The 56,763-nt window shown below is 61.1% G+C and carries 52 protein-coding genes and 2 pseudogenes (2 of these 54 cut by a window edge); 23 read left to right on the forward strand and 31 right to left on the reverse strand.

Going from position 1 to position 56,763, the window contains the following annotated elements; translation table 11 throughout:
* Positions 1-343: the 3' portion of a response regulator transcription factor gene (locus PSH94_RS01025; protein ID WP_181081457.1), read on the forward strand. It extends 23 nt beyond the left edge of the window; 343 of the gene's 366 nt are visible here — the last part of the coding sequence; its start codon lies beyond the left edge, outside the window; the stop codon is at positions 341-343.
* Here the strand turns inward: PSH94_RS01025 and PSH94_RS01030 are convergent.
* Positions 340-1,344, reverse strand: a complete 1,005-nt coding sequence (locus PSH94_RS01030) for an AraC family transcriptional regulator (protein WP_181081458.1) — start codon at positions 1,342-1,344, stop codon at positions 340-342. The genes PSH94_RS01025 and PSH94_RS01030 overlap by 4 nt on opposite strands.
* Before the next feature lie 101 nt (positions 1,345-1,445).
* On the opposite strand from PSH94_RS01030, the gene PSH94_RS01035 reads away from it, so the two are divergent.
* Positions 1,446-2,525, forward strand: coding sequence for a fatty acid desaturase (locus PSH94_RS01035; RefSeq protein ID WP_305436152.1), 1,080 nt, complete (start codon positions 1,446-1,448; stop codon positions 2,523-2,525).
* A gap of 42 nt (positions 2,526-2,567) precedes the next feature.
* On the opposite strand, the gene PSH94_RS01040 is transcribed toward PSH94_RS01035, so the two are convergent.
* Both PSH94_RS01040 and PSH94_RS01045 read right to left on the reverse strand, forming a co-directional pair.
* Positions 2,568-3,029: an HIT family protein gene (locus PSH94_RS01040; protein WP_305436153.1), complete on the reverse strand. Its 462-nt coding sequence runs from the start codon at positions 3,027-3,029 to the stop codon at positions 2,568-2,570.
* 85 nt (positions 3,030-3,114) lie between these two features.
* Positions 3,115-4,311 (reverse strand): CynX/NimT family MFS transporter, encoded by a 1,197-nt coding sequence (locus tag PSH94_RS01045; protein WP_266245407.1) that lies wholly within the window; start codon positions 4,309-4,311, stop codon positions 3,115-3,117.
* 106 nt (positions 4,312-4,417) lie between these two features.
* On the opposite strand from PSH94_RS01045, the gene PSH94_RS01050 reads away from it, so the two are divergent.
* The 11 genes from PSH94_RS01050 (at position 4,418) to PSH94_RS01100 (ending at position 16,647) form a co-directional block, all read left to right on the forward strand.
* On the forward strand, positions 4,418-5,260 hold the full coding sequence (locus PSH94_RS01050) for a LysR family transcriptional regulator (RefSeq protein ID WP_305436155.1): 843 nt from the start codon (positions 4,418-4,420) through the stop codon (positions 5,258-5,260).
* A gap of 124 nt (positions 5,261-5,384) precedes the next feature.
* Positions 5,385-5,966: an alpha/beta hydrolase gene (locus PSH94_RS01055; protein ID WP_253509942.1), complete on the forward strand. Its 582-nt coding sequence runs from the start codon at positions 5,385-5,387 to the stop codon at positions 5,964-5,966.
* A gap of 47 nt (positions 5,967-6,013) precedes the next feature.
* The gene (locus PSH94_RS01060) at positions 6,014-6,946 is read left to right on the forward strand and encodes a sigma 54-interacting transcriptional regulator (protein WP_305436157.1); all 933 of its coding nucleotides are present in this window, start codon (positions 6,014-6,016) and stop codon (positions 6,944-6,946) included.
* 123 nt (positions 6,947-7,069) lie between these two features.
* The gene (locus PSH94_RS01065; RefSeq protein WP_253509944.1) at positions 7,070-7,852 is read left to right on the forward strand and encodes a MetQ/NlpA family ABC transporter substrate-binding protein; all 783 of its coding nucleotides are present in this window, start codon (positions 7,070-7,072) and stop codon (positions 7,850-7,852) included.
* A gap of 448 nt (positions 7,853-8,300) precedes the next feature.
* The gene (locus PSH94_RS01070; protein WP_167418135.1) at positions 8,301-8,966 is read left to right on the forward strand and encodes an amino acid ABC transporter permease; all 666 of its coding nucleotides are present in this window, start codon (positions 8,301-8,303) and stop codon (positions 8,964-8,966) included.
* On the forward strand, positions 8,947-9,606 hold the full coding sequence (locus tag PSH94_RS01075; protein WP_181081467.1) for an amino acid ABC transporter permease: 660 nt from the start codon (positions 8,947-8,949) through the stop codon (positions 9,604-9,606). Before PSH94_RS01070 ends, PSH94_RS01075 begins: the two co-directional genes overlap by 20 nt.
* On the forward strand, positions 9,603-10,379 hold the full coding sequence (locus PSH94_RS01080) for an amino acid ABC transporter ATP-binding protein (protein ID WP_305436159.1): 777 nt from the start codon (positions 9,603-9,605) through the stop codon (positions 10,377-10,379). The genes PSH94_RS01075 and PSH94_RS01080 overlap by 4 nt, the downstream gene beginning before the upstream one ends.
* Entirely contained in the window at positions 10,376-11,227 is an 852-nt protein-coding gene (locus tag PSH94_RS01085) for a transporter substrate-binding domain-containing protein (protein WP_305436160.1), read from the forward strand. The genes PSH94_RS01080 and PSH94_RS01085 overlap by 4 nt, the downstream gene beginning before the upstream one ends.
* Positions 11,228-11,435: 208 nt before the next feature.
* Positions 11,436-12,518 carry an efflux RND transporter periplasmic adaptor subunit gene (locus tag PSH94_RS01090; protein WP_285428865.1) on the forward strand — a complete coding sequence of 361 codons (1,083 nt, stop codon included), beginning with the start codon at positions 11,436-11,438 and terminating at the stop codon, positions 12,516-12,518.
* Entirely contained in the window at positions 12,515-13,585 is a 1,071-nt protein-coding gene (locus tag PSH94_RS01095; RefSeq protein WP_181081469.1) for an efflux RND transporter periplasmic adaptor subunit, read from the forward strand. The genes PSH94_RS01090 and PSH94_RS01095 overlap by 4 nt, the downstream gene beginning before the upstream one ends.
* Complete coding sequence (locus PSH94_RS01100; RefSeq protein ID WP_253509947.1) at positions 13,582-16,647, forward strand: efflux RND transporter permease subunit; 3,066 nt, start codon at positions 13,582-13,584, stop codon at positions 16,645-16,647. Before PSH94_RS01095 ends, PSH94_RS01100 begins: the two co-directional genes overlap by 4 nt.
* A gap of 138 nt (positions 16,648-16,785) precedes the next feature.
* On the opposite strand, the pseudogene PSH94_RS01105 reads toward PSH94_RS01100, so the two are convergent.
* From PSH94_RS01105 to PSH94_RS01165, 13 genes and pseudogenes are all read right to left on the reverse strand, one after another.
* Positions 16,786-18,155: pseudogene (locus tag PSH94_RS01105) on the reverse strand (IS3 family transposase).
* A 689-nt stretch (positions 18,156-18,844) separates the two neighbouring features.
* Positions 18,845-19,474 (reverse strand): bifunctional 2-polyprenyl-6-hydroxyphenol methylase/3-demethylubiquinol 3-O-methyltransferase UbiG, encoded by a 630-nt coding sequence (locus tag PSH94_RS01110; RefSeq protein WP_305436163.1) that lies wholly within the window; start codon positions 19,472-19,474, stop codon positions 18,845-18,847.
* A gap of 39 nt (positions 19,475-19,513) precedes the next feature.
* Positions 19,514-20,158 (reverse strand): methionine ABC transporter permease, encoded by a 645-nt coding sequence (locus tag PSH94_RS01115; RefSeq protein WP_181081053.1) that lies wholly within the window; start codon positions 20,156-20,158, stop codon positions 19,514-19,516.
* Positions 20,148-21,263 (reverse strand): methionine ABC transporter ATP-binding protein, encoded by a 1,116-nt coding sequence (locus PSH94_RS01120; protein WP_305436165.1) that lies wholly within the window; start codon positions 21,261-21,263, stop codon positions 20,148-20,150. Before PSH94_RS01120 ends, PSH94_RS01115 begins: the two co-directional genes overlap by 11 nt.
* Positions 21,264-21,265: 2 nt before the next feature.
* Positions 21,266-22,075: a MetQ/NlpA family ABC transporter substrate-binding protein gene (locus tag PSH94_RS01125; RefSeq protein ID WP_305436166.1), complete on the reverse strand. Its 810-nt coding sequence runs from the start codon at positions 22,073-22,075 to the stop codon at positions 21,266-21,268.
* 56 nt (positions 22,076-22,131) lie between these two features.
* The gene (locus PSH94_RS01130) at positions 22,132-23,484 is read right to left on the reverse strand and encodes an LLM class flavin-dependent oxidoreductase (protein WP_253509950.1); all 1,353 of its coding nucleotides are present in this window, start codon (positions 23,482-23,484) and stop codon (positions 22,132-22,134) included.
* On the reverse strand, positions 23,484-24,677 hold the full coding sequence (locus PSH94_RS01135) for an SfnB family sulfur acquisition oxidoreductase (RefSeq protein WP_285428548.1): 1,194 nt from the start codon (positions 24,675-24,677) through the stop codon (positions 23,484-23,486). Before PSH94_RS01135 ends, PSH94_RS01130 begins: the two co-directional genes overlap by 1 nt.
* 24 nt (positions 24,678-24,701) lie before the next feature.
* Entirely contained in the window at positions 24,702-25,943 is a 1,242-nt protein-coding gene (locus PSH94_RS01140; RefSeq protein WP_181081048.1) for an SfnB family sulfur acquisition oxidoreductase, read from the reverse strand.
* Between the two features lie 185 nt (positions 25,944-26,128).
* A complete protein-coding gene (locus PSH94_RS01145; protein ID WP_181081047.1) occupies positions 26,129-26,890 on the reverse strand; it encodes a hypothetical protein in 762 nt (253 codons plus the stop codon).
* 315 nt (positions 26,891-27,205) lie between these two features.
* A complete protein-coding gene (gene tcyN, locus PSH94_RS01150; RefSeq protein WP_266245416.1) occupies positions 27,206-27,952 on the reverse strand; it encodes an L-cystine ABC transporter ATP-binding protein TcyN in 747 nt (248 codons plus the stop codon).
* Between the two features lie 3 nt (positions 27,953-27,955).
* The gene (gene tcyL, locus PSH94_RS01155) at positions 27,956-28,621 is read right to left on the reverse strand and encodes a cystine ABC transporter permease (RefSeq protein ID WP_181081045.1); all 666 of its coding nucleotides are present in this window, start codon (positions 28,619-28,621) and stop codon (positions 27,956-27,958) included.
* The gene (gene tcyJ, locus PSH94_RS01160; protein WP_181081044.1) at positions 28,621-29,415 is read right to left on the reverse strand and encodes a cystine ABC transporter substrate-binding protein; all 795 of its coding nucleotides are present in this window, start codon (positions 29,413-29,415) and stop codon (positions 28,621-28,623) included. The genes tcyL and tcyJ overlap by 1 nt, the downstream gene beginning before the upstream one ends.
* A 201-nt stretch (positions 29,416-29,616) precedes the next feature.
* On the reverse strand, positions 29,617-30,612 hold the full coding sequence (locus tag PSH94_RS01165; RefSeq protein WP_181081043.1) for a D-cysteine desulfhydrase: 996 nt from the start codon (positions 30,610-30,612) through the stop codon (positions 29,617-29,619).
* A 166-nt stretch (positions 30,613-30,778) separates the two neighbouring features.
* Between PSH94_RS01165 and epsC the strand changes: the two genes are divergently transcribed.
* From epsC to mgrA, 3 genes are all read left to right on the forward strand, one after another.
* Positions 30,779-31,705: a serine O-acetyltransferase EpsC gene (epsC, locus tag PSH94_RS01170; protein WP_253509955.1), complete on the forward strand. Its 927-nt coding sequence runs from the start codon at positions 30,779-30,781 to the stop codon at positions 31,703-31,705.
* A gap of 346 nt (positions 31,706-32,051) precedes the next feature.
* Complete coding sequence (gene betT, locus PSH94_RS01175; RefSeq protein ID WP_305437708.1) at positions 32,052-34,013, forward strand: choline transporter BetT; 1,962 nt, start codon at positions 32,052-32,054, stop codon at positions 34,011-34,013.
* A gap of 172 nt (positions 34,014-34,185) precedes the next feature.
* Positions 34,186-35,223 (forward strand): L-glyceraldehyde 3-phosphate reductase, encoded by a 1,038-nt coding sequence (gene mgrA / locus PSH94_RS01180; protein ID WP_181081041.1) that lies wholly within the window; start codon positions 34,186-34,188, stop codon positions 35,221-35,223.
* A gap of 60 nt (positions 35,224-35,283) precedes the next feature.
* On the opposite strand, the gene tauD is transcribed toward mgrA, so the two are convergent.
* From tauD to PSH94_RS01215, 7 genes are all read right to left on the reverse strand, one after another.
* Positions 35,284-36,120, reverse strand: coding sequence for a taurine dioxygenase (gene tauD, locus PSH94_RS01185; protein ID WP_305436170.1), 837 nt, complete (start codon positions 36,118-36,120; stop codon positions 35,284-35,286).
* A 12-nt stretch (positions 36,121-36,132) separates the two neighbouring features.
* Positions 36,133-36,969: a taurine ABC transporter permease TauC gene (gene tauC, locus PSH94_RS01190; RefSeq protein WP_305436171.1), complete on the reverse strand. Its 837-nt coding sequence runs from the start codon at positions 36,967-36,969 to the stop codon at positions 36,133-36,135.
* Positions 36,966-37,745 (reverse strand): taurine ABC transporter ATP-binding subunit, encoded by a 780-nt coding sequence (tauB, locus tag PSH94_RS01195; RefSeq protein WP_181081036.1) that lies wholly within the window; start codon positions 37,743-37,745, stop codon positions 36,966-36,968. The genes tauC and tauB overlap by 4 nt, the downstream gene beginning before the upstream one ends.
* 17 nt (positions 37,746-37,762) lie before the next feature.
* A complete protein-coding gene (tauA, locus tag PSH94_RS01200) occupies positions 37,763-38,740 on the reverse strand; it encodes a taurine ABC transporter substrate-binding protein (protein ID WP_305436173.1) in 978 nt (325 codons plus the stop codon).
* A 190-nt stretch (positions 38,741-38,930) separates the two neighbouring features.
* Positions 38,931-40,514, reverse strand: coding sequence for a glutamate--cysteine ligase (gene gshA / locus PSH94_RS01205; protein ID WP_181081034.1), 1,584 nt, complete (start codon positions 40,512-40,514; stop codon positions 38,931-38,933).
* 214 nt (positions 40,515-40,728) lie between these two features.
* Positions 40,729-41,112, reverse strand: a complete 384-nt coding sequence (locus PSH94_RS01210; protein WP_253509958.1) for a PaaI family thioesterase — start codon at positions 41,110-41,112, stop codon at positions 40,729-40,731.
* A complete protein-coding gene (locus PSH94_RS01215) occupies positions 41,112-43,436 on the reverse strand; it encodes a Tex family protein (protein ID WP_305436176.1) in 2,325 nt (774 codons plus the stop codon). The genes PSH94_RS01210 and PSH94_RS01215 overlap by 1 nt, the downstream gene beginning before the upstream one ends.
* Positions 43,437-43,792: 356 nt before the next feature.
* Here PSH94_RS01215 and ompR point away from each other — a divergent pair, with 356 nt between their 5' ends.
* Complete coding sequence (gene ompR, locus PSH94_RS01220; protein WP_181081031.1) at positions 43,793-44,533, forward strand: two-component system response regulator OmpR; 741 nt, start codon at positions 43,793-43,795, stop codon at positions 44,531-44,533.
* Positions 44,534-44,650: 117 nt separating this feature from the next.
* Positions 44,651-45,964, forward strand: coding sequence for an ATP-binding protein (locus PSH94_RS01225; RefSeq protein ID WP_181081030.1), 1,314 nt, complete (start codon positions 44,651-44,653; stop codon positions 45,962-45,964).
* A gap of 96 nt (positions 45,965-46,060) precedes the next feature.
* Here PSH94_RS01225 and rimK read toward each other — a convergent pair whose 3' ends face one another.
* The 3 genes from rimK to PSH94_RS01240 form a co-directional block, all read right to left on the reverse strand.
* Entirely contained in the window at positions 46,061-46,966 is a 906-nt protein-coding gene (rimK, locus tag PSH94_RS01230) for a 30S ribosomal protein S6--L-glutamate ligase (RefSeq protein WP_003171022.1), read from the reverse strand.
* Positions 46,963-47,379: an ATP-dependent zinc protease gene (locus tag PSH94_RS01235; protein WP_231124439.1), complete on the reverse strand. Its 417-nt coding sequence runs from the start codon at positions 47,377-47,379 to the stop codon at positions 46,963-46,965. Before PSH94_RS01235 ends, rimK begins: the two co-directional genes overlap by 4 nt.
* A 79-nt stretch (positions 47,380-47,458) precedes the next feature.
* Entirely contained in the window at positions 47,459-48,238 is a 780-nt protein-coding gene (locus tag PSH94_RS01240; RefSeq protein WP_181081029.1) for an EAL domain-containing protein, read from the reverse strand.
* A gap of 116 nt (positions 48,239-48,354) precedes the next feature.
* Here PSH94_RS01240 and PSH94_RS01245 point away from each other — a divergent pair, with 116 nt between their 5' ends.
* The gene (locus PSH94_RS01245) at positions 48,355-48,762 is read left to right on the forward strand and encodes an RNA-binding S4 domain-containing protein (protein WP_181081028.1); all 408 of its coding nucleotides are present in this window, start codon (positions 48,355-48,357) and stop codon (positions 48,760-48,762) included.
* A gap of 69 nt (positions 48,763-48,831) precedes the next feature.
* Here PSH94_RS01245 and PSH94_RS01250 read toward each other — a convergent pair whose 3' ends face one another.
* Positions 48,832-49,635, reverse strand: a complete 804-nt coding sequence (locus PSH94_RS01250; protein WP_181081027.1) for a phosphatase PAP2 family protein — start codon at positions 49,633-49,635, stop codon at positions 48,832-48,834.
* Positions 49,636-49,739: 104 nt separating this feature from the next.
* Here PSH94_RS01250 and hslO point away from each other — a divergent pair, with 104 nt between their 5' ends.
* Positions 49,740-50,642, forward strand: coding sequence for an Hsp33 family molecular chaperone HslO (gene hslO / locus PSH94_RS01255; RefSeq protein WP_305436178.1), 903 nt, complete (start codon positions 49,740-49,742; stop codon positions 50,640-50,642).
* Positions 50,643-50,821: 179 nt separating this feature from the next.
* On the forward strand, positions 50,822-52,363 hold the full coding sequence (locus PSH94_RS01260) for a phosphoenolpyruvate carboxykinase (protein WP_181081025.1): 1,542 nt from the start codon (positions 50,822-50,824) through the stop codon (positions 52,361-52,363).
* Between the two features lie 103 nt (positions 52,364-52,466).
* Here PSH94_RS01260 and PSH94_RS01265 read toward each other — a convergent pair whose 3' ends face one another.
* The 4 genes and pseudogenes from PSH94_RS01265 to PSH94_RS01280 all read right to left on the reverse strand — a co-directional run bounded on the left by PSH94_RS01265 (position 52,467) and on the right by PSH94_RS01280 (position 55,016).
* Positions 52,467-52,823 carry a DUF1493 family protein gene (locus tag PSH94_RS01265; protein ID WP_181081024.1) on the reverse strand — a complete coding sequence of 119 codons (357 nt, stop codon included), beginning with the start codon at positions 52,821-52,823 and terminating at the stop codon, positions 52,467-52,469.
* A 923-nt stretch (positions 52,824-53,746) separates the two neighbouring features.
* Positions 53,747-53,935, reverse strand: a pseudogene (locus tag PSH94_RS01270) (hypothetical protein); the annotation flags it as partial.
* Positions 53,936-54,246: 311 nt separating this feature from the next.
* Complete coding sequence (locus tag PSH94_RS01275; protein ID WP_181081022.1) at positions 54,247-54,846, reverse strand: putative adenosine monophosphate-protein transferase Fic; 600 nt, start codon at positions 54,844-54,846, stop codon at positions 54,247-54,249.
* Positions 54,846-55,016: a YhfG family protein gene (locus PSH94_RS01280; RefSeq protein WP_080761377.1), complete on the reverse strand. Its 171-nt coding sequence runs from the start codon at positions 55,014-55,016 to the stop codon at positions 54,846-54,848. The genes PSH94_RS01275 and PSH94_RS01280 overlap by 1 nt, the downstream gene beginning before the upstream one ends.
* Before the next feature lie 175 nt (positions 55,017-55,191).
* Between PSH94_RS01280 and PSH94_RS01285 the strand changes: the two genes are divergently transcribed.
* Both PSH94_RS01285 and PSH94_RS01290 read left to right on the forward strand, forming a co-directional pair.
* Positions 55,192-56,367 carry a tetratricopeptide repeat protein gene (locus PSH94_RS01285; RefSeq protein WP_305436181.1) on the forward strand — a complete coding sequence of 392 codons (1,176 nt, stop codon included), beginning with the start codon at positions 55,192-55,194 and terminating at the stop codon, positions 56,365-56,367.
* Positions 56,368-56,597: 230 nt separating this feature from the next.
* Positions 56,598-56,763 carry the 5' end (the start) of an ATP-dependent DNA helicase RecQ gene (locus tag PSH94_RS01290; RefSeq protein ID WP_305436182.1) on the forward strand. Its footprint extends 1,772 nt past the window's final position, so the window shows 166 of its 1,938 coding nt (coding positions 1-166); its start codon is at positions 56,598-56,600; its stop codon lies beyond the right edge, outside the window.

Genomic DNA, 56,763 nt, shown 5'->3' on the forward strand with positions numbered 1-56,763 from the left:
CCAGCCGCAGCTGGCGCAACGCATGGCCCAGGGCTTGAGCGAGGCGGGTTTCGCCGTGGAAGTCGCGGCCAATGGCATGGCCGCGCAGCGCTTTGTGGAAAGCTGCGTGTACGACCTGGTGATTCTGGACGTGATGTTGCCGGGCCTGAATGCGTGGAAGCTGCAGCAGGCGATCCGTCAGCGAGGCGACACGCCGTTGTTGTTCCTGACCACGCCGGGCGGGATCGAAGATCGTCTGCGCGGTTTGGAGCTGCATGAGGATGACTACCTGCTCAAACCGTTTGATGACAAGGCGCTGGTCGCGCGAGTCAAGAAACTGCTGCGGCGCGAACGAGGGCGCTAACCCAAGCCTTCTCTGAACTGCCCCGGCGTCATCCCCGTCCAGCGCTTGAACGCACGGTTGAAGCTGCTGGTATCGGCAAACCCCAACAGGTGGCTGATCTCGGCCAACGAACAGTGCGGATCACGCAGGTGCAGTAACGCCAGGTTCTGCCGGCATTGATTGAGCAACGCATCGAACCGACAGCCTTCGTCCGCCAGATGCCGTTGCAGGCTGCGCAGGCTCAGGTGCAGGGCCTGGGCAACGCGTTCGGCGCTGGGCTCGCCGTCGGGTAATTGCGCTTCGATGGCCGCACGCACCTTGCGCTCCCAAGTCAGCGGTTGCAGCTGCGCGAGGGTGCGTTTGAGCACGGCTTCGTTGTGTTCGGCCAGCTCCGGGTTGGCGTCGTCCAAGTGACTGTCGAAGTCGCGCGCGGCGAACTCCAGGCGGTCTTCGTCGGCGGCGAACAATACCGGCGCACGGAACACGGTGTGCCATGGCGTCGGGTCGGCCGGTGGCGGGCGACGCAGATACACAGCCAACGGCGCGTAATCGCGCCCCAGGCGATTGCGGCAGGTGCGCACGTAAATCGCCGCGAACGCATCGATCGCCTCGAACGCCGGCGCCGGGTTGCCTGGCGGTTGCAGCAGGCGAAACCGGTAGCGCTCGCCGTCGCGGCTCAACTCCAGGGTCAAGGCATCACTGACCACCTGGTGGTAACGCACGATGCGTTCGAATACCTCGCGCAAACTGCCGCTGGCGACCAGCGCATAGCCCAGCGCGTGAAACGTGGTGGGGCTGACAAACCGCGACACCCGCAAGCCGATCGCCGGATCGCCGCTGACCTGCACCGCCAGTTCCCACAGGCGCGTGGTGGCCGACAGCGGGTAGCGCGCGTTGGGGTCGTCCATCAACTGCGGATCGACCCCGGCCTCGCGGCACAGCGCGGCGCTGTCCAGGCCCAGGGCATCGAGCTGTTTGCGCAGGGCGCGGGTCCAGCTGGCGAGGGAGGTGGGTTCGGTCATGATGATTGGCGTGTGCGGTCAACAGGTTGGCGTGTGGGGCTAGCGTCCTGCGCGAGCGCCTGGTGCAGGATGTAAACCTCGATAAACAAGAGGATGGGAGCATGGACGGTACTTCTGCAAGTCCCCAATCGCTGAATGCACAACAACGTTCGGCGCACATTCGCGAAGTCGTACTCGCCGAAGGCGTGCGCCTGCGCCAGCAACACCCGTGGCTGCAGCATCAGGACGCTCTGGGTGCCGGCATCCTGGCCTTTGCGCTGTTGGGCATGCTTGGCTCGGCGGCGCTGTACATCAGCGGGCATATGGCCTGGTGGGTGTGCCTGCTGCTCAACGCATTTTTCGCTTCACTGACCCACGAGCTGGAACACGACCTGATCCACAGCATGTACTTTCGCAAGCAGCGTGTGCCGCACAACCTGATGATGGGCCTGGTATGGCTGGCGCGGCCGAGCACCATCAACCCGTGGGTCCGTCGCCACCTGCACCTGAACCATCACAAGGTCTCCGGCACCGAGGCCGACATGGAGGAGCGCGCAATCACCAACGGCGAGCCGTGGGGCCTGGCGCGCTTGTTGATGGTGGGCGATAACGTGATGTCGGCCTTTATCCGCATGCTGCGGGCCAAGACCTGGAGCCATAAATTCAAGATTCTCAAGCGCGCGCTGCTGGTTTATGCGCCGCTGGCGCTGCTGCATTGGGGCGCGTGGTACGTGTTTCTAGGGTTCCACGCCGCCAACGGCATCGCCAGCCTGCTCGGCGCGCCCATCGCCTGGTCGGAAGGCACTTTGCAGATGATGCACGTGATCGATATCGCCGTCGTGGTGATCATTGGGCCCAATGTACTGCGCACGTTCTGCCTGCACTTTGTCAGCTCCAACATGCACTACTACGGCGATGTGGAACCGGGCAATGTGATCCAGCAGACCCAGGTGCTGAACCCGTGGTGGATGTGGCCGTTGCAGGCGTTCTGCTTCAACTTCGGCAGCACCCACGGGATTCATCATTTTGTGGTGAAGGAACCGTTCTATATCCGCCAGATGACGGCCAAGGTGGCGCATAAAGTGATGGCTGAAATGGGTGTGCGCTTTAATGATTTGGGCACGTTTGCGCGGGCCAATCGGCTGGAGCCCATGGCGGCAGCCAATGCCGGCCTCAAGCCGGCGGAAACGGCGTTGCGCTGAGGTGCGGTGGCCGGTTGAGGTGGCGAGTCTGGCCGCCCGTGCTCAGTCGTTGACGGCACGGATATGCGCGGCCAACTCGGCCAACGCCGAATCGTCGGCCCTGGCGCAGTCATGGGACGAGAGATAGCCCTCATAGCGATCAAAAAACTTATCCATGCGAGAGCTGATTTTTTTGAATGCGCTGTCTTCGCCCGTTCCGTGCATCGGGAACAGCTTGGCGTGCAAATGATCGACGCCGTAACCCTCCAGAATCATGCCGGTCCTCGCCACGCCCGCAAGCGCCTGGTCAATCAGCAGTGCGGTCTTCTTGGCCGCAACCACCAATTTGCACAGCACCTCGTCCGACTGGGCAAACCCATAGCTGCCGTAATGAGCCTTGGGAATCACCACACTGAACCCTGGGGTGTTGGGGAAGATGGAGAGGAAAGCCATGTGGCTCTGGTCTTCCCATAACAAGTGGGCAGGGGCGGTGCCGCGAGCGATGTTGCAGAAGATACAGTCCATCAGACGACGTCCTCGTTTTCGTCAAAGGGGCGGGCAGCGTGCCCGGTGAACTTCGATGGTTCAAACCTGGCATTGTTTTGTGTCGCTAGTGTGTAAAGCGCTGACCCGGCGCCACGACGTCCGGTTCGACGCGATAGCTCGCCGGGCTGAACACCCGCGTCACCACCAGCATCGCCAGCACCGTGGCGGTCAGCACCCACCAGGCGCTGACGAAGTCGCCGGTGAGCTGGCGCAGCCAACCGGTCATCCACGGTGAAATGGCGTTGATCAAAAAGCCCACGCCTTGCACAAAGGCCGCCAGTTGCCCGGCATGGCGAGGGTCGCGGTGGTGGTCGAGGGTCAGCAGCAGGCTCAGGGCAAAGCAGGCGCCCAGGCCGAAGCCGCACAAGGCCACCCACAGGTGGGGGTAGTCCAACGGCGCGAAGATCAGTCCCAGGTAACCCACGGTTTGTGCCAACAGGCTGATGACCAGCAACGGACGACGGTCGACACCGCGTTGTGCCAGCACCGGCATCAGCAGCGCGGCGATCACTTGGAAAATGGTCATGTACGCCAGCAGCGAGCCGCTGGGCAGCACGCCCCAGCCCAGTTGCTGGTAATAAGCCGGCAGCCAGGCCACCAGGCTCATGTAGCCGCAGTTCACCAGGCCGAAATACAACGCCAATAACCACGCACGCCGATTGCGCAGGCCCTTCAATGCGGGCGCCACCTGCGGGTTGCGCGCCGCGCCCAACGGCAGCCAGGCCCACAGCAGCAACGCGCCGAGTGCCGGCAACAGCCAGATCCCGAGCCCCGCCTGCCACTGAGCAAAGTGCGTAGCCACTACCGGGCTGAGCAATGCCGCCAGCCCGCCACCGGCCATCAATGAAGCCGAATACACCCCCATCGCCACCGGCACGCGATGACGAAACTCGCGCTTGATCATCGCTGGTACCAGCGCCTGGATCAGCGCCACGCCGGCCCCGCCGAGCAATGCCGTGACCAGCAGCGCCGACGCCTGCCCCATCAACCAACGCGCCAGGCAGGCCAGCAGGATCATCATCAGCCCCAGGGCGATGCCACGCCGCTCGCCCAGGCGTGCTTCCACCCGCACGCCGATCAGCGCCACCAGGCCCATGCACACTACCGGCAGGCTGGTCAGCAGGGCGCTGCTCTGGAAACTCAAACCGGTGGCGTGGCGGATTTCGCCCAGTAGCGGGCTGATGGAGCTGAGGATCGGCCGCAGGTTCAGGCCCAGCACCAGCAATAGTCCCCAGCCGGCGAGGGATTTATTCAATGTCATGCAGGCCGCTCCGGGCACGATGGGAGGTGAAGTATGGGCAGCCCTGGGAGTATTCTGAAATTAAATATAACCATGCCAGTCAGTGGCAAACACAATGGTGACGTGGATGTTCGACCCCGTGTTATTGCGCAGCTTTGTCGCCGTGGTGGACTGCGGCAATTTCACTCGCGCCGCCGAGCGCCTGCACCTGACCCAGTCCACCGTGAGCCAGCAGATCCGCCGTCTGGAGGACGCGTTGGCATGCCAGTTGCTCGACCGCGACCAGCGCCGCGTGGTCGCCACCACCGAAGGCGAGCGCTTGCTGGCGTACGCCAGGCGCATCCTGGCGCTGCATGAAGAGGCCGCTGAAGTGCTGATCAGCCAACAGAGCGACGGCGTGCTGCGCCTGGGGGTGCCGGAAGATTTTGCCGCCGAGCGCCTGATGCCGCTGTTGTCGTCATTCGTGCAGGCTTATCCACGGGTGCGTCTGGAGGTCACCAGTGGTTTGGGCCCCGAGTTGCAACGTCAATACCGGGCCGGCGAGTTCGATGTGCTGCTGGTCAAGCAAATGGGCGACAGCGCCGACTGCCTGGCCTCGTGGCCCGAGCCGCTGTGCTGGGTGGACAGCCGCACCACACCATCCGTGGGGCGCGACCCGTTGCCGTTGGTGGCCTTCCCGGTGGGCGGCCTGTACCGCAATGAAATGCTGCAGCACCTGGAAGTGGGCGGCTGGCGCTGGCGTATCGGTTACTCAAGCGCGAGTTTGGCCAGCGTGTGTTCGGCGGTGGCGGCTGGGCTGGGGGTGAGCCTGTTGCCGCGCCGGGTGGTGCAGCCAGGGCATGTGGAATTGGGGCCTGACAGCGGTCTGCCCGAAGTGCAAGGCGTGCGCCTGGCGTTGTATGCCCGCCATGGCCTGAGTGCGGCGGGGCAGTGCTTACAGGCTCAGTTGTTCGATTTGTGCGCGAAGTGAGGTGGAGACGGCCGGGCCATGGATTGTATTTTTGGTTATTAATAAATAGCTTCTTATTCCTTAACGAATATAAACCGCGTCCCTATACTGCTCAGCACGTTAAACGCTGCAGGAGGGCACACCCATGCACAGCGAGTCGATTCGTTATCTGATCGTGCCGGGCTGGCAAGGATCGCCGGACAATCATTGGCAAAGTCATTGGCAGCACAGCCTGCCCAACAGCGCGCGTGTGGAGCAGGCCGATTGGCTGACGCCGCGACGTGAAGACTGGGTTGCCGCGCTGGCCGAGGCGATCGCCGCCGACAGCACGCCGGTGATTCTCATCGCCCATAGCCTGGGCTGCATCACCGTGGCCCATTGGGCGGCCACCGCACCCGTGCAGTTCCTGCGGCAGGTGCGCGGCGCCTTGCTGGTGGCGCCGGCGGATGTGGAGCGTCCGGCCTGCTCGCCGGCCTTGCGCAATTTCGCGCCGATCCCCACCGACCTGTTGCCGTTCCCGAGCCAGGTGGTCAGTTCCGACAACGACAGCGCCGTCAGCGCCCCTCGGGCCCTGGAGTTGGCGCGCAACTGGGGGGCCGAAGCCGGCATTCTTTCGGGGGCAGGGCATATCAACGTGAAGTCCGGTCATCAGCGCTGGGAGCAAGGCTTCGCCTACCTCTATCGCCTGCAAAGCCGCCTCGAGCAGCACGCCCGGCGCACCGCCTGATTTTTTTCAACGCCCCGTCCCTGGCGGACGTGGGGCGGGAGCTTGCCATGAGTCTGCATGAAACCTTCGGTCAGCCACTGCTGACCTTCCCCGACGCGGAAAAAAGCCCGCTGAGCATCCGCGCCAAGGCGCTGGTGTTTGTCGACCCGCGCTCGCGCAAGCTGCGCGAAGAGCTGGAAACCCTCGCGCCGCGCGCTTTGCCCGTGCTGATTCGCGGCGAGACCGGCAGCGGTAAAGAGCTGCTGGCGCGGCATATCCACCGTGGCAGTGACCGTACGGGCTTGTTCGTCTCGGTTAATTGCGGCGCCATCAGCCCCACCTACGCCGACGCCGAATTGTTCGGCTACGCCGCCGGCAGCCACAGCGGCACCGCCAGCAGCCGCGCCGGCTGGTTTGGTTCGGCCAATGGCGGCACCTTGTACCTGGATGAGATCGGCGACCTGCCGCTGCCGATCCAGGTCAAATTACTCGCCGCCCTGGAAAACCATGAAGTCACCCGCGTCGGCGCCCAGCAGCCGAGCCCGGTGGACGTGCGTCTGGTGGCCGCCACCAGCATCGACCTGGCGCAGGCCGTGGCCGCCGGCAAATTTCATGAGCGACTGTTTCACTACCTGAGCGAAGGCCGGTTGGACCTACCCGCATTGCGCGAGCGGGTGGGCGATATTCTGTCGTTGGCCGAGTACTTCCTGGGCATCTACAGTCAGCGTCTTGACCTGCCGGTGCCGCTGATCAGCGAGGCCGCCCAGCGCGTGCTGGAACGCCACAGCTGGCCGGGCAATACCCGTGAGCTGGAAAACGTTATTCACTTTGCGCTCCTGGTGAGCAGCGGCGACGAAATTCTGCCGGAGCACCTGAACCTGCCGGCGGCGGGTTCGCCGCTGGAACAGGTGCGGAGGATTTACGCCCAGGCCAGCCCGGCCGAGCAGGAAACGTTGCGCCGATTCCTACATGAACAAAAAATGGAATATCAACGTGAATAAAAGATATTGTTCGGGAATAAAAAATCTAGGTATTGTCCCCTGCATGCCGCGATAGCACTTCGCTGGCACACCACCCTACACACGGTCGTCAGAGACGCCCCGGACTGTCGATAAGGACACTGCATGAAAAAGGTTCTGTTGTTTACCGCATTGGCCGCTGCCCTGACTGCCAGCTTCGCCCAGGCCAACGAGAAACTGGTGGTGGCCGCCACGCCGATCCCGCATGCCGAGATCCTCGAGCTGGTCAAGCCAACCCTGGCCAAAGAAGGCGTGGACCTGGAAATCAAAGTATTCACCGACTATGTGCAGCCCAACGTGCAAGTCGCTGAAAAGCGCCTGGACGCCAACTACTTCCAGACCCTGCCGTACCTGGAAAACTTCAACAAGGGCAAGGGCACCAACCTGGTGACCGTGGTGGGCGTGCACGTTGAACCGTTCGGCGGTTATTCGAAAAAAATCAAGAAAATTGAAGACCTGAAAGACGGCGCCACCGTTGCCATCCCGAACGAAGGCTCCAACAGCGGCCGCGCCCTGTTGCTGCTGCAGAAAGCCGGTGTGATCACCCTCAAAGACCCGACCAACGCCCTGGCTACGCCTAAAGACATCGCCAGCAACCCGAAACACCTCAAATTCAAAGAGCTGGAGTCGGCGCTGCTGCCCCGCGTGCTGGACCAGGTCGACCTGGACCTGATCAACACCAACTACGCGCTGGAAGCCGGCCTGAACCCGGCCAAGGATGCGCTGATCATCGAAGACGCCAAGTCGCCTTACGTAAACTTCCTGGTGGCTCGCCCGGACAACAAGGACAGCGACGCTATCCAGAAACTGTCCAAGGCCCTGACCAGCCCGGAAGTCAAAGCCTTCATCGAGAAGAAGTACAACGGCGCGGTTGTGCCGGCGTTCTGATGTAAGCCAACACCCCTTCAAGGTTTCAACGCCGGCGGCTCACATAGCGTCGGCGTTTTTTTATGTGTGGAATTCGCAATGCAATCAAAATGTGTGAGGGGGCCTGCTCCCTCCCACATTTGATCTTCATCTCACAGTGGACCTTCAGCGTGTCAGAGCGCGCGGCTATTGATCGCCCTGCGCAACGCCACCAACCATTTCACCAACTCCTGCGGATCAATCGGTTTCGCTTTGTTCATTGTTCATTCCCTCGAAACACAGACCCCTCAACCATAGCTGCCACCCGCTAAGCCCGCGAATCCGGAGGTTATCTTTTTGGGTGATATCAATATGCTATTTTGGTATTTAAAATTTACTTTTTATACCTTTAAAGTTCGCGCTACCCGACGTTACCCACGTTGGCTTGGATAGCACGCGCCGCTCTACCCTGCGGTGTCATGGACTGCAAATGACCCTCGATTTCGCTTTTATCCTCAGCACCCTGCCGGCGTTTTTGAAGGCCGTGGGTGTCACGCTGCAAGTCGGCCTGATCGCCATCGCCACCTCCTTGCTTGTAGCGCTGATCAACGCGGCGCTGCTGGTGTTTCGCACGCCGTACCTGTCGCGCCTGGTGGCGTTGTATGTGGAGCTGGCGCGCAATACACCGCTGCTGATCCAGCTGTTTTTCGTGTACTTCGCCTTGCCCGCCCTGGGCTTGAATGTCTCCGGGTTCTGGGCGGCGATCATCACCATGACCTTTCTGGGCGGTGCTTACCTCACCGAAGTGCTGCGCGCCGGTGTGGAGGCGGTGCCGCAGGCGCAGGTCGAATCGGGCAAGTCCATTGGCCTGTCGGACTGGCAACTGCTGCGCCACGTGATCCTGCCCCAGGCCGGCATCCTCAGCCTGCCGGCCTTGTTCGCCAATTTCATCTTCCTGCTCAAAGAGACCACCGTGGTCTCCGCCGTGGCCGTGCCGGAGATTCTCTACACCACCAAGAGCTACATCGCCCTCTACTACAAGACCTACGAAATGCTCGCCGTGCTGACGCTGATTTGCGTGCTGTTGTTCTTGCCGCTGTCGCTGCTGCTCAGCCGCTTGGAAAGGAGGCTCCAGCATGGCCAGTTCGGGTCTTGAGTTGTTGTGGGTGTCGCTGCCGCAACTGGGCAAGGGCGCCGCGCAGACCTTGTCGATTTCGTTTATGAGCATCGCCTTCAGTACGGTAGGCGGCGTGCTGTATGGCGTGCTGCGCACCTTGAACAACCGGCTGATCAACGCCGTGCTGCGGGTTTACCTGGAGTTGTTCCGGGCGATCCCGGTGCTGGTGTGGTTGTACCTGCTGTTCTTTGGCCTACCGATTTTTTTTGGCCTGAGCCTCCCCAGTTTCTGGTGCGCGGTGCTGGTGTTGTCGTTGTGGGGCGCCAGCGAGGTCGGCGAAGTGGTACGTGGCGCGTTGCATTCGCTGCCCCGTGGCCAGCGCGAGGCCGGCCTGTCGATTGGCTTGTCCGACCCGCAGTTGTACGGCTACGTGTTGCTGCCCCAGGCCCTCAAGCGCATGACGCCACCCACGATCAACGTCTACACGCGCATCATCAAGACCAGTTCCCTGGCGGTGCTGATCGGCGTGGTGGACGTGATCAAGGTCGGTCAGCAAATCATCGAGCGCACTTATGAGTCGGTGTTGATCTACGGCGCGCTGTTCCTGTTCTTTTTCTTTATCTGCTACCCGTTGTCGGCCGCCTCCAAGGTGCTGGAACGGCGCTGGGCCCAAGCATGAGCGCATTGATCGAGTTCCAGGGTTTCAACAAATTCTTCGGCGAGCAGCAGGTGCTCAAGGGCATCGACCTGAGCGTGCACAGCGGCGAAGTGGTGGTGATCCTCGGCCCCAGCGGCTGCGGCAAAAGCACCTTGCTGCGTTGCCTCAACGGCCTGGAAGTGGCCCATGGTGGCAGCCTGCGATTTGCCGGCAAGGAGCTGCTGGATAAACACACCGACTGGCGCCAGGTGCGCCAGGACATAGGCATGGTGTTCCAGAGCTACCATCTGTTTCCACATATGAGCGTACTCGACAACATCCTGCTCGGGCCGCTGAAAGTGCAAAAGCGCGAGCCGCGCCAAGCCCGCGAGCAGGCTGAACAGCTGTTGGCGCGGGTCGGCCTGGCGGACAAGCGCGACGCGTTCCCGCGCCAGCTCTCCGGTGGTCAGCAGCAACGTATCGCCATCGTCCGTTCGCTGTGCATGAACCCACAAGTCATGCTGTTCGACGAAGTCACTGCAGCCCTCGATCCGGAGATGGTCAAGGAAGTGCTGGAGGTGATCCAGGGCCTGGCCCGCGATGGCATGACATTACTGATCGTGACCCATGAAATGGCCTTCGCTCGCGCCGTCGCCGACCGCGTGGTGTTCATGGAGGCCGGCCGCATTCTCGAACACAACACCCCCGAGGCATTCTTTACGAACCCGCAAACCGCACGCGCGCAGCAGTTCCTGGAGAAGTTCTCCTTTGTTTCAACACTGTCCAAGAAAATCAAGGAACTGGAACCGCTATGAAAAAACTACTACTGCCCCTGTTAGCCGTCGCGCTGCTGGCCGGTTGCGATAAAAAGGCCGAAGAGCCTGCCAAACCCACGGCTGCCGTGAGTTACATCGACAAGATCAAAGCGCGCGACAAGTTGATTGTCGGCGTCTTCACCGACAAACCACCGTTCGGCTTTGTGGACGAGGCCGGGCGCTATGTCGGCTTCGATACCGACATCGGCCGCCGATTCGCCAAGGATCTGCTGGGCGACGAGAACAAAGTCGAATTCGTCGCCGTGGAGCCGGCCAGCCGCATTCCATTCCTGCAAAGCGACAAGGTCGACCTGATCCTGGCCAACATGACCGTGACCCCGGAGCGCAAGGAAGCGGTGGACTTCACCCATCCCAACCTGAAAGTCGCGGTGCAGGCCCTGGTGCCCAACGACAGCCCGGTCAAGCGCCTGGATGACCTGGCGACCCGCACCACCATCGTCACCACCGGCACCACCGCCGATATCTGGCTGACCAAAAACCATCCGGACTGGAAACTGCTCAAGTTCGAGAAAAACTCCGAATCCCTGCAGGCGCTGTCAGCCGGTCGCGGCGATGCCTATGCCCAGGACAACCTGGTGCTGTTCAGCTGGGCCAAGCAAAACCCCGGCTACCGCGTGCTGGAACAGAAACTCGGCGACGAAGCCCCCATCGCCCCGGCGGTCAAGAAGGGCAACACCGAACTGCGCGATTGGGTAAATACCGAACTGGCGAAGTTGGGCGAGGAGAAATTTCTGCTCAAACTGTACGACCAATACGTGCGTAAAGAACTCAGTGATGACACCCAGCCTGAGAGTGTGATTGTCGAAGGCGGCAAATGGCAGGGCTAGTTCTGCGCTGACTGTTGTATCGCTATCGGGGGCAAGCCCCCTCCCGCATTTGAATGTATTCACAACTCAAAAGTGTGGGAGGGGGCTTGCCCCGATGAGGCCGGTGAAATCACCTCAATACTCTCTTCCCCATGCAGATAAGGAACCCTGATCTAAGCTGACAGTCGCATACACACTGGCACGTCGGCATCACGCAAAAGGAGACTGCATGGGCGGTCGTATTTCCACTTTTATATTCGGACTTGGCCTGCTGGCGCTCTTGAGCGGCTGCGGCCAGGAAAACACCGAGCCCAAGGCTCATTCCCGGGTGTTTGTGCAGACCGTGCAGTCGGCGGATTTCGCTGCGGCAGTCACCCTGACCGGGGATATCCAGGCGCGGGTGCAAACCGATCTGTCCTTTCGCGTGGGCGGCAAGATCATCCAGCGCCTGGTGGATGTGGGCGATCGCGTAAGCGCCAGACAAGTGCTGGCCAGGCTCGATCCCAAAGACCTGCAGACCAACGTCGATTCGGCCCAGGCCCAGGTCGTGGCCGAACAGGCGCGGGTCAAGCAGACAGCGGCGGCGTTTGTGCGCCAGGAAAAGCTCCTGCCCAAAGGCTACACCAGCCGCAGCGAATACGACTCGGCCCAGGCCGCCTTGCGCAGCAGCCAAAGCGCCCTGGCCGCGGCCCAGGCACAACTGGCCAATGCCCGTGAGCAACTGGGCTACACCGCACTGGTCGCCGATGCGCCGGGCGTGATCACGGCGCGCCAGGCCGAGGTGGGCCAAGTGGTGCAGGCCACTGTGCCGATTTTCAGCCTGGCCCGCGACGGCGAGCGCGATGCGGTGTTCAACGTGTATGAATCGCTGCTGGTAGAGCCACCGTCCGACGCGCCGATCACCGTAAGCCTGCTGGACAACCCGAGCATTCAGGTGCAAGGCAATGTGCGCGAAATTACCCCGGCGGTGGCCGCCAACACCGGCACCGTGCAAGTAAAGATTGCCCTGCAGTCACTGCCCAAAGGCATGGAGCTGGGCTCGGTGGTCAGCGCCACCGCCAATGGCCCGGCCAGGGCCAGCGTCGAACTGCCGTGGTCGGCTCTCACCAAAGATCTCAGCGAACCCGCCGTGTGGCTGGTGGACGGCGAGGGCAAGGCGCAGTTGCATAAAGTCTCCGTGGCCCGCTACCTCACTGGCAAAGTCATCATCGGCGATGGCCTCAAGGGCGGCGAAAAAGTCGTGGTGGCCGGCGGCCAGTTGCTGCACCCCGGTATGCAGGTCGAGATTGCCCAGCCAGGAGCCCAGCCATGAAGCGCCTGATCGTCATGCTCGCCGCCGGCCTGGCACTGGCGGCGTGCTCCAAGGAAGAACCCGCGCCCGACCCGGTGCGCCCGGTGCTGTCGATGCAAGTGAAGGCTGAAGACCAGGAAAACCTCGGCCGCTTCGCCGGCACCATCCAGGCCCGTTACGAAAGTAACCTGGGCTTTCGCGTGCCCGGCCGTATCGCCCGTCGCCTCGTGGACGTCGGCGCCGAAGTGGAGAAGGGCGCCTTGTTGGCCGTGCTCGATCCCACCGACCAGCAGAACCAGTTGCGCGCAGCCCAGGGCGACCTGGCGCGGGTGCAGGCGCAGTTCATCAATGCCCAGGCCAATGCCCGCCGCCAGCAGGAGCTGTTCAACCGTGGCGTCGGCGCCCAGGCCCAGCTGGACGTGGCGCTGACCGACCTGAAAACCACCCAGGCCAGCCTCGATCAGGCCAAGGCCTCGGTCAACCAGGCCAAGGACCAGCTCAACTACGCCGAACTGCGCACCGACCATGCCGGCATCGTCACCGCCTGGAACGCCGAGGCCGGCCAGGTGGTCAGCGCCGGCCAGCAAGTGGTGACCCTGGCACGCCCGGACATCAAGGAAGCGGTGATCGATCTTCCCGCCAGCCTGGCCGAGCGCCTGCCTCCGGATGGGGTGTTCCTGGTCGCCGGGCAACTGGACCCCAGCGTTCACACCACCGCCACCGTGCGCGAAATCGAGCCCCAGGCCCAGAGCGCCACGCGCACCCGTCGCGCACGCCTGACTCTGGCCGAGACGCCGCCCGCGTTCCGCCTCGGCACGGCCATCAGCGTCACCCTGAGCACCGCCATCACCCCGCGCATCGAGCTGCCGGTGAGCGCCTTGCAGGACGTTGACGGCAAGACCCGCATCTGGCTGCTCGACACCCAGACCCAGACCGTACAACCGCGAGATGTCACGGTGATCAGCCGGGAGGGCGGCAGCGCCCTGGTCAACGGCGGCGTCAAAGCCGGCGAGCGCATCGTCACCGCCGGCGTGAACAGCCTGAAGCCCGGGCAGAAAGTCAAAATCGACGAGGACAGCCCGCGATGAAAGGCAGCTTCAACTTATCCGACTGGGCCCTCAAGCATCAGTCCTTCGTCTGGTACCTGATGTTCGTCGCGCTGCTGATGGGCGTGTTCTCCTACATGAACCTGGGCCGCGAAGAAGACCCGTCGTTCACCATCAAGACTATGGTGATCCAGACCCGCTGGCCGGGCGCGACCCAGGAAGAAACCCTCAAGCAGGTCACCGACCGCATTGAGAAAAAACTCGAAGAACTCGACTCCCTCGACTATGTGAAGAGCTATACCCGACCGGGCGAGTCCACCGTGTTCGTATTCCTCAAGGACACCACCAGCGCCAAGGCCATCCCCGAAATCTGGTACCAGGTGCGCAAGAAGATCGACGATATTCGCGGCACCTTCCCCCAAGGCCTGCAAGGGCCGTCGTTCAACGATGAGTTCGGTGACGTGTTCGGCTCGGTGTACGCCTTTACCGGCGACGGCCTGTCGATGCGCCAGTTGCGTGACTACGTCGAGCAGGTACGCGCCGAGATCCGTTCGGTGCCGGGGCTGGGCAAGGTGGAGATGATCGGCCAACAGGATGAAGTGATTTACCTGAACTTCTCCACGCGCAAACTGGCGGCGCTGGGCGTCGACCAGCGCCAGGTCGTGCAAAGCCTGCAATCGCAGAACGCCGTGACGCCTGCCGGTGTGATCGAAGCCGGGCCGGAGCGGATTTCGGTGCGAACTTCGGGGCAGTTCGCCTCGGAAAAAGACCTGGCCAACGTCAATCTGCGCCTCAATGACCGTTTCTATCGCCTCGCGGACATTGCCGAGATCAGCCGAGGCTACGTCGACCCGGCGCGGCCGATGTTTCGCTTCAACGGCAAGCCTGCCATCGGTTTGGCCATCGCCATGCAGAAGGGCGGCAATATCCAGTCGTTCGGCAAGGCCCTGCACACGCGCATGGACGAACTGACCGCCGACCTGCCGGTGGGTGTCGGCGTGCACAAGGTGTCGGACCAGGCCGAAGTGGTGGAAGAAGCCGTGGGCGGCTTTACCAGTGCGTTGTTCGAGGCGGTGATCATCGTGCTGGTGGTGAGCTTTATCAGCCTCGGTCTGCGTGCCGGGCTGGTGGTGGCGTGTTCGATTCCGCTGGTGCTGGCGCTGGTGTTCGTGTTCATGGAATACAGCGGCATCACTATGCAGCGCGTCTCGCTGGGCGCGTTGATTATTGCCCTCGGCCTGTTGGTAGATGACGCGATGATCACCGTGGAGATGATGATCACGCGCCTGGAAAAAGGTGAGACCAAGGAGCAGGCGGCCACTTACGCCTACACGTCGACTGCGTTCCCGATGCTGACCGGTACGCTGGTCACAGTGGCAGGCTTTGTGCCGATCGGCCTCAACGCCAGTTCGGCCGGTGAGTACACCTTCACGCTGTTCGCGGTGATCGCCGTGGCGATGCTGGTGTCGTGGGTGGTGGCGGTATTGTTTGCGCCGGTGATCGGCGTGCATATCCTCAGCGCCAACGTTAAGCCTCATAACGCCGAGCCTGGGCGCATCGGCCGGGGGTTCAATCGCGGCATGCTGTGGGCCATGCGCAACCGCTGGTGGGCCATCGGCATCACGGTAGGGCTGTTCGTGGCATCGGTGTTCTCCATGCAGTTCGTGCAGAACCAGTTCTTTCCGTCGTCGGACCGCCCGGAAATCCTGGTGGACCTCAACCTGCCGCAGAACGCTTCGATCAACGAGACGCGCAAGGCCGTCGACCGCCTGGAAGCGATCATCAAGGACGACCCGGACATCGCCCGCTGGAGCACTTACATCGGCCAGGGCGCGATTCGTTTCTACCTGCCCCTCGACCAGCAACTGGAAAACCCTTACTACGCACAGTTGGTGATCGTCAGCAAAGGCCTGGAAGAACGCGGCGCGTTGATCGCACGTCTGCAGAAGCGTCTGCGCGATGACTTTGTCGGTATCGGCAGTTATGTGCAGCCGCTGGAAATGGGCCCGCCGGTAGGGCGGCCTATCCAGTATCGCGTCTCCGGCAAAGACACCGACCAGGTTCGCAAGCACGCCATCGAACTGGCGACCCTGCTGGATCAAAACACCCACCTGGGCGAGATCATTTACGACTGGAACGAGCCGGGCAAAGTCCTGCGCGTGGACATCGCCCAGGACAAGGCACGGCAGTTGGGCCTGTCCTCCGAAGACGTCGCGCAGCTGATGAACAGCGTGGTCAGCGGTGCTTCGGTGACCCAGGTGCATGACGATATCTACCTGATCAACGTGGTCGGCCGCGCCGAAGACGCCGAGCGCGGCACGCCGGAAACCCTGCAGAACCTGCAGATTGTCACGCCCAACGGCACGTCGATCCCACTGCTGGCCTTCGCCACCGTGCGCTATGAACTGGAGCAGCCTTTGGTGTGGCGTCGCGACCGTTTGCCGACCATCACCATCAAGGCCTCGGTGCGCGACGAAATGCAGCCGACCGACCTGGTCAAGCAGCTCAAGCCCGAGATCGACAAGTTCAGCGCCGGCCTGCCGGTAGGCTACAAGGTCGCCACCGGCGGCACTGTGGAAGAGAGCGGCAAGGCCCAGGGCCCGATCGCCAGCGTGGTGCCGCTGATGCTGTTTTTGATGGCGACGTTCCTGATGATCCAGTTGCACAGCGTGCAGAAGATGTTCCTGGTCGCCAGTGTCGCGCCGCTGGGGCTGATCGGCGTGGTGCTGGCGCTGATCCCCACCGGTACGCCCATGGGCTTTGTGGCGATCCTCGGCATCCTGGCGTTGATCGGCATCATCATCCGTAACTCGGTGATCCTGGTGACGCAGATCGATGCCTACGAACGCGACGGCTACACGCCGTGGGATGCCGTGGTGGAAGCCACCGAGCACCGTCGACGGCCGATCCTGCTCACGGCCGCTGCGGCGAGCCTGGGCATGATCCCGATTGCCCGCGAAGTGTTCTGGGGGCCGATGGCGTACGCGATGATCGGCGGCATCATCATCGCCACCTTGCTCACGCTGCTGTTCCTGCCGGCGTTGTATGTGGCGTGGTACAAGATTCGCGAGCCAAAGCAGGAGCAACAGGACGAACGCCGTTAAACATGTGAGAGTCCCCGCCAAATCTTCGACTTGGCGCTGTCATGCAGCAAACTTGGGGGCGCAAATCCCAGATTGAATGGACCCAGATGATCGTTCCCACGCTCTGAACTGACCCCACAAAGTTGGACGATTTTCTATCTATGCCTGAGCGGCCTGAATTCTGTATTCAACAGGACTCAGGCCGTTTAGCTTCAGTCTGATACGCGAGTGATTGTAATACTGGATGTACTCGTCGATGCCTGCGTGAAGCTCATCCAGGTCGTTAAATTTTTTCAGATAAAAAAATTCGGACTTCAGTGTGCCGAAGAAACTCTCCATGGCCGCGTTGTCATAGCAGTTACCCTTGCGCGACATGCTCGGCGTAACGGAGCATTTTTTGAGAGCCCGCAGGTAAATGGGCATTCGATACTGCCAGCCCTGGTCTGAGTGCAAAACCGGTTTTTCATGCGGCTGAAGCCGCTTGAATGCACCTTTGAGCATCTTCCCGACCATATCGAACAACGGTCTTCTGGCAACCTCGTAGGAAATGATTTCGCCGTTGTACAGATCCAAAACGGGAGACAGATAAAGCTTCTGACCTCCAACTTTGAACTCTGTAACGTCGGTTACCCACTTTTGATTGGGTGACGGAGCTTCGAACTCACGCTTCAAAAGATTAGGCGCTGCCTTGCCTACCTCTCCCTTGTAGGCCCGGTATTTCTTCACCCGCACCAAGCTCTTGAGCTGAAGCTGCGCCATCAGTCGCTGAACAGTCTTGTGATTGACGAGATGACCAGCGCTCCGTACAGCAGCCGTTATGCGGCGATAGCCATACCGGCCCTTGTGCTCGTCGAACGTCGAGCGAATCTTGTCTTTCAGCTCTGCGTACTTATCAGCCGCTTGCAGCGCCTTTTGCTGATAGTAAAAGGTGCTGCGTGCCAAACCGGCAAATTTCAGCAGGCTTTCGAGAGAGCAGCGGCCTCAGTCCTATTACGATTTGCGCTTTTTCTGCTGCCTATTCGTTTCTTCTCCTGAACCAAGGCATCGAGCTTTTTTAGGTAGTCGTTTTCCATCCGCAACTGCTTCACCTCGGCAAGCAAATCATCGCGTGAGCGTGATTCGTCATCGGTTGAGCTGGGTTGAACAGGAGGAATGGTGGTCGGCATTTTTTTCGGACGTCCGGCTCTATTAGGCTGCTTGGTAAGGGCATCAAAACCGCCCTCATCAAAGCGGCGTTCCCAGAGGCCGATGATGTCGAACTTACGGATGTCGAACAAGGCCGCCGTCTGCCGATAGGACAGCTGTTCCTCACGCATACGGTTCAAAACAGACAGTTTGAAGTCGTTGCTATAGCGCTGCAGCTTTTTCTCTTTAAGCCCAGCAACGCCATGCACTTGATAGGCCGCGACCCACTGACGAAGGGATGAAAAGTCCACATTGTGACGGTGTGCAACATCCCTCAAACCCGCGCTACCGGAACAATAGTCCTGCACGGCTGCGAGTTTTGCTTGCTCTGTGTACTTACCCATGACGCCCCCAAAGGTTGTGTCCAACCTTTGGGGGTCAGTTCACTCTGCGTGGGAATGCCTCTTGGGACGCTCCGCGTCCCGCCAGGCGCCGCAGGTTTTGGCTACTGCGCACAGGTGACGCGGAGCGTCACGGGCTGCATTCCCACGCGGGAGCGTGGGAACGATCCTGATGCCGGGTTGAATGGCGCGCGCTGATCGTTCCCACGCTCTGCGTGGGAATGCCTCTTGGGACGCTCCGCGTCCCGCCAGGCGCTGCAGGTTTTGGCTACTGCGCACAGGTGACGCGGAGCGTCACGGGCTGCATTCCCACGCGGGAGCGTGGGAACGATCTTGATGCCTGATTGAATGGCGCGCGCTGATCGTTCCCACGCTCTGCGTGGGAATGCCTCTTGGGACGCTCCGCGTCCCGCCAAGCGCTGCAGGTTTTAGCTATTGCGCACAGGTGACGCGGAGCGTCACGGCTGCATTCCCACGCGGGAGCGTGGGAACGATCTTGATGCCTGGTTGAATGGCGCGCGCTGATCGTTCCCACGCTCTGCGTGGGAATGCCTCTTGGGACGCTCCGCGTCCCGCCAAGCGCTGCAGGTTTTGGCTACTGCGCACAGGTGACGCGGAGCGTCACGGGCTGCATTCCCGGAGGCTCCATCTGATCCACCGCTATCGGAGCATGCCCCCTTATTGCCAGGCTGCTATTCAGGCCTGCGCCATACGCTGGCCAACCAAGGCTGTTGCTCACGGGGCAGCCCCGCCGGGCGGTAGTAATGTTCCAGCTCCACAAACCCTGCACTGGTCAGCAACGTCTGCCACGCCTCCAGGTCGTGATACGACGCGTAGCGCGGTCCGTTCCAGCCTTCCTGGTTGTCACCGCGCGGGTTGGAGCTGAACAGCACGCCACCCGGTTTCAGCGCGGCATGCAGCTGCTTGAGTACCCGGGGCAATTCCTGTTTGGGGATATGAAACAGCACCGCATTGGCGAAGATGCCGTCGAAGCGCGCGGCGGGCAGTTGCAGCTTGAGGAAGTCTTGTTGCAGCACTTCGCAGCCGCTGTCCTCGCGTGCCATCTGCGCGAAACGTTCGGAGCCGTCGAGCCCTACGGCGATGTGGCCCAGGCGCGTAAACGTTTGTAGATCACGACCCGGCCCGCAGCCGAAATCCAACACGGTAAACGGCGGCGTGCCCTGGATATGCCGCAGCAAGGCGTCGATGTTCTGGCTCACATCGTGGTCGCGGGTGCCTTCGCGAAAGTCCTCGGCCACTGTGTTGTAGTGGCCCAGGGTGGTGGAAGTGATCTGGTCGAGGTCGTCGGGTTTGAGCGTCATGGCGAGCGATACCGGGCACTGAAAGGTCCCGACTATACCTCACCGCTTGTTCAACACCCGCGCCAGGCGATCGCCGCCCACCTGAATCACCGCCACCAGCACCACCAGCAGCACGATCACCGTGAGCATGATCTGCGTGTCGAAACGCTGGTAGCCGTAGCGGTACGCGATGTCGCCCAGCCCGCCGGCACCGATTGCGCCGGCCATCGCCGAGGAATTGATCATGGTTACCAGAGTGATGGTGAAACCGCCGACGATCCCCGGCAATGCTTCAGGCAACAGCACATGCCAGATGATGTGCCGGCGCCGGCAGCCCATGGCCTGGGCGGCTTCGATCAGGCCGTGGTCGACTTCGCGCAGGCTCACCTCGGCGATCCGTGCAAAAAACGGCGTGGCGGCGATGGTCAGCGGCACCACCGCCGCCCATACACCGTAGGTGGTGCCGACGATCAGCCGGGTGAACGGGATCAGCGCCACCATCAGGATCAGGAACGGAATCGAGCGGAACAGATTGACGAACGCCCCCAGCGCCCGGTTCAACGCGGGTGCCTGGTAGATGCCGCCCTTGTCGCTGGTCACCAGGAACACCGCCAGCGGAATCCCCACCAGCAAGGCGATCAGCGAGGACACGCCGACCATCAACAGCGTGTCGAGGGCGCCCTGCACTAAACGATCAAGCCACATAACCCAATACCTCCACCTGTTGTGCAAAGCGCCCGGCGCGCTGGCGCAAGGCATCGGCGCCGTGGTCCGAGCCACTCACCGCCAGCAGCAGTTGCCCCAGGGCGTGGCCCTGAATGCGTTCCACGCCGCCATGCAGCAAGCGCACACGGCCGCCCAGTGCGCTGAACAGCGCGGCCAGGTCCGGTTCGTCAGTGGCACTGCCGGTAAATTGCACGCGCAGCACCACGGCCGCCTCGGCTAAGGTCGGCAGGTCCCGCAGACGCGCTTGCAGCTCCGGCGGCAAGCCTTGCTGCAGGGGCGCCAACAGGGTTTTGCTGACCTCGTGCTGCGGATCGCCGAACACCTGCCACACCGGGCCTTGCTCGACGATGCGTCCGTGTTCCAGCACCACCACGCGGTCACAGATCTCGCGAATCACCGCCATCTCGTGGGTGATCAGCACGATGGTCAGGCCCAGGCGTCGGTTGATCTCGCGCAGCAGGCCAAGGATCGACTGGGTGGTTTCCGGGTCGAGGGCCGAGGTGGCCTCGTCGCACAGCAGGATCTGCGGGTCATGCACCAGCGCGCGGGCGATGCCCACCCGTTGTTTCTGCCCGCCGGAGAGCTGCGCGGGGTAGGCCTGGTGTTTGTCGTTCAGCCCCACCAGTTCGAGCAATTCGCGCACCTTCTGCTCGCGCTGCAGCTTCGGTACACCGGCGACCTTGAGCGGCAGCTCGACGTTCTGCCACACGGTCTTGGCCGACATCAGGTTGAAATGCTGAAAGATCATGCCGATGCGCCGCCGCAGCGCCACCAGGTGGTCTTCGTCGAAGTCGCCGATGTCCACCTGATCAATCAGCACGCGCCCGCTGCTGGGCTGTTCCAGGCGATTGATGGTGCGGATCAGCGACGACTTACCGGCGCCGCTGCGGCCGATGATGCCGAACACTTCGCCGCGCTGGATCGCCAGGTCGATGCCTTGCAGCGCATGCACCGTACCGTCGTAGGTCTTGCCCAGGTTGATGAAGCGCACATGGGCGCGGTTCAGGTCCGGATGCAATTCGGTGTGCTCGGCGTGTCTGGGCGGCACCGCGAGGTCGCGCCGTTGAGCGTGGGCGGCGGTCATACTCAGCCCTCCCAACCGACTTGGTAGAGCTTGCCGAGGGATTTATCCAGCGCGGCGCGCACCACCTGCGAATGCTGGTAGATATCGACGAACTTGATCACCCGTGGGTCGGTTTTGCTCTTGGGCTGGACCACGAACTGAATCACGTATTCGGGGTGGTCGAGGCCGTCGAACAGCAGGGCCGACTCGGCATCGAAGGTTTTCGACAAGCGAATATAGGCCGGGTAGCCCTGCACCAGGTCCGCATCGTCATAGGCGCGCACCAACTGCACGGCTTCCACTTGCAGGATCTTGATGTTTTTCGGGTTGGCGACGATGTCTTCTTCAGTGGCCTTGTAGCCCACGCCCGGCTTGAGGGTGATCAGCCCGGCTTTGGCCAGCAATTGCAAACCGCGGCCGCTGTTGATCGGGTCATTGGCGATCGCGACGCTGGCGCCTTGTGGCAGGTCGTTGAAGCTTTTGTACTTTTTCGAATACAGCCCGACGTTGTTGATGATCCCCGGTGCGTACGGCACCAGGTCAAACCCGGCGGCGGCCTTGGCGTTTTCCAGGAACGGGATGTGCTGGAAGTAATTTACGTCGATATCGCCGGCCGCCAGGCTCACATTGGGCGCGATCCAGTCGGTGAACTCCACCAGCTCAACCTTCAAGCCTTGCTTGTCGGCTTCGGCCACGGCGGCTTCCAGCGGAATCGCGAAGGCTGCGGTGGTGCCGACTTTCAGCGGCGCCTCGGCGGCGAACAGCGTCGAACTGAACAGCCCGAAGGCCAGGGCCAGTGCTTTGACTGGGTGGGAGAGCAGTTTTTTTTTCATGGTCGATTTCCAGTCATAAGGTATTTGTACAAACGTGCAGATCCACATTTTTTTGTTCAGTGGCGGTAGGTGGAACCGGTGTGGTGTTCGGGTAGACGGGCGCTGCCTTGGAAGACTTTTTCTCTTAACGTTCCTTGCTCATATTCAGTCTTGTACGACCCGCGCCGCTGCAGTTCCGGCACCACCAGATCGATGAAATCGACGTAGCTTTCCGGGGTCACGATGCGTGTGAGGTTGAAGCCATCCAGGCCGGTTTCGCTGATCCACGATTCCAGCTCGTCAGCCACCTGTTGGGGCGAACCGACCAGGGTGATGTAACGCCCGCCGAGCGCGTGCTGGTCCAGTAACTTGCGCCGGGTCCAGTCGTTGTTTTGCAGGGTCTTGGTGGCCGATTGAATGGCGTTGCTCTTCACGTACTGGATCGGTTCGTCCAGTTCGTAGCGGGAAAAGTCGATGCCGGTGGAGGCCGAAAAGTGCGCCACGCCCGCTTCCGCGCTGGCGTAGCTCAGGTACTCGGCGTGTTTCTCCCAGGCCAGGGCCTCGGTGGCGCCGACGATCACATTGATACCCATGAACACCTTGATGTCCTCGGGGTTGCGTCCGGCCTTGAGCGCGCTGGCGCGCACTTTGTCGACCTGCACCTTGGTCGCGGCTTTGTTCTGCCCGCTGATGAACACGCATTCGGCATGTTGCCCCGCGAACGCCAGACCGCGCTCGGAGCTGCCGGCCTGGAACAGCACCGGCGTGCGCTGCGGCGACGGTTCGCACAGATGGTAACCCTCCACCTGGTAGAACTCGCCGTGGTGCTCGACCTTGTGCACCTTGCCCGGCTGCGCGTAGACGCGTTGCTGCGGGTCGTTGAGCACCGCGTCGTCCTCCCAGCTGCCTTCCCACAGCTTGTAGAGCACCTGCAGGTACTCATCGGCCTGGTCGTAGCGACGGTCATGCTCAACTTGTTCAGTGAGGCCCATGGCCTTGGCGGCGCTGTCCAGGTAGCCGGTGACGATGTTCCAGCCCACCCGGCCATTGCTCAGGTGATCGAGGGTGGACATGCGCCGGGCGAACAGATACGGCGGCTCGTAAGTGAGGTTGGCGGTCAGGCCGAAACCCAGGTGGCGGGTGACCGCCGCCATCGCCGAGACCAGCAGCAGCGGGTCGTTGACCGGCAGTTGAATCGACTCCTTGAGCGGCACATCGACCGATTGCTGGTAGACGTCGTACACGCCGACGATATCGGCGATGAACAACCCATCGAACAACCCGCGTTCCAGGGTCTGCGCGAGATCGGTCCAGTAGGAGAGGGTTTTGTACTGGGTCGAGGTGTCCCGAGGATGGGTCCACAGGCCGTGGTTGATGTGCCCGATGCAGTTCATGTTGAAGGCATTGAGCAGGATTTTCTTTTTGCTCATCAGATCGTCCCCCGCAGTGGCGGGTTGGCGTCGTTGAGGTAGTAATTGCCGACCGCGTGATACTTCCAGCGCACCGGGTCGTGCAGGGTGTGCACTCTGGCGTTGCGCCAGTGGCGGTCCAGGCCGTGTTCGGCCAGGGTCGCCTGGCTGCCCGCCAGCTCGAACAAGGTGCTGCCGGCGGCGAGGGAAATCTCGGTGCTCAAGGCGCGCACTTCGGCCACCGCAATCGAGGCGGCCGCGACGTGTTCGGCGTTGCTGTCGGCCTGGGCGCGGTCGAGGTATTCGCCGGCGCGCTCCAACAGAGCTTCGGTGGCATGCAGACGCACGCTCAAGTGGCCGAAGCTTTTCAGGGTCAGCGGGTCTTCGCTGGCCTTGTCGCTGGTGGCGTCGATCCACGGGCGGGTCTTGGTGCGCACAAAGTGCAGCGCATCTTCAAAAGCGGCGCGGGCGATGCCGGTGTCGATGGCGGCGTGCAGGATCTGCGCCAGCGGGCCCACGGTGGTCGGGCGCTCGAAGGCGCTCTGGAACGGCACCACGTCCTGCGCCGCGACCCACACGTTATCGAACACCACCGAGCCACTGCCGGTGGTGCGCTGGCCGAAACCGCTCCAGTCGTCGATCACATTCAGGCCCTGGCTGTCGCGGGGCACAAAGGCCAGTTGCTGCACGCCGTGCTCGTCCACCACCGAGGTGGGAATGCGTTGGGCGTAGAGCGCGCCGGTGGCGTAGAACTTGCGCCCATTGATGCGAAAACCGTCGCCGTCGCGGGTCAGGGAGGTCACGCGGTCGTGGGCTGTTTTAGTCCCCAGTTCGGCCAGCGCATTGCCGAAACGCTGGCCGGCGAGTACCTCGGCGTAGAGACGTTGTTGCTGGGCGGCGCTGCCATTTACGCGCAGCACTTGCAGGGCATAGAAATGGTTCTGCGGAATCTGTCCCAGGGACGCATCGGCCTGGGCGATCAGCGCGATGACCTTGGCCAGGGTCACGTTGGACACGTCGGCACCGCCGTAGGCTTTGGGCACACTGATGCCCCACAGCCCGGAGCGCGAAAACGCGTCCAGCTCGGGCCACGGCAGACGGCGTTCGCGGTCGCGCTGGGCGCTGTCGCGGCGAAGGTCCTCGGCCAGGTCACTGGCTACAACAAGGGCCTGTTCGTCGCTGGTGATCACCGCGACGTTGGTAGAGAAAGGCATAGAGGTCTCCAGACGTCTGGTCGGTTAAATCCAGGAGTGCCGAGCGGGCAGGGTGCCGTTGAGGCGATAAGCGCCGACCGCGTGATACTTCCAGCGCACCGGGTCATGCAGGGTGTGCACGCGGGCGTTACGCCAGTGGCGGTCGAGGTTGAATTCGGCGAGGGTGGCGCGGCTGCCGGCCAGTTCGAAGAGCTTTTCGCTGACCAGCAGCGACACTTCGGTGGTCAGCACCTTGGCCTCGGCCACGGCAATCGACGCACGTGCCGCCGACTGCGCGGTGATCGGCGCGGCGCTGACCTGGTCGAGCACCTGGCCGGCCTTGCGCAGCAAGGCTTCGGCGGCGTGCAGCTCGATTTTCAGTTTGCCGATATCGGCGATCACGTAGGGGTCATCGCTGGCGCGTTCGACCTTGGCGTCGATCCACGGGCGCGAGCGCTCACGCACGAAAGCGATGGTGTCTTCCAACGCGCCGCGTGCAATACCGGCGTCGATGGCGGCCTGGATCAATTGCGAGACTGCCCCCTGGACGTTCGGGCTCTGGCCGAGGCGCCAGTTGTCCACCACCAGGTCGGCGTCCACAGGGACTTGATCGAGCAACACCGTGCCGCTGGCGGTAGTGCGTTGGCCGAAGCCGGACCAGTCATCCACAATGCGCAGCCCTTCGCTGCCACGGCGCACAAACGCCATGACTTGCTTGCCGTCGTCGTTGAGCGCCTTGATTGCGACCCAATGAGCAAACAGCGCGCCGGTGGAGTAGAACTTCTGGCCGCTGACGACATAGCCGTCGCCTTGGGCGGTGAGGCGTGCCTTGAGTTCCAGGGTATTTCTGGTGCCGCGTTCCGGGCCGCCGTTGCCGATGCGCCAGCCGTCGAGCACGCTCTGGAACAATTGCTTTTTCTGACGCTCGGTGGCCGTGTTCTGCAGCAGGTGCAGGATGCCGAAATGGTTCTGCGGGATCTGCCCGAGCGCCGGGTCGGCCGCGCTGATGATCGCGAACACCTCGGCCAAGGTCACAAAGGACACCTGCGGGCCGCCGTACTCGCGGGGAATGGAAATGCTGCCCAGCCCGCTGCGGGTGAACTGCTCGATCTGCGCCCAGGGCAGTTTGCGTTGCTGGTCGCGCGTGGCGGCCTGCAGGCGCGCGGCCTGGGCCAACTCGCGGGCGGCGTCGAGCGCTTCTGCGTCGTTGCGCAGCACCACGGCCGGCAACAACAGAGGCGCGACATCCGGATGAGTGACAGGGGGTGTAAGAGCCAAGTTAGACATCAGCGCCGCTCCTTGGCTGCACGCAATGCCCTGGCGTTGCGCACCGGGGTAATTCTGACCATACCGACCTCGCATTCAATGAAATAAAAACAGAAATTCAGAGATGTCCGGTGGTCCGGTGTATATACCCTAAGCTTGTTAAATATTTAAATAAACTAACTTTTAGGAATATACATAGAAGGCATTCACCCCGGTTCGCAGGGGGAGCCTAGCGGCCTTGGGCGATAGGGTGTGGCGGCCCGGGTCGGGCGTGACGGCGCCGACGCGGCGATGCGCAGCGTGCGCGCGGGCGCCCAGCGCGAATTGTTGCCGACGCGGTCCAGCACGCAATACGTCACCTCGAGCCGACAGTCGTCGCCGGCCTCGGCGATCACCGTGGCCGGCACCCACACGTGCACGGCCCGGCCAATGTCGCGTGCCGGTATTTTGGGCAAGTCCATGCGCACGTCGCCCCAGCGCAGGGTGATGGCGTCGCCTGCGGTCATGTTCAGGTACGGCTCGATGGTCAGGGGCACGCCACGGTGCACCTGACGGCTGTTGACGCCGTAGCGGCGGATGGTCTCGGGCAGGCCGACCGGGGCCAGGTTCTGGTTCTCGTCGCTGTATAACGCGGCGGGCTGGCCGCCTGGGGCGTTGGTTTTGACGCGCACCTGCGTCACGGCCGAGCGCGCCGGGCCGTGGCCGATCTGCATAACCTGGTAATACACCTGCGCCAGGCCGTCCTGCACGAAACTTTCCGGTACCCGCAGGTGTGTGGGCGCGCCGACCTTGCAGGCGGTGATTCGCCTTGAGGCGGCAAAGCAGCTGTTCCAGAACAATTCGATCAGGTCACCTTCGTCCATGCCGAGGTACGGCGCGATGGCAACCTGCAACTGAGTGGCCGCCCGTGCATTGATGCCATACCGGTTGGCTTGGGGCAGCGTTGGGGCGGTGAGCGTGGAAGTCATAAGTCATCTCCTTGATGCAGCCAGCAGCAATCGTTCCGGCCCCTTGGCGCGGGTGCGCAGCAGGGCTGAAAGGCACGATTCAATAAATAGCCGGGATAGGATCCAATCCTCTGGGGCTTAGATAAGAGGGTTGGCCAAGGAGCGTCAATGGCGGCAAAAGGCTAAACCGCGGGTTTTAGAATATTCAGAAGGGTCTGACTGCGGAGGGTGTTTTCGGTGGCATCAACCGCAGCGTTTTACACGGCTTGACGAGGCGTTCCTGTAGGAACAGCGGGCTGTGGCGAGGGCGCTGGGCCCTCGCCACAAGAGGCAGGATCAGTGAGCGAGAAACTTGCTCAGGAACTGCCGCGTGCGTTCTTCCTTGGGGTTGGCGAACAGCGCCTTGGCTTCGCCTTGCTCCACGATCACGCCCTTATCGAAAAAGATCACGCGGTTGGCCACATCCCGGGCAAAGCTCATTTCGTGGGTGACGATGACCATGGTGCGCTTTTCTTCGGCCAGGCTGCGGATGGTCGCCAGCACTTCGCCGACCAGCTCCGGGTCCAGCGCCGAGGTGGGTTCGTCGAACAGGATTACCTCCGGCTCCATGGCCAGCGCACGGGCAATTGCCACGCGCTGTTGCTGGCCGCCGGACAGGCGCCGTGGGTAGGCGTCTTCCTTGCCCGCCAACCCAACCCGGGCCAGCAACCTGCGGCCCAGCGCCACCGCGGCATCGTGAGGCATTTTCTTGACCACGGTAGGGCCTTCGATCACGTTTTCCAGCGCGGTGCGGTGCGGGAACAGGTTGAAGCTCTGGAACACAAAGCCCACATGCTGGCGCAGACGACGTACCAGACTTTGTTGCTGGTTGATCGGCCGGCTGCCGTCGATCTCGATATCGCCCACCTTGATGCGCCCGCTGGTGGGAGTTTCCAGAAAGTTGAGGCAACGCAGGAAGGTGGTCTTACCGGAACCGCTGGGGCCGATGATAGCGATGACTTCGCCTTCCTTGACCTCCAGGTCGATGCCGGCGAGCACCACCTGACCGTTGAATTGTTTGGTCAGTTTTTCAACCACGATCATGCTTCAGGACTCCAGGTCATGCCGGTTGACCCGGGCTTCCAGGCGGTTTTGAAAATGCGCCAGGATGCTGGCCAGGATCCAGTAGATCAGCGCAGCGGAAAGATACATGGTGAAGATTTCGAAGGTGCGCGCCGACACCAGTTGCGCCTGGCGAAACAGCTCGGGCACCTGAATGGTAGCGGCCAGCGCCGTGTCCTTGACCAGCGAAATAAAGCTGTTGCCCAACGGTGGCAGTGCCGTGCGCATGGCCTGCGGCAGGATGGCCCGACGCAGGGTCTGCGCGCGGGTCATGCCGATACTGGCCGCGGCTTCCCATTGGCCGCGCTCGATGGAGCCGATGGCGGCACGCAGGATTTCACAGGCGTAGGCAGCCATGTTCAGCGAGAAGCCGATCATGGCCGCCGGGATCGGATCCAGCTCGATGCCCACTTGCGGCAAGCCGTAGTAGATCAGGAACAGCTGCACCAGCAACGGCGTACCGCGAAAAAACGACACGTAGACCCGGGCAATCCCTCGTACCGCAAAGAAGCGCGACAGGCGCATCAAGGCCAGGCCAAAGCCCAGCAGCAGGCCGAAGAACATGCCGCCCAGGCTCAGGATTACCGTGTAATACGCGCCCTTGAGCAGAAAGGGCGCGGAGTCGAGCGCGAGTTGGAAGCCTGCTTCCATTATTGAGTGACGTCAGCGTTGAAGTACTTCTCGGACAGCTTCTTCAAGGTGCCGTCGGCGCGCAGCTGGTCGAGGGCCTTGTTCACTGCCTCCAGCAGTTCAGGCTCGCCCTTGCGCAGGGCAATGCCGGACTCCTGGCGCGAGAATGCGTCGCCAGCAGCGGCGGTGTCCGGGGCTTTTTTGGCATATTCCAGCGCGGCGAGGCGGTCGATCAGGATCGCGTCAATGCGGCCGATACGCAGGTCCTGGAACTTGGTCGGGTCGTCGTTATAGGTCTTGATGATGGCTTTGGGTTGGTTGTCCTTGAGCCATTGTTCGTAGTTGGTGCCCAAGCCTACGCCGACTTTCTTGCCGGCCAGGTCGTCGGCGGTCTTGATGCTGTCCACATTCTTTGTCAGAACCAGCGCCTGGATCCCCGAAACGGTGTAGGGCTTGGAGAAATCGTACTTTTTCTTGCGCTCTTCAGAGATGGTGACCTGGTTGACCACCGCATCCAGGCGCTTGGATTCCAGGGCAGCGAGGATGCCATCCCACGGCGTGGCCTGCAGCTTGACCTTCACGCCCAACTGCTTGGCCAGGGCTTCGGACAGTTCCACCTCGAAACCGCTGAGCTTGCCGCTTTCATCCTGGAAACTGAAGGGTGGGTAAGTACCTTCCAGGCCGATCTTGATCTCGCCAGCCTTCTTGATATTGGCCAATTGTTCGCCGGCTACGGCTTGGCCCAGCCAACCGGCACCGAGTGCCAGACCCAGCGTGCCAACCAGTAACGTGCGACGGAATGCGGAAATAGTCATGAAGAGCCCCTGTGTTTTTTATGTTGAGCGAAGCAGGTGACGCAGTAGGCGTATCCTGCCTTAAAGCGCGAAGCGCGTCTTCGCCTGCGGCGCGACTATAAAGCCGGTTTTTAAGACTTGAAAATAATATAAATGAAAATTCATATTCTTTTTTGGAATATCAACTGCTTCTAATGTGGGAGGCGGCAAGCCCCCTCCCACTCAGTTGAACACCGAGTCATAGGCAAACAGCGCCGGCGCGCCGCCGGTGTGCAGGAAGATAATCGGCCCGTCTTCAAAGCGCTGGCGCCCGATACCGTCGAGCAAACCCGCCATGGCCTTGCCGGTGTAGACCGGGTCGAGCAACAGACCTTCCTGACTGGCCAATAGTTTGATCGCGGCCAATGTGCCTGCATTCGGCTCGCCGTAGCGCGGGGCGAAGTATTCATCCCACAGGATCACCTTGAACGCCTCGGGCAGGCCCACGCCCAGCAGCTCGGCGGTGCGTTCGGCCAGGCCTTGCACTTTGGGACGCTGGGCTTCGTCGGTGCGGGAGACGGTCACGCCGATTACCGGCAGCTGAGGCAATACTTCGCCCAAGGCCAGCGCCAGACCGCTGTGCGTACCGGCGCTGCCCGAGGCGAGCACTACGGCGGCGAAGTCGATGCCGCTGTCTTCAATCTGCGCGGCCAGCTCCAGCCCCGCGCGCACGTAGCCCAGCGCGCCCAACGCGTTGGAGCCACCGATGGGCACCAGGTATGGCTTCCTGCCGTTGCTGCGCAGGCGGTCGGCGAGGGCGTTGAGCTGCTCGTCGACATGATCGAGGTTTTCCACTAATTCCACCTTGGCGTCGAACAACTCCAGCAGCAGGCGATTGCCGTTGCCCAGGTAGTTCGGATCGTCGGTGCCGGTGGGGTTTTCCAACAGGGCGACGCAACCGAGGCCGAGCCTGGCGGCGAGGGCGGCGGTCTGGCGCACATGGTTGGACTGGATCGCGCCGGCCGTTACCAGGGTGTCAGCGCCCTGGGCGAGGGCATCGGCGGCCAGGTATTCGAGTTTGCGCAGCTTGTTGCCGCCCATGGCCAGCGGCGTGGTGTCGTCGCGCTTCACGTAGATGTCCCGGCCCAGCCACGCCGACAGCCGTTCGAGTTTTTCCAGGGCGGTGGCGCCGCCCAGCAGTTCCAGGCGGTTAAAACGGTCGAGCTGTTGTTTGATCATGGTTAAACACGATGGCGAAGTAATGGGTCGACTATAGGCAGGCACTTTTGAACGGGCAACCGTCAATCGCTTATGTCTGATGGTTATGAGCATCACACCATTGGTTCTTAATGGAGGCCGGTGCCCATGCCGTAAAGTGATGGCCATTTCGTCAGGAGTGACAACCGTGAGTGAGCGTTCCAGCCATTGGCAATTGCAGACCATCGTCAGCCAACTGCGCGGTGCCCGCGACCAGTGGCGTACCCGCAATGGCCGCCTGAGCGGCGAGCATGGTGGGCGTGAGTTGCCGTCGCGTGAAGCGGTAGCGCAGATTCTTGAATCGTTGTGCGGCGCGCTGTTTCCGATGCGCCTCGGGCCGGCGGACCTGCGTGAAGAAAGTGAAGACTTCTACGTCGGCCATACCCTCGATGTGGCCCTCAATGCCCTGCTTGCCCAGGCGCGCCTGGAACTGCGCTACGCCGCGCGCCAGGGCGGCCAGGATGACAGTCAAATCGATGCCCATGCCATCCGCCTGATCCAGGGGTTCGCCCTGGCCTTGCCGGCCCTGCGCAGCCTGCTGGACACCGACGTACTGGCTGCCTACCACGGCGACCCGGCTGCGCGCAGTGTGGATGAAGTGCTGCTGTGCTACCCGGGGATCCTGGCGGTGATTCACCATCGCCTCGCGCACCATTTGTACCGCGCCGGTTTGCCGTTGCTGGCACGCATCAGCGCGGAAATCGCCCATTCGGCCACCGGTATCGATATCCACCCCGGCGCGCAGATCGGCCCGAGTTTCTTTATCGACCACGGTACGGGCGTGGTGATCGGCGAGACCGCGATCATCGGCGAACGCGTGCGTATCTACCAGGCGGTGACGCTGGGGGCCAAGCGTTTCCCGGCGGATGAAGATGGGCAGCTGCAAAAAGGCCACCCGCGCCACCCGATCGTCGAGGATGACGTCGTGATCTACGCCGGGGCGACGATCCTGGGGCGCATCACCATCGGCAAGGGCTCGACTATCGGCGGCAATGTGTGGCTGACCCGCAATGTGCCGGCTGGGGCGAACATTACCCAGGCGAATCTGCAGCATGATGATGGGGCACAGAAGTAGAGCGCCTGCACCGGTCATCTGTGGGAGGAGGCTCACTACAAGCCGCCTGTCCACCGCCATCGGGGGGGTTAGCCCTGACTGTATTCCACACCGGTGCCATATTTCGGTCAGCCGTCGCTGAACGATTCCCCGTGCTCACCCGTCATACCGCTCAGCCCTGCGATTAGTCCCAAACCACCTATTCATGTTTAACTTGAACGTTCGTTCAAGTTAAACCGGTGGTTCGCTGCCCGCTCACAACAGGAGGCTTACCTTTGCTGAGTCTGTTTTTCCCAGCCACATTTCACATCCCAGGGGTGCATCGCTCATGAGTGCATCGTCTACCCCTTCCAGCGGCCTGGTGCGCATGAATGCGCCCGTTTTCTACTTTGCCGCGACCTTCATTCTGCTGTTCGGCATCACCGTCATCGCTATTCCGCAACAGGCCGGTGCCTGGCTGCTGGCGGCGCAAAACTGGGCGGCCAACACGGTCGGCTGGTACTACATGCTGGCGATGACCCTGTATCTGGTCTTCGTGGTGGTCACCGCGTTATCGGGCTACGGCAAGATAAAACTCGGTGCCGACCACGACGAGCCCGAATTCAGTTACTTGTCCTGGGCCGGCATGCTGTTCGCCGCCGGTATCAGCATCACGCTGTTTTTCTTCTGCGTGTCCGAGCCGCTGACGCACCTGGTGCAACCGCCCCAGGGCGCACCGATGAACGCCGACGCCGCGCGCCAGGCCATGCAGGTGCTGTTCCTGCATTGGGGCCTGCATGGCTGGGGCGTGTTCGCCTTCGTCGGCATGGCCCTGGCGTACTTCGCCTACCGGCATAACCTGCCGCTGGCGTTGCGTTCGGCGCTGTACCCGCTGATCGGCAAGCGCATCAACGGCCCCATCGGTTATGCGGTGGATGGCTTTGGCATCATCGCCACGGTGTTCGGCCTGGGCGCCGACATGGGTTTCGGCGTGTTGCATCTCAACTCCGGCCTGGACTACCTGTTCGGCATCGCCCACACACAGTGGATCCAGGTTGGTTTGATCACCCTGATGATGGGCGCTGCGATCCTGGTGGCCATCGCCGGCGTGGACAAGGGCGTGCGGGTGATGTCCGACATCAACATGCTGCTGGCCTGTGCGTTGCTGCTGTTCGTGTTGTTTGCCGGCCCTACCCAGCACTTGCTCAACACCCTGATCCAGAACATCGGCGACTACCTCGGCGCCCTGCCGACCAAGAGTTTCGACGTCTACGCCTACAACAAACCCAGCGACTGGCTGGGCGGTTGGACGGTGTTCTACTGGGCCTGGTGGATCGCATGGTCGCCGTTCGTGGGCTTGTTTATCGCGCGGATTTCCCGTGGCCGCACCATTCGTGAATTCGTGTTCGGTGTACTGCTGATCCCGCTGGGTTTTACCCTGGCGTGGATGTCGATCTTCGGCAACAGTGCCATCGACCAAGTGCTCAACCACGGCATGGCGGCGCTCGGTCAGTCGGCCATCGACAACCCATCGATGAGTCTCTACCTGCTGCTTGAAACCTATCCGTGGAGCAAGACCGTGATCGCTGTCACGGTGTTTATCAGCTTTGTGTTCTTCGTCACCTCGGCCGATTCCGGCACTGTGGTGCTGTCGACGCTGTCGTCCAAGGGCGGCAACGCCGACGAAGATGGGCCGAAGTGGCTGCGGGTGTTCTGGGGCGCGATGACGGCACTGGTGACCAGTGCGTTGCTGTTCGCCGGCAGTATCGACTCGCTCAAGTCGGCGGTGGTACTGACCTCTTTGCCGTTCTCGCTGATTCTGCTGCTGATGATGTGGGGGCTGCACAAGGCGTTCTACATGGAGTCGCAAAAGCAGATCGCCCAGTTGCATTCGCTGGCGCCGATCTCTGCGTCACGCAAGGGCCGTGGCGGTTGGCGTCAACGCTTGAGCCAGGCCGTGCATTTTCCGTCGCGTGATGAGGTGTACCGTTTCCTCGAATCGACCGTGCGCCCGGCCATCGAAGAAGTGACCGCGGTGTTTGTCGAGAAGGGCCTGAACGTCGTGACCCAACCGGACCCGGCCAACGACAGCGTCAGCCTGGAAATCGGCCACGGCGAGGAGCGTCCGTTTGTCTATCAGGTGCAGATGCGCGGGTACTTCACGCCGTCGTTTGCCCTGGGTGGCATGGGCAAGAAAGCGATCAACAACCGTCGCTATTACCGGGCCGAGGTGCATTTGAGCGAAGGCAGCCAGGACTACGACCTGGTGGGCTACACCAAGGAGCAGATCATCAACGACATCCTCGACCAGTACGAGCGTCACCTGCAGTTCCTGCACATGGTGCGCTAGAGAGGAGGCTTGCGTCGCCTGACGCGTGCCGATCACGCCGCGTCAGGTTGTTCCTCTCGGGTAGGACTTTGCTGTAAAACGGAAAAGGTGAAGTTAAGCGATTCAGCTGCTCAAAGGTCTGGGAATAGCCTTATTCCCAGACCTTATTAGCCCTACTCCAAGAGAGGATTCGATGACTTATATTGCTGCCGAAAACCGCTATGAAACGCTTCCGTATCGCCGTGTAGGCCGCAGTGGCCTGGTGCTCCCGGCACTGTCCCTGGGGCTGTGGCACAACTTTGGCGACAGCACCCCGATCGACACCCAGCGCGCCTTGCTGCGTACCGCATTCGACCTGGGCATCAACCACTTTGACCTGGCCAACAACTACGGCCCGCCCTACGGCAGCGCCGAGATCAATTTCGGCCGTCTGCTGCGCGAAGACTTCAAGCATTACCGTGACGAACTGATCATCTCCAGCAAAGCCGGCTGGGACATGTGGCCCGGCCCCTATGGCCAGGGCGGCGGTTCGCGCAAATACGTACTGGCCAGCCTCGACCAGAGCCTGCAACGCCTGGGCGTGGATTACGTGGACATCTTCTACTCCCACCGCTTCGACGCCGACACGCCGCTGGAAGAAACCGCCAGCGCGCTGGCCACCGCCGTGCAACAGGGCAAGGCGCTGTATATCGGCATTTCGTCCTACTCCGGGGTCAAAACCCGCGAGATGGCCGCGTTGCTCAAAGAGTGGAAAGTACCGCTGTTGATCCACCAACCGGCCTACAACCTGCTCAACCGCTGGGTGGAAAAAGACCTGCTGGACACGACCGAAGAACTCGGCGCCGGGGTAATCGCCTTCACGCCGCTGGCTCAGGGTTTGCTCACTGACAAGTACCTCAACGGCGTACCCGCCGACGCACGGGTCAACCGCCCAGGTGGCGGTTCGTTGCAGGCCAGGCACCTGTCGGAAAGCAACATTGCCCATGTGCGTGCGTTGAACGAAATTGCCCAGCGCCGTGGCCAGAGCCTGGCACAAATGGCGTTGGCCTGGACCCTGCGCGATCCACGGGTGACCAGTGCGCTGATCGGCGCGAGCCGTCCGGAGCAGATCATCGAAAACGTCGGTGCGTTGAAGAACCTGAGCTTCAGCGCGGAAGAACTGGCGCAGATCGATCGGTTTGCACAGGAAGGCGGGATTAACTTGTGGGAAAAGCCATCTACGGCTGAGTAATCAGGTTCAACCTGATCAATGTGAGAGGGGGCAAGCCCCTCCCACTTTGATAGGTGTGGTTCAGAACGGCACGTCCCCGAGGATCGTCGCCCGGTGCATCACGCGCCGCTGCGGCCGGTAATCGTCCACTGCGTAGTGCTGGGTGACGCGATTGTCCCAGAACGCCACGTCGTTCTCCTGCCAGCGCCAGCGGAGGGTGAACTCCGGCCGTGTGGCGTGGGCAAACAGCAGCTTGAGGATTGCTTCGCTCTCTGCCGGCTCAAGTTCATTGATCCGGGTGGTGAACCCTTCATTGACAAACAGCGACTTACGCCCGCTGACCGGATGCGTACGCACGACCGGGTGCGACAGCGGCGGGTTTTTCCTGCGGGCTGCTTCCCAGCGCGCCAGGTCTTCGGCGCTGTTGCCGAAGCGTTCCAGCGGGAAGGACTGGATGAAATCGTGGGTCGCGGTGAGGCCGTTCAGCAGCATTTTCAACGGCTCCGACAACGCTTCATAAGCTGCAATGCCGCTGGCCCATAATGTGTCGCCGCCAAATGTCGGCAGCAGCTTGGCACTGAGTACGGCGCCGAGCGCCGGAGTGGGCAGGAAGGTCACGTCGGTGTGCCACACGGCGTTGTCGCGTACGTCAGTGACGGCGGTGTCGAGCACCAGCACTTCGGGCTGTTCCGGCACGTTGGGGTAGATCGGGTGAATGTGCAGGTCGCCGAAATTCGCCGCGAATCGCGCTTGTTGTGCAGGGGTGATCGGCTGGTCTCGAAAGAACAGCACCGAGTGAGTGAGCAATGCCTGCTCGATGGCGTCGCGCTGTTCAGGGCTCAACGGCCGGGTGATGTCGACACCACTGATCTGGGCGCCCAGGGCGGTGCTCAAGGGGGTTACGGTGAGGTTGCTCATGGTTCTCATCACTCAATGTGCCTGGCCATGCCAGGGCACCCATTTACGCTGCAGGGCACGCAGGCCCATTTCCATGGCGAAGGCGATCAGGGCGATTACCAGAATGCCCAGCACCACCACATCGGTGACCAGGAACTGCGCCGCCGACTGCACCATGAACCCCAGGCCACTGGTGGCCGCGATCAGTTCAGCGGCGACCAGCGTCGACCAACCCACGCCCAGGCCGATGCGCACCCCGGTGAGGATGTCGGGCAGGGCGCTGGGCAGGATCACGTGGCGAATCAGCTGGGCACGGCTCGCGCCCAACGATTGCGCGGCGCGCAGCTTGGCCGGGTCGACGGTGCGCACGCCGGTCGCGGTGGCGATGGCGATCGGTGCAAAAATCGCCAGGTAGATCAGCAGCACCTTGGAAAGCTCGCCAATGCCGCACCAGATTACGATTAACGGCAGATAAGCCAGGGGCGGGATCGGCCGATAGAATTCGATCACCGGATCGAGGATGCCCCGGGCGATGCGGTTGGCGCCGATGGCAATGCCTACGGGCACGGCGGTCAGCACCGCGAAGCCCAGCCCCAGCCCGATGCGCCTCAGGCTTGCGGCTAGATGCTGCCACAACGTTGAGTCCATGTAGCCGCTGGTTGCCAGCAACCACCCTTTTTGCAGCACGGCGGATGGCGGCGGCAGGAACAGCGGCTCAATCATGCCGCTGGCGGTAACGGCCCACCAGGCGGCCAGCAAGACGAACAGGGTCAATACACTGATCCAGCGCGTACTCAGGCCACGACGCAGCGGGATAACCCTGTGTGGCGCCGGCTGGCTGGTGGTGACAGGGAGTTCATAGCTGCTCATACGGATACCTGCCGTTGGGAGAACACCTTGCCCAGTACGTGTTCGCGGGTTTCGATAAAGCGTGGATCGGACTTGATCGCCCGCGCCGATTCACCGGCGGCGTAGCGTTGGCCGAAGTCCAGGTGCAAGCGTTCGACGATGTGGCCGGGATTGGGCGCCAGCAGGATCAGGTCAGTGGCGAGGAACACCGCCTCTTCGATGTCATGGGTAATCAGGAACACCGGCTTGGCCGTGCGCCGCCAGACTTGCAGCAGCAATTCCTGCATTTGTTCGCGCGTGAAGGCATCCAGCGCGCCGAACGGCTCGTCCATCAGCAGCACGCGCGGGTCGGCCGCCAACGCGCGGGCGAGGCCGACGCGTTGCTTCTGCCCACCGGAGAGCTGCCAGATGCGGCGATTATCGAAACCGGCCAGGTCCACCAATGCCAGCATTTCCCGTGCGCGCACTTCGCGTTGCGCCTTGGCCACGCCGGCCAGCTCGAGGCCGAAACCGACGTTGGCCAGCACGTCCTGCCAGGGCAACAAGGCGTCGTCCTGGAACACCACGCCGCGTTCGGCGCTTGGGCCCTTGACCACTGCGCCGTCCAGAGTGATGCGGCCAGCGCTGGGTTCGACGAAACCGGCAATCAGGTTTAACAGCGAAGTCTTGCCGCTGCCGGACGGGCCGAGAGCCACCAGCAATTGCCGGGGGCCGAGCTCAAGTGAAATATCCGCCAGCACCGGTGTTGGGGCGCCTGGGTACTGTGCGCTGATGCGCTCCAGTTGTAGCAAGGCCATCGCGATGAACTCCCGGGTCAGTGAGTGATGAACTGGGCGCTGATGTAGGGGGCGTAGTCCGGCAGCACGGCGTCGACTTTGCCTTGTTCCTTGAGGAACACCGCCGTATCGGTCACAGCCTGGGTGGTCGGTGCGCCGAGCAGGCTCACCTGGTCAGCGGCCAGCGGGTAGACGTTGCCTTGCAACAGCAGCGGGATGTCACTGGCCTTGGCCCCGGAAAGCTTCACCAGTTTGTCGATGTTGCTCGTGTCGGCCAGCCAGGCCTGCGGGTCTTTGCGGTACGCCGCGTAGGCGTCCAGCGTGACCTTGGCGAAGGCCGTGACGATTTCCGGGTGCTTCTGGGCAAAATCCTTGCGCACGATCCACGCATCGAAAGTCGGCGCGCCGAGCTTGGCCAGTTCGCCGGAAGTGATCAGCACCTTGCCGTTCTCCTTGGCCACGCCCAGGGCTGGGTCCCATACGTAAGTGGCGTCGATATCACCGCGCTTCCAGGCCGCGATGATCGCCGGCGGGGCCAGGTTCAGGATGGTCACTTTCGACGGGTCGATGTTCCAGTGCTTCAACGCGGCCAACAGGCTGTAGTGGCCGGTGGAAACGAAGGGCACAGCGACTTTCTTGCCGATCAGGTCCTGGGGGCCGTTGATCCCGGAACCATTGCGCGCCACCAGCGCTTCGGCGCCGCCGATCTGGGTGGCAACGAGAAAAGTCTGCACCGGCACCTTGCGTGTGATCGCAGCGGTCAGCGGGCTGGAGCCGAGGTAACCGATCTGTACGTCGCCGGAGGCGATGGCGGCGATGATGTCGGCGCCGTTGTCGAATTTGCGCCAGTCGATCTTGGCGTTGGTGGCTTTTTCATACGCGCCGTCGGCCTGGGCAACTTTGGCCGGGTCTACGGTGGTCTGGTAAGCGATGGTCACATCCGCCGCCTGGGCGAACAGGCTGGCACCGACCAGGGACAACACGGCCAGGAGGCGCAGAGGGGTTAACAGTTTCAAGGGGAAGCTCCTCAATCAGGCGGCCGAGGGTCGGCGTGTGAGGAGACTAAATGATCTAAGAATTCGAAAATAAATAACATTTTCGAATTAGCTTATGGGCGAAAGGTTGAGGCGAGGCTGGAGATGGATGAGGGCAAATGTGGGGAGGGGGCAATCCCCCTCTCACATTTTGCGCCGGGTTCGGCTTCAGTTAGTTGCTGATGGCGAGAATGCTCGCCTGGTACGACCCGACAAACACATCAAAATCGCCCACTTCGTTCTGCTCCAGCTCAGCCTGCTGTGCCAGCGACGCGCGCGCCAGTTCTTCAAAACGTGCCTGTTCCTCGGCCGCCAGCGGCTCTTTGCGGAAATACTCGGCATGCAGCTCGCTCTGGTGCAGGGAGAACTGCGCGAAACTCTCTTTGCGCTCGGCCATCGCCGCCAGCACCTGCGCCGACGGCGTCAGGGACGGGTCCTTGACCTTCGCCAACTGGGCGTCCAGCGCCTGGCTGTGTTCGGTGATGCCGTGGCTTTCATCGAGCAGGGCGGCCAGCGGCGCGATCTGTTCCAGCAACTCCGCGGCCCATTCCTTCATGTCCACGGCCTGGCCCTGACGCTGCAATTGCAGGCCTGGGCGGCGACCTTCCTTGACCACGCTGAGGAAGTTGGAAGTAGCGTTGCCACATTCGTTGTTGGCGAACAGCGGGCTGTCATTGAGCGCGCAGTACAACAGGAACGCGTCGAGGAACCGCGACTCCGGCAGGTCGATGCCCATCGGCAGGAAGGGGTTGATGTCCAGGCAGCGCACTTCGATGTACTGGATGCCCCGCGCCATCAGCGCCTGGATCGGCCGTTCGCCGGTGTAGGTCACGCGCTTGGGGCGGATATTGGAGTAGTACTCGTTTTCGATCTGCAGGATGTTGGTGTTGAGTTGTACCCACTCACCGTCCTTGTGCGTGCCGATTTCGACGTACGGCGCATAAGGCGTTGCCACCGCTTTGCGCAGGCTGTCGGTGTAACTGGCCAGGTCGTTGTAGCACGGCGTCAGGCCGGCCTGAGCGTTACTCTGGTAACCCAGGTCACTCATGCGCAGGCTGGTGGCGTAAGGCAGATAGAGGGTGTCGGCGTCGAGCGCTTCCAACTGGTGCGAGCGACCGCGAAGGAACCCCGCATCCAGGGCCGGCGAGGCACCGAACAGGTACATCAACAGCCAGCTGTAGCGGCGGAAATTACGGATCAGCGCGATATACGCATCGGACTGGAATTCGCGGTCGGTGCCGACAAAACCTTCGGCTTCCTTGAGCAGCGGCCATAATTTTTCCGGCAGCGAGAAGTTGTAATGGATTCCGGCGATGCACTGCATGGTCTTGCCGTAACGCAGGGCCAGGCCCTTGCGGTACACATACTTGAGCTGTCCGATATTGGAGGTGCCGTAGTAGGCAATCGGAATATCTTCCTCGGCCGGCAACGGGCACGGCATCGAGGGGCTCCACAGGTATTCGCTGCCCAGCTTGGTGTAGGCAAAGCGGTGGATTTTTTCCAGGCTGCTCAGGGTGTCGGCCGGGTTGGGCAAGGCTGGCGTGATGAACTCCAGCAGCGACTCCGAATAATCGGTGGTGATCTGCTCGTGGGTCAACGCAGCGCCCAGGGCTTCGGGGTGCGGCGTCTGCGCCAGGCGACCTTCACCTGTGACACGTAGGCATTCGCGCTCGATGCCATGCAGGCACTGCTCTAGCAGGGAGAGGTGTTCGCGCTTGCCGAGCAGGGCCAGGCGGCGGTTGAGAAGTTCGCTCAAGTTGGATTCCTTCACGCGTCAGTCGCCCCAATATGGGGGTGGGCAGGACGGTCTACAAGGGTGAAGTTAAAACTGGCGTGATCGCCTGGTTTTGAGTCAAGTTGACCCGCTTTGGAAAAGCCTACTTCATTCCATGAATTGGGCTATAGCGCAGCAAGAAAATTCCGACGCTGTTAGCGCAGCGCCGAAATTAACTCAAATCAGGGGCGGGGAGCTATAGGACAGCGAACGTGCCCTGTGCTTTTGCGACAAGTTTTTCGCCCTGGTACACATCCGCCTCGACCACCAATGTGCGACGACCCGCGTGAATGATGCGGCTGGTGCACAGCACTTCACCTTCCTCCACGGCGCGAATGTAATTGATCTTGCATTCGATGGTCGCGCTCTGCTGGTCGAAACCATGGGCGCTGGAACAGGCCAGTCCCATGGTGATGTCCACCAGGCTGAATATCGCCCCGCCATGCAGCTTGCCTGCGCGGTTGCGCAGCTGCGGCGCCAGGCTCAGGGCCACCTCGGCAACGCCTGGTTCCAGACGTTGCAGGCGGCAGCCGATCAGCTCGCTGAAGGCGCTCTGCGCCAGGCCTGCGGGGATGTCCATCAACGTTTCTTCAACTGTTTGGCGTTGGCGAACAACGAGGCCATGGCATTGTTGCTCGGCGCTGCCGTGGCGGTTTCCTTGCGCGGTGCGCTGTTCTGCGACGAACGCGCAGCGGAGCCAGGGCGTGCGCCACGGGCACCGTCGATTTTCTCGCCGGGGGTGTCGCTCATGCGCATCGACAGGCCGACGCGTTTGCGCGGGATGTCGACTTCCATGACCTTGACCTTGACCACGTCACCGGCCTTGACCGCTTCGCGCGGATCCTTGATGAATTTCTCCGAAAGCGCGGAAATATGCACCAAACCGTCCTGATGCACACCGATGTCCACAAAAGCGCCGAAGTTGGTGACGTTGGTCACCACACCTTCGAGGATCATGCCCGGTTGCAGGTCCTTGAGGTCTTCGACACCGTCCTGGAATTCTGCTGTCTTGAACTCGGGGCGCGGGTCGCGGCCCGGTTTTTCCAGCTCTTGCAGGATGTCGGTGATGGTCGGCACGCCGAAGGTTTCGTCGGTGTACTTCTTCGGGTCCAGGCGCTTGAGGAACGCGGCGTCGCCGATCAGCGAGCGGATGTCGCGGTCGGTCTCGGCGGCAATTCGCTGCACCAGCGGGTAGGCTTCCGGGTGGACCGCCGAGGCGTCCAGCGGGTTGTCACCGTTCATGACGCGCAGGAAACCGGCGGCCTGCTCGAAGGTTTTTTCACCCAGGCGTGCGACTTTTTTCAGCGCTGCGCGGGTCTTGAATGCGCCGTTTTCATCGCGGTGGTTGACGATGTTCTGCGCCAGGGTGGCGTTAAGGCCGGAAATTCGCGCCAGCAGCGCCACCGAAGCGGTGTTCACGTCCACACCCACGGCGTTTACGCAGTCTTCGACGACCGCATCCAGGCCGCGCGCCAGCTTTAACTGCGACACGTCGTGCTGGTACTGGCCGACGCCGATGGATTTAGGGTCGATCTTCACCAGTTCGGCCAAGGGGTCCTGCAGGCGACGGGCAATGGAGACCGCGCCACGGATCGATACGTCGAGGTCCGGGAATTCCTTGGAAGCCAGCTCCGACGCCGAATACACCGACGCGCCCGCTTCGGAAACCATGACTTTGGTCATCTTCATGGCTGGGTGTTTTTTGATCAGTTCGGCGGCCAGTTTGTCGGTTTCGCGGCTGGCGGTGCCGTTGCCGATGGCGATCAGGTCGACCGAATGCTTGGCACACAGGGCGGCGAGGATCGCGAGGGTCTGGTCCCACTTGTTGTGCGGCACGTGCGGGTACACGGTGGCGTGGTCCAGCAGCTTGCCGGTGGCGTCGACCACGGCGACCTTGCAACCGGTGCGCAGGCCAGGGTCCAGACCCAGCGTGGCGCGCGGACCGGCCGGGGCGGCCAGCAGCAGGTCGTGCAGGTTGTGGGCGAATACGTTGATCGCCTCGGTCTCGGCACCGTCGCGCAGCTCACCGAGCAGGTCGGTTTCCAGATGGGTGTAGAGCTTGACCTTCCAGGTCCAGCGCACCACTTCACCGAGCCATTTGTCCGCAGGGCGGTTTTGATTCTGGATGCCGAATTGTTGACCGATCATGCCTTCGCACGGGTGCATGGTGCCTGGCAGTTCATCGCCGACCTTGAGCGAGGAGCTGAGAATGCCTTCGTTGCGGCCGCGGAAAATGGCGAGGGCACGATGGGACGGCATGCTCTTGAGCGGCTCGTCGTGTTCGAAATAGTCACGGAACTTGGCGCCTTCTTCCTCTTTGCCGGCGATCACACGGGCACTGAGAATGGCTTCCTGCTTCAAATAGTTACGCAGCTTTTCCAGCAGGCTGGCGTCTTCGGCGAAGCGTTCCATGAGGATGTACTTGGCACCCTCCAGCGCGGCCTTGGTGTCGGCGACGCCTTTTTCGGCATCGACAAAGCGCGCGGCTTCGGTTTCCGGGGTCAGCGACGGGTCGTTGAACAGGCCGTCGGCCAACTCGCCGAGGCCGGCTTCCAGGGCGATCTGGCCTTTGGTGCGGCGCTTCTGTTTGTATGGAAGGTAAAGGTCTTCGAGGCGGGTCTTGGTGTCCGCAAGCTTGATGTCGCGCTCCAGTTGCGGGGTCAGCTTGCCCTGTTCCTCGATGCTGGCGAGGATGCTGATACGCCGTTCGTCGAGTTCTCGCAGGTAGCGCAGGCGCTCTTCCAGATGCCGCAATTGGGTATCGTCGAGGCTGCCGGTCACTTCTTTACGGTAACGGGCAATAAAGGGCACCGTGGAGCCTTCGTCCAGTAGCGCGACGGCCGCTTCGACCTGTTGTGGGCGTACACCGAGTTCCTCGGCAATGCGGCTGTTGATGCTGTCCATAAAACCACCTGAAATTCTGAAAAGCAGCTCGCGAGCCCGGAAAACAAGGCCTTGCGAGACTGGTTGAGCGGCCCGACCGGCGCCGCTGCCTGGGTCAAAGGCAGCCTATTGACCCTCGAAATCGAAAAAATCACGACAAGCGGGTGAAAAAAGCCCTGCAGTAAACGGTAACGATCTGACGTTGCCCTGCACGAAGGCGCGGCATTATAACCGGCGTTCTGCCCTTGGGGGGTACTGTGCCAGGAGGTTGTAGGGCGCGGGTTCGCTGGCAGTAGAGGAAAAATCTGCTAACAATGCACACGGTGCGTATAACGGCAGCTAGGCCATAATGCGCGCCGAGATAAGAGGAGCATCCAATGAGCAGCACTGCACACACTGCTGAAGGCGAAAAAATTCTCATCGTTGATGACGATCCGGGGCTGAGCAGCCTGCTGGAGCGTTTCTTCAACTCCAAAGGCTATCGAGCCCGCGCGGTACCGAATACCGAGCAGATGGACCGCCTCCTGGGGCGTGAAGTGTTCAATCTTGTCGTGCTCGACCTCATGCTGCCCGGCGAAGACGGCCTGACCGCCTGCAAGCGCCTGCGCGGTGCCAACAACCAGATTCCCATCATCATGCTCACCGCCAAGGGCGACGAGCTTAGCCGCATCAAGGGGCTCGAACTGGGCGCCGATGACTACTTGGCCAAGCCGTTCAATCCCGATGAGTTGATGGCGCGTGTCAAAGCGGTCCTGCGTCGTCAGGCACCGGCGGTGCCGGGCGCTCCGGGCAGTGAAGACGAGAGCGTCACGTTTGGCGACTACGAGCTGTCGCTGGCGACCCGCGAGCTCAAGCGCGGCGAAGAAGTGCACATGCTGACCACCGGCGAATTCGCCGTGCTGAAGGCGCTGGTCATGAACGCGCGTCAGCCGCTCACGCGTGACAAACTGATGAACCTGGCCCGTGGTCGCGAGTGGGACGCGCTGGAGCGTTCCATCGACGTACAGATCTCACGTTTGCGCCGGATGATCGAACCGGACCCGTCCAAACCGCGTTATATCCAGACGGTGTGGGGTGTGGGGTATGTGTTCGTGCCGGATGGCACTGCTACAAAGTGATCAATGACTTGCAGGTGCGGGCATCCTGGCGTTTGACTCCATAAAGGTCGACGGGATGCCTGGCGTCTGCAATTCTGCGAGCGCCGCTCATTCCTGCAAGGTGTCCAGCTGTCCTCTATGAAAACCCCGCTGTGGTTCCCGCAAAGTTTCTTCTCCCGCACCCTTTGGCTGGTGCTGATCGTCGTTCTGTTTTCCAAGGCACTTACCCTGGTTTATCTGCTGATGAACGAGGACGTGCTGGTGGACCGGCAATACAGCCATGGTGTCGCGTTGACGCTGCGTGCCTATTGGGCCGCCGACCCCGAGAATCGCGAGAAGATCGCGAAGGCCGCCACGCTGGTGCGCGTGGCCGGTGCCGGGGTGCCGGAAGGCGAGCAGCACTGGCCCTACAGCGAGATCTACCAGCGGCAGATGCAGGCCGAACTGGGGGAGGACACCGAAGTACGGTTGCGCATGCATGTATCGCCCGCATTGTGGGTACGTGCGCCAAGCCTGGGCGAGGATTGGATGAAGGTGCCGCTGTATCCGCACCCTTTGCGCGGGCAGAAAATCTGGAACGTGCTGGGTTGGTTCCTGGCCATTGGGCTGCTTTCAACCGCGTCCGCGTGGATCTTCGTGCGCCAGCTCAACCAGCCGCTCAAGCGTCTGGTGTTCGCTGCCCGGCAACTGGGCCAGGGCCGCAGTGTGCGCTTACCAGTCAGCGATACGCCCAGTGAAATGACTGAGGTGTACAGCGCCTTCAACCAGATGGCGGAGGACGTCGAACAGGCCGGCCGCGAACGCGAGCTGATGCTGGCCGGCGTGTCTCACGACTTGCGCACGCCGTTGACGCGACTGCGCCTGTCCCTTGAGTTGATGGGCAATCCTACCGACCTGACAGATGACATGGTCCGCGACATTGAAGACATGGACGCGATCCTCGACCAATTCCTGGCGTTTATCCGTGATGGCCGTGACGAAATGGTCGAGGAAGTCGACCTGACCGAGCTGGTGCGTGAGGTCGTCGCGCCCTATAACCAGAACGGCGAGCAGGTGCGCATGCGCCTGCAGCCGATCCAACCGTTCGCGCTGCGGCGCGTGTCGATGAAGCGCCTGTTGAACAACCTGATCGGCAACGCCCTCCATCACGCCGGTTCGGATGTGGAAGTGGCAGCGTACGTGTCCGGGGACAGCACTGCCCCATATGTGGTGCTGAGCGTGATGGACCGCGGCACCGGCATTGATCCTGCGGAGCTGGAAGGTATCTTCAACCCGTTCACCCGAGGGGATCGTGCACGTGGCGGCAAGGGGACGGGCCTGGGCCTGGCGATCGTGCGACGGATTGCTTCGATGCATGGTGGCAATGTCGAGTTGCGTAACCGCGAAGGCGGCGGCCTGGAAGCGAGGGTGCGCTTGCCGCTTGGGCTGATGCTGCCAAGAGATGCGGTATAGAGACAGCGGCAAGTTTCAAGCTTTAAGCCGCAAGCGAAAGGCCGACAGCTTTTGCCCTTTCTTGCAGCTTATCGCTTGAAGCTAACAGCGGCGTCCCTAACCCTTGCCCTTTGTCCTGGTCATATTCGGCCCGCCGTTTTTTTCCAGATGCTGGATGATGATCCCCGCCACATCCTTGCCGGTGGTGGTCTCGATACCTTCCAGGCCGGGTGAGGAATTCACCTCCATCACCAGCGGCCCATGATTGGAACGCAGGATATCCACCCCCGCTACCGCCAAGCCCATCACCTTGGCCGCCCGCAGCGCGGTCATGCGTTCTTCCGGGGTGATCTTGATCAGGCTGGCACTGCCGCCGCGGTGCAGGTTGGAGCGAAACTCACCCGGCTTGGCCTGGCGCTTCATGGCGGCGATGACTTTATCGCCCACCACGAAGCAGCGGATGTCCGCCCCGCCGGCTTCCTTGATGTATTCCTGCACCATGATGTTCTGCTTGAGGCCCATGAAGGCCTCGATCACCGACTCGGCCGCGGTGGCGGTTTCACACAGCACCACGCCGATGCCTTGCGTGCCCTCTAATACCTTGATCACCAGCGGTGCGCCGTTGACCATTTCGATCAAGTCCGGGATGTCGTCGGGCGAATGGGCAAAACCGGTGACCGGCAAGCCGATGCCCCGGCGAGACAGCAATTGCAACGAGCGCAGTTTGTCCCGCGAACGCGCAATGGCAACCGATTCGTTCAGCGGGAATACCCCCATCATTTCAAACTGCCGTAAAACGGCGCAGCCATAGAACGTCACCGATGCCCCGATACGCGGGATGACCGCGTCAAATCCCTCAAGAGGCTTGCCCCGGTAGTGAATTTGCGGCTTGTGGCTGGCAATGTTCATGTAGGCACGCAACGTGTCGATCACCACCATTTCATGGCCACGTTCAGTGCCGGCCTCGACCAGGCGGCGGGTGGAATACAGACGCGGGTTTCGCGACAGCACAGCAATCTTCATGCAGCACCTGGGGCAGAAATAGTAGAGACCGGGAACACCGGCTTGTCTTGAACGTACTTGACGCCGGGATTGACCACCAATTGGCCGTCGATCAGCGCCTTGGAGCCCAGCAACAGGCGGTAACGCATGGCTTTGCGGCAGGCCAGGGTGAATTCCACCCGCCATACCCGATCACCCAACGCCAGCGTGGTGCTGATCACATAACGCACCTGCGCATGGCCGTTGGAGCTCTTGATGGTTTTCATCGTCACCAGGGGCGCTTCACAGCGACGATGGCGCAGTTGCACAACGCTGCCCAGGTGTGCGGTAAAACGCACCCACTTTTCGCCGTCGCGCTCGAATGGCTCAATGTCGGTGGCGTGCAGGCTGGAAGTGCTGGCACCCGTATCAATCTTCGCGCGCAGCCCTGCCACTCCCAGGTCGGGAAGGGCCACCCACTCACGCAGACCCACAACGGTCAAATGGTCAAATGTCTTCAATATGGGTAACCGGTCAATTCGCCCAGGCCTGGGAAGGAATCTCGGCCAAAGCATTGAATGCGGGCCTGGCGAACCAATAGCCTTGCATCAGAAATATTCCACAGTCGGACAGGAAGTCTCGCTCCCCGGCACTTTCGATACCTTCGGCGATGACAGTAACGCCCAACTGCTCACAGATTGTGACAATCCCCCGGACGATTACCTGGCGGACGCGATCCTTGTCGACATCGCGAATGAGCGCCATATCAAGCTTGATCAAGTCAGGTTGGAAATCGGCCAGCAGATTCAGCCCCGAATAGCCCGCGCCGAAATCGTCGATGGCGGTCTTGAAGCCGAATTGGCGGTATTCACGCAGAATATTGGTCAAATGGCGATAGTTATCTACGTGCTCGCTCTCCAGTGTTTCGAAAATCAGCCGGTCCAGCGGAAAATTGTGCGCGCGTGCAGCCTCCAGCGTGCTGCGAATACACAGCTCCGGGCGATACACGGCATTGGGCATGAAGTTGATCGACAGGTGAGTGTGCATCCCCAGCGCCGCAGCGCCTGCAATGGCTTGGGTGCGGCAGCGCTGGTCGAAGCGATAGCGATTGCTTTCGTTGACCTGCTGCAGCACCGACAGTGCGCCTTCGCCATTGACGCCGCGCACCAGCGCTTCGTTGGCGAAGATCGAATGGTCCCGCAGGTCTACGATAGGTTGGTAGGCGAACGCGAAATCGAACCCGAGGGGTTCGCTCTGCTGGCAGCCCACGCACCGTTGGCCCGGCGAGGTGAGTGAAATGGGGAAGTCGGTCACGGCGTATCCTCGCGAAAACGGGGTGCTACCTGGCGTATCTTAGGTGAGCCTTGGGATTTATGCGTCGAAGGGTTTCAACGGTAAAGTTGCGACATTTTTCAAAGCGAGGAATTCAAGTGGCTCAAAAGCAGGAAGAGGAAGAAAAGGTCCGTTTGGACAAGTGGCTATGGGCGGCGCGTTTTTTTAAAACACGCGCCTTGGCCAAGGCCGCCATTGAGAGCGGCAAGGTGCATCATCGAGGCGAGCGCTGTAAACCGGGCAAAGAGCCACGTGTCGGTGATGAGTTGCAGATTCGGATAGGTTTTGACGAGAAGACCGTCGTGGTCCAGGCACTTTCCATCGTGCGCCGTGGCGCACCCGAAGCACAGGCGCTGTACACCGAAACCGAAGCGAGCATTGCCAAGCGCGAAAATGCGGCAGCCATGCGCAAGGCGGGTGCCACCGGGATGACCACTGATGGCAAGCCGAGCAAGAAACAGCGCCGCGATTTGTTCAAGTTTCGCGGCAGCGGCAGTGATGACTGATTGCGTACAACCCTCGTTAAGACGCGGTCAATGTGGGGGGAGCAAGCCCTCCACATTAGGCCTGCGGCGTTAAGAGGCTGTGCGCATGACGCTCAATCGACCAATCAATGGCAGTTTACCAAGCAACCTGAACAACGGTGCTGTCACCCGCATCAACACCCCCGACACCTTCGCCGCAAACGGCGTGTAGTACCCCCAGCCTAATGCCAGCAGTGCCAGCAGCACACCGCCGATATAGTCGTCCTGGCCCCAGTGCGCGCCGGCGACCAGGCGCGGCATCATGAACAACAACGCCAAGCCCCAAATGACCAGTATCTGGCCGACGCGCTTGGCAAATACGCTCATGAACATCCCCCAGATCAGCAGCACTGAGGCATGATCACCCGGAAAACTTTGGCTTGAGCGGTCCTTCAATTCCCAGGTTTTTTCCAGGCCGGGGAAATAATCGCTCATCTGAATGGCGCCGCTGATCACCATCGACGGGCTACTGTGCTGCCAACCCATCTGCGCCGCGAGCTTGGAAAACAGCATGCGGATAAACAGCAACAGCAGCAGAATGCCGATGAAACCGAAAAACGCCTGGCGTACCTGCAACGCCTTGAATACCCAGTCGCCGCGAATGAGCAGGGCCAGCAGAATCACACCGACCACTGCATCGAACGGGCGCAGGCTTGCCACGGCCCATAGATGCAGCCAGGCTGAGCTGCTGGCCAGTGGATCATTGAGCAGATGGAACAGCCATTCGTCGAAAGCCACGCAGAGCATCTGCCCCGTGGGCCACAGCCAGAAACACAGCAGCCCGACGGCGATCAGATTGCACAGCGCCCACCCCCCGAGGTTCCACTTGGCTTGGAACAAACCCGGATTGTTCATAAACTGTCCCTCTTCGCTCTGTGAAATCGCACCAATTTGGTGCCAAAGCGTTTAATTTTATAAACTTTGTAACCATTTTGTCATCACTTCAGATACCCAGACCTATGACTGATTTGCCGCATAACGACTTCACCCAACGCTTCATCTTCGACGACAGCGACGCGCGCGGCGAACTGGTGTCGCTGGAGCTCAGCTATGCCGAAGTCCTCGCCAAGCACGCTTATCCAGAACCGGTCGCGCAACTGCTGGGCGAACTGATGGCTGCGGCGGCTTTGCTGGTGGGCACCATGAAGTTCGATGGTTTGCTGATCCTGCAGGCGCGTTCCGAAGGCCCGATTCCGCTGTTGATGATCGAATGTTCCAGCGAGCGCGACATTCGCGGCCTGGCCCGCTACGACGCCGCCCTGATCGCCGCGGACGCAACCTTGTCGGATCTGATGCCCAACGGCGTATTGGCGCTCACCGTCGATCCGACTCAGGGCCAGCGCTACCAGGGCATCGTCGACCTCGATGGCGAGACATTGTCGGAATGTTTCACCAACTATTTCGTAATGTCCCAGCAGGTGGGCACCAAGTTCTGGCTCAACGCCGACGGTAAACGCGCCCGAGGCATGCTGTTGCAGCAATTGCCGGCCGATCGCATCAAGGACGACGACGATCGTGCGGAAAGCTGGCGCCATACCATCGCCCTGGCCGACACCCTGAAAGCCGAAGAACTGCTGGGCCTGGACAACGAAACCATTCTCCATCGTCTGTACCACGAGGAAGCCGTGCGGCTGTTTGACGCGCAGGGCCTGCGCTTCCGTTGCAGCTGCTCCCGCGAGCGTTCGGCGAACGCCTTGGTCAGCCTGGGACTGGAAGATGCGCAGAATCTGGTGGTGGAACACGGCGGCAATATCGAGATCGACTGCCAATTCTGCAACCAGCGCTATCTGTTCGATGCCGCTGATGTCGCCCAATTGTTCGCTGGCGCAGGCGTCGACACCCCTTCCGGTACCCGACACTAAAACGTTTAAGCACAGGTAAATCACCTGTCGATTGCCGTATTAGCGCTGTTCTGACGGGAGGGCCCTACTCTTTTTGGGCTTTTCTGGCATAATCCGGCCCACTTTTTTCGCGGTAGTAGTGCGCAACTTTCTACTACAAAACGTTTGGAGCACTCGGCCATAGGCCGACGGGGAACCTCATGACGCAAGCCAACAACGCCGTATACACCGATCTGAGTGTTGACGATCTGGTTAAAGAAGCCCTGCAGCGCGGTGAAGGCGTGCTTGCCGATACGGGTGCGCTGGTTGTAGAAACCGGTCACCGCACCGGCCGTTCGCCAGTCGATCGTTTCATTGTTGAAGAGCCTTCCACCCAGGACGCCATTGCCTGGGGCCCGATCAATCGCAAGTTCCCGGCCGACAAGTTCGACGCCCTGTGGGCGCGTGTCGAAGCGTTCAACAATGCGCAAGAGCATTTCGTTTCCCACGTTCATGTAGGTGCTTCGGCAGACCACTACCTGCCCGTGAAAATGACCACCCAGACTGCCTGGCAGAACCTGTTCGGTCGTTGCCTGTTCATCAACCCGGCCCAGTACAACCCTGCTGGCCGTGACGAATGGCAAGTGCTCAACGTGGCCAACTTCGAGTGTGTGCCGGAGCGCGACGGCACCAACTCCGACGGTTGCGTGATCCTCAATTTCGCCCAGAAAAAAGTGTTGATCGCCGGTATGCGTTACGCCGGTGAAATGAAGAAAGCCATGTTCTCGGTGCAGAACTTCCTGCTGCCGGCCGCCGATGTGCTGCCAATGCACTGCGCCGCCAACATCGGCGAAGCAGGCGACGTGACCCTGTTCTTCGGTCTGTCGGGTACCGGCAAGACCACCTTGTCCGCCGACGAAAGCCGTTACCTGATCGGCGACGACGAGCACGGCTGGGGCGAAGGCGTTGTGTTCAACATCGAAGGCGGTTGCTATGCCAAGTGCATAGACCTGTCCGAGAAGAACGAACCGGTTATCTGGAAAGCCATCAAGCACGGCGCGGTGCTGGAAAACGTGGTGATCGACGAGGCCAGGCACGCCGACTACACCAATGTGAGCCTGACCCAGAACAGCCGCGCCGCCTATCCGCTGGAGCACGTTGCCAAGCGTTCCGAGAAAAACCTGGGCGGCGAGCCTAACGCGGTGATCTTCCTGACCTGCGACCTGACTGGCGTACTGCCGCCGGTGTCGATCCTCAGCGAAGAGCAAGCGGCCTATCACTTCCTGTCCGGCTACACCGCACTGGTGGGCTCGACTGAAATGGGCTCGGGCAGCGGTATCAAGTCGACCTTCTCCACCTGCTTCGGCGCACCGTTCTTCCCACGCCCGGCCGGTGAATACGCAGAGCTGTTGATCAAGCGCATTCGTGGTTTCGGCTCGAAGGTCTACCTGGTTAATACCGGTTGGACCGGCGGCGGCTACGGTGTCGGCAAACGGTTCAACATCCCGACCACGCGCGGCGTGATCGCAGCGATTCAGAGCGGCGCGTTGATCGGTGCTGAAACCGAACACCTCGACACCATCAACCTCGACGTGCCACTGGCCGTACCGGGCGTTGAGACCGGCTTGTTGAACCCACGTAACACCTGGGCTGACAAGGCCGCTTACGATGAAGCAGCGAAGGCCCTGGCCGGCCTGTTCATCGAGAACTTCAAGAAGTTCGAAGTGAGCGATGCGATCAAGGCTGCGGGTCCGAAGTTGTAAGATTCGGCCGCTGTGAAAAAGCCGCCCCTTTGTGGGCGGCTTTTTTATGGGCGGCGTCAGGCTGAAGCGGATATCCGTGTCGGAAGGCTAAGTGTTTTAGCGCTCAGCTCAGATTTTCCAGGGTCTGCGTGTCCCAGCTGTGAGTTTTGATGGCCAGGTAGAGCATACCGATAGTCAGTGGGACCTTGTCGCCATGCCCTTTGCTGCGACGCTTGAGGAACACGTCAAAGACCGGCGGGTTGAAGTAGCGATAAGTGTCGTAGTCGCCCAGGTCGAGGGCGAACTCCTGCTCCAGTTTTTCCATGAGCTGCTTGGCTTCACTGCCGTCACAGCCCAGGTCGAAATTAAGTGAGGTTTGCAGGCGGATGGTCTTGTGTTTCGGCAGGCCGATTTCTTCGTGCAGCAGCTGCAGGAGTTGCTGCATCACGGGGTCTTCGGGGAGGTTCGGGGCGAGGTTCATGGTGGGGGCACGCAGGAGTGGATGAAGGGGCTGGTTGCGTTGGAGGCGGTATTTGTTTCGAGTGATGAAGAGCGCCAAGCCTATTAAGAATACAAAGACAGGTAGCAGGGGCATTCTGAGGATCACCGCTACATAGGGTAGTAGGAACGTCAAAATAAGGCCTATTGTAATAAATGTGACTGCGAAGTGCTTTCTGAGCATGGGGTCTGTGATTTGGTAGTGCAGCACCAAATAGATAATGAGAAAGGAAGCGGATTGAAGGTAAAGGGCCATGTCACTAAGACTCGTCTGAGTAGACATGCATTGAGAGTGTTGACCGCTGAGGTCCTATGCCTCCTCTCACACTGGCATCCAGACCGATGATCCCCGATGCTTTAACCGCTCCGGAGATTATGTTTTTGATGAGCACGTTTTGGTCGTTTAACCGATCGGCCTGATTCCGTCTCAAAGGATGGGAAATCGCGACCGCCATTTTGCTTGGCAAGTCTCTGGCCAGCATTTTTTCGTACAGCCCACTTATCTGATCGCGCACTTGTCGCGCTGCCGTTTTTGTTTCAAGCAGGCATAGATTGGCCAAAGCATGCCGATTGTCAGGCACTACAGTGAAGCGAATCACTGTGAAGATGACGCCATAGTGGCCGATGTGTTGAGTCCTTTCGATGTTCACAGGTTTCTGCCGAGAAAGTTGAGACCGCGCTATTTTCATTCAGCTACGGGTAACTTCTGTAGAGGGTCAAGCGGGTGTTTGGAGCAGTTTGGGAAGGGGATGTCGCTGTGTTTGGAGGTTTCCTACAACCGTTTCCGGAATTTGTGGTTTGTAGGAGCGAGCTTGCTCGCGAAAAACTCAAGGACGCCGCGTTTCTTCTGGTTTGCCGCGCCATCGTTGACGATTTTCGCGAGCAAGCTCGCTCAAAGCGTGTTGCTTAGATTTGCGGTTGTTCGGGTTGCAGCTGTACATGCTGCGCCGCTTCCAACAAATCACAGCCGTCCTGGACGAGCAGGTACAAGGCGTTGGTGATGTGGGAGATGTCTTTGAGGTTGGCGTGTTCGAAGGTCAGGCAGGAGAAGGTTTCCAGCAGGTCCGTAGCTGCGCGGATGCGTTGGTGGGCGGCGGACTGTGTCCAGGTTGGTCAACCGGCAGGGATCACCCGGCACGCCCGAAGGCGTCCCAAACACAGCCGCCATGAAGCGTATGGGCACGTAAGTGCCTACGACATCTGAGGGTGCGTATGCGATCTCTGTAATCGGTGACCAAACCCGATCGCTGATTTTGCAGCGAGGGGCGAACTATAGGTGGGTGCGGTGCAATGGTGCAATACAGGCAAAGGCTGTTTCAGATCGTTCCCACGCTCCCGCGTGGGAATGCATCCCGTGACGCTCTGCGTCACCCGTGCCGAGGACCCACGCAGCGCGTGAGGAACGATCACTGCCTTACAGGCCTGCTGATACACCGCTCAAAAATCGCCTCCAACCCCCGATAATCACACGCCACCGCATCAATATTCGCCGGTATCCACGCCGCGTGTTTGACCAGCCACCAGTTCACTGAAAACCCTGCATTGACGATGATTTGCTCGAACAAAATCCGCTGCGCCCGGCCGTTGCCTTCGCGGAACGGGTGGATCACGTTGAGGTCGCCATACGCCTCGGCAACCTGCGTCACCAGTTCGGCTTGGCTCGCGCCCACAAACCAGTTTGCATCTTCCATGTGCCGAATGATCTTCGCCGCTTCCGGTTGGATGCGTTCCGGGGTGCAGAACAGGGTGTCGCCTTTTCGGATGTTGACGCTGCGCAGTTCACCGGCCCAGTCGTAGATGTCGCCGAACAGCGTCCGGTGAATGTACTGCAGGCGTTCGAGGTCGTAGGGCGGCGGGAAGAGCGGGAGGCTGCCTACCGCGATTTCGGATAGTTCCCGCTCGGCCTGGTGCAGGCGTTGTTCGTCGAGCAAATCGAGGCGGTTGCGCAGGACGCTGCTACCGGGGTAGCAGTACGGGTCCTGGCCCACCCCGTATTTGTCGAGCATCAGCGTGGAGTGTTGCGGTACTTGGCAAGCACGGCTTCGCGGGTCGGCAGGGGTTTGTCGACATCGGCCGGTTGGGTCTCGAACCCTTCCAAGCGCAGGCTGGCCAGGTAATTGGAGCGACGGATCTTGTGGTAGTGATCCTGTTTTTGCTCAAACGTCAGTTCGCTCATTACAGCGTCCTCCTGGGTGGCAAGGCTTGATTGTAGCTCAATGCGTCAGCGGAAAGGCGGGATAAAAACCACGTCACATTTTGTATAAATACTCCGCCATGGGGCTGAATTCAGCGTATGTTTCACCGCAAAATCTTGTAGGGCGATTCCGCCCATCATTTAAAGGGAGTTAAGCATGAGTTTGCTTCGTGTCGCTTCGACGATGTCATTGTGTGCGGTGGCTTTTTCCGTTCAGGCCGAGCAGTTGCCGATTGAAGTGCTCAGCGCGGTGGTCAAGGATCAGAAAATCGCCGATGCCGAAGTATTGCTGCAGCGCAATGGTGCGCAGAACGTGGTGGGCCGCACCAACGCCCAGGGCCAAGTGACCCTGACCAGCGAAGCCGCCGATGATGCGAGCAACCTGTTGATCATCAAGAAGCCGGGCTATTCCAACCTGGTGGTCAAGTGCCCTTGCGCAGGCATGACCTATGCCATCAGCCCGGTCATGGAAAACCTTGACGGGCTGCGCGTCGTGCTGACGTGGGGCAAGACCCCGGAAGATCTCGACTCCCACATGATTTTCCCGGGCAATAACATTTATTTCGAAAACAAGCAGGGGACTGACGCCGAGTTGGACGTGGACGACGTCGACAGCTATGGCCCGGAAACCATCACCCTGCAGAAAAAACACTACGGCGAAAGTTATGTATATGCGGTGCATGACTTCACCAATATCGCCAATCCGAGTTCACGCCAGTTGTCGAACAGCGAAGCCAAAGTGTTCGTGTACATGGGCCAGTCGCTGGTGCGCACTTACTACGTGCCGAAAAACCGTAGCGGCAACCTGTGGACGGTATTCCGCATGACCGGCAGCGGCGACTTCCAGGACATCAATACCTTCAGCGGTGTAAAGGTGGACGCCAAGGATGTGCTCAACGAAGTCAAACCGTTGCTGGATGACAGCGTTGCCGTGACCGCCGTGGCCGTCAGCTCCTCCGCACAAGCGGACGCGAAACGTCTGAACGTGCAAGGTGAAGCAGCCTACCAGGCCGGCAATCTGGATCAGGCCATCGAGTTGTTCCGTCAGGCGATCGATCTGGACAACGGCTTCGGCAAAGCGTACGGCAACCTTGGCCTGGCTTATCAGAAGGCCGGTAACACCGCCGAGTCGATCTGGGCCAATCGTAAGGCCGTCGCCTTGGCCACTGGCGCGAATGCAGCGACCGTGCGTGCCGGTGCCTACTACAACATTGCGCGGATCTACGAAGCGGCGGGGCAGTTTGCGGATGCGTTGCGTCATTACCAGCTAGCCAAGGAACAGAAGGCCAACCCGGTGTATGACACGGCGATCGAGCGGGTGCGGAATCGCTGATTCAGCTGTAGTGCAGTTTTGAAAATGTGGGAGGGGCTCCCGATAGCCCCTCCCACCTTTGGGTTGTAGTGTTCCTACAGCCACAGTCGAATTCGTCGAACTTGGCCCAAGGCCATTGCTGCACCCTGTGTATCATCCTGTCTCTTTTTTCCATGCGACCTTTCTCGATTCGCTGAACTGACTGGGCTACGTTTTTAAGCCACCTTCAGCGGTCAATGGAGTGACAGCCTATGCACGACACCCTCCAGCAGGTCTTTGGTTATCCACAGTTTCGTACGGGCCAGGAAGAAGCTGTCAGCGCCGTGCTGGCCGGCCGTTCGGCCGCAGCCATTTTCCCTACCGGATCGGGCAAGTCCCTCTGTTACCAGTTGTCGGCGGTTTTGCTGCCGCACCTGA

This window comes from Pseudomonas sp. FP2254, assembly GCF_030687695.1.
Classification (GTDB): domain Bacteria; phylum Pseudomonadota; class Gammaproteobacteria; order Pseudomonadales; family Pseudomonadaceae; genus Aquipseudomonas; species Aquipseudomonas quebecensis.

What these genes read in the sequence shown, in the direction of transcription:
- tauC (WP_305436171.1), bottom strand. Translation starts at nt 36,969, where the DNA reads ATGAGCAGCTATGAACTCCCTGTCACCACCAGCCAGCCGGCGCCACAC.
- PSH94_RS01110 (WP_305436163.1), bottom strand. Translation starts at nt 19,474, where the DNA reads ATGACGCTCAAACCCGACGACCTCGACCAGATCACTTCCACCACCCTG.
- PSH94_RS01145 (WP_181081047.1), bottom strand. Translation starts at nt 26,890, where the DNA reads ATGACTTCCACGCTCACCGCCCCAACGCTGCCCCAAGCCAACCGGTAT.
- PSH94_RS01100 (WP_253509947.1), top strand. Translation starts at nt 13,582, where the DNA reads ATGAAAGGCAGCTTCAACTTATCCGACTGGGCCCTCAAGCATCAGTCC.
- PSH94_RS01055 (WP_253509942.1), top strand. Translation starts at nt 5,385, where the DNA reads ATGCACAGCGAGTCGATTCGTTATCTGATCGTGCCGGGCTGGCAAGGA.
- tcyL (WP_181081045.1), bottom strand. Translation starts at nt 28,621, where the DNA reads ATGGAAGCAGGCTTCCAACTCGCGCTCGACTCCGCGCCCTTTCTGCTC.
- PSH94_RS01045 (WP_266245407.1), bottom strand. Translation starts at nt 4,311, where the DNA reads ATGACATTGAATAAATCCCTCGCCGGCTGGGGACTATTGCTGGTGCTG.
- PSH94_RS01070 (WP_167418135.1), top strand. Translation starts at nt 8,301, where the DNA reads ATGACCCTCGATTTCGCTTTTATCCTCAGCACCCTGCCGGCGTTTTTG.
- PSH94_RS01085 (WP_305436160.1), top strand. Translation starts at nt 10,376, where the DNA reads ATGAAAAAACTACTACTGCCCCTGTTAGCCGTCGCGCTGCTGGCCGGT.
- tauD (WP_305436170.1), bottom strand. Translation starts at nt 36,120, where the DNA reads ATGAGCAACCTCACCGTAACCCCCTTGAGCACCGCCCTGGGCGCCCAG.
- PSH94_RS01030 (WP_181081458.1), bottom strand. Translation starts at nt 1,344, where the DNA reads ATGACCGAACCCACCTCCCTCGCCAGCTGGACCCGCGCCCTGCGCAAA.
- PSH94_RS01065 (WP_253509944.1), top strand. Translation starts at nt 7,070, where the DNA reads ATGAAAAAGGTTCTGTTGTTTACCGCATTGGCCGCTGCCCTGACTGCC.
- PSH94_RS01275 (WP_181081022.1), bottom strand. Translation starts at nt 54,846, where the DNA reads ATGCTCGACAAATACGGGGTGGGCCAGGACCCGTACTGCTACCCCGGT.
- hslO (WP_305436178.1), top strand. Translation starts at nt 49,740, where the DNA reads ATGACTGATTTGCCGCATAACGACTTCACCCAACGCTTCATCTTCGAC.
- PSH94_RS01210 (WP_253509958.1), bottom strand. Translation starts at nt 41,112, where the DNA reads ATGGACATCCCCGCAGGCCTGGCGCAGAGCGCCTTCAGCGAGCTGATC.
- mgrA (WP_181081041.1), top strand. Translation starts at nt 34,186, where the DNA reads ATGACTTATATTGCTGCCGAAAACCGCTATGAAACGCTTCCGTATCGC.
- PSH94_RS01135 (WP_285428548.1), bottom strand. Translation starts at nt 24,677, where the DNA reads ATGCCTTTCTCTACCAACGTCGCGGTGATCACCAGCGACGAACAGGCC.
- PSH94_RS01125 (WP_305436166.1), bottom strand. Translation starts at nt 22,075, where the DNA reads ATGAAAAAAAAACTGCTCTCCCACCCAGTCAAAGCACTGGCCCTGGCC.
- PSH94_RS01140 (WP_181081048.1), bottom strand. Translation starts at nt 25,943, where the DNA reads ATGTCTAACTTGGCTCTTACACCCCCTGTCACTCATCCGGATGTCGCG.
- PSH94_RS01035 (WP_305436152.1), top strand. Translation starts at nt 1,446, where the DNA reads ATGGACGGTACTTCTGCAAGTCCCCAATCGCTGAATGCACAACAACGT.
- PSH94_RS01115 (WP_181081053.1), bottom strand. Translation starts at nt 20,158, where the DNA reads ATGTGGCTTGATCGTTTAGTGCAGGGCGCCCTCGACACGCTGTTGATG.
- PSH94_RS01285 (WP_305436181.1), top strand. Translation starts at nt 55,192, where the DNA reads ATGAGTTTGCTTCGTGTCGCTTCGACGATGTCATTGTGTGCGGTGGCT.
- PSH94_RS01215 (WP_305436176.1), bottom strand. Translation starts at nt 43,436, where the DNA reads ATGGACAGCATCAACAGCCGCATTGCCGAGGAACTCGGTGTACGCCCA.
- rimK (WP_003171022.1), bottom strand. Translation starts at nt 46,966, where the DNA reads ATGAAGATTGCTGTGCTGTCGCGAAACCCGCGTCTGTATTCCACCCGC.
- PSH94_RS01250 (WP_181081027.1), bottom strand. Translation starts at nt 49,635, where the DNA reads ATGAACAATCCGGGTTTGTTCCAAGCCAAGTGGAACCTCGGGGGGTGG.
- PSH94_RS01060 (WP_305436157.1), top strand. Translation starts at nt 6,014, where the DNA reads ATGAGTCTGCATGAAACCTTCGGTCAGCCACTGCTGACCTTCCCCGAC.
- PSH94_RS01090 (WP_285428865.1), top strand. Translation starts at nt 11,436, where the DNA reads ATGGGCGGTCGTATTTCCACTTTTATATTCGGACTTGGCCTGCTGGCG.
- PSH94_RS01265 (WP_181081024.1), bottom strand. Translation starts at nt 52,823, where the DNA reads ATGAACCTCGCCCCGAACCTCCCCGAAGACCCCGTGATGCAGCAACTC.
- PSH94_RS01130 (WP_253509950.1), bottom strand. Translation starts at nt 23,484, where the DNA reads ATGAGCAAAAAGAAAATCCTGCTCAATGCCTTCAACATGAACTGCATC.
- PSH94_RS01040 (WP_305436153.1), bottom strand. Translation starts at nt 3,029, where the DNA reads ATGGACTGTATCTTCTGCAACATCGCTCGCGGCACCGCCCCTGCCCAC.
- PSH94_RS01075 (WP_181081467.1), top strand. Translation starts at nt 8,947, where the DNA reads ATGGCCAGTTCGGGTCTTGAGTTGTTGTGGGTGTCGCTGCCGCAACTG.
- tcyN (WP_266245416.1), bottom strand. Translation starts at nt 27,952, where the DNA reads ATGATCGTGGTTGAAAAACTGACCAAACAATTCAACGGTCAGGTGGTG.
- PSH94_RS01260 (WP_181081025.1), top strand. Translation starts at nt 50,822, where the DNA reads ATGACGCAAGCCAACAACGCCGTATACACCGATCTGAGTGTTGACGAT.
- tcyJ (WP_181081044.1), bottom strand. Translation starts at nt 29,415, where the DNA reads ATGACTATTTCCGCATTCCGTCGCACGTTACTGGTTGGCACGCTGGGT.
- PSH94_RS01050 (WP_305436155.1), top strand. Translation starts at nt 4,418, where the DNA reads ATGTTCGACCCCGTGTTATTGCGCAGCTTTGTCGCCGTGGTGGACTGC.
- betT (WP_305437708.1), top strand. Translation starts at nt 32,052, where the DNA reads ATGAATGCGCCCGTTTTCTACTTTGCCGCGACCTTCATTCTGCTGTTC.
- PSH94_RS01280 (WP_080761377.1), bottom strand. Translation starts at nt 55,016, where the DNA reads ATGAGCGAACTGACGTTTGAGCAAAAACAGGATCACTACCACAAGATC.
- PSH94_RS01080 (WP_305436159.1), top strand. Translation starts at nt 9,603, where the DNA reads ATGAGCGCATTGATCGAGTTCCAGGGTTTCAACAAATTCTTCGGCGAG.
- PSH94_RS01165 (WP_181081043.1), bottom strand. Translation starts at nt 30,612, where the DNA reads ATGATCAAACAACAGCTCGACCGTTTTAACCGCCTGGAACTGCTGGGC.
- tauB (WP_181081036.1), bottom strand. Translation starts at nt 37,745, where the DNA reads ATGGCCTTGCTACAACTGGAGCGCATCAGCGCACAGTACCCAGGCGCC.
- PSH94_RS01120 (WP_305436165.1), bottom strand. Translation starts at nt 21,263, where the DNA reads ATGACCGCCGCCCACGCTCAACGGCGCGACCTCGCGGTGCCGCCCAGA.
- PSH94_RS01095 (WP_181081469.1), top strand. Translation starts at nt 12,515, where the DNA reads ATGAAGCGCCTGATCGTCATGCTCGCCGCCGGCCTGGCACTGGCGGCG.
- PSH94_RS01225 (WP_181081030.1), top strand. Translation starts at nt 44,651, where the DNA reads ATGAAAACCCCGCTGTGGTTCCCGCAAAGTTTCTTCTCCCGCACCCTT.
- ompR (WP_181081031.1), top strand. Translation starts at nt 43,793, where the DNA reads ATGAGCAGCACTGCACACACTGCTGAAGGCGAAAAAATTCTCATCGTT.